Origin of the sequence: Actinomyces sp. 2119, assembly GCF_003591215.1 — a bacterium.
GTDB lineage: Bacteria > Actinomycetota > Actinomycetes > Actinomycetales > Actinomycetaceae > Actinomyces > Actinomyces lilanjuaniae.
This window is the reverse complement of record NZ_QYRR01000004.1, coordinates 114,464-171,599: the sequence shown is the minus strand read 5'-3', so window position 1 is coordinate 171,599 and position 57,136 is coordinate 114,464. Positions and strand designations below refer to the sequence as shown.

46 protein-coding genes and 1 pseudogene (2 of these 47 cut by a window edge) are annotated in these 57,136 nt (G+C 69.8%); 23 read left to right on the top strand and 24 right to left on the bottom strand.

From position 1 onward, the window contains the following. The 3 genes from murA to D4740_RS06195 all read left to right on the top strand — a co-directional run. Positions 1–1,035, top strand: partial view of a UDP-N-acetylglucosamine 1-carboxyvinyltransferase gene (gene murA, locus D4740_RS06205; RefSeq protein ID WP_119836074.1) — the 3' portion only. It extends 288 nt beyond the left edge of the window; only the last 1,035 of its 1,323 coding nucleotides appear in the window; its start codon lies beyond the left edge, outside the window; its stop codon occupies positions 1,033–1,035. 151 nt (positions 1,036–1,186) lie between these two features. After that, complete coding sequence (locus D4740_RS06200) at positions 1,187–1,924, top strand: 1-acyl-sn-glycerol-3-phosphate acyltransferase (RefSeq protein WP_119836196.1); 738 nt, start codon at positions 1,187–1,189, stop codon at positions 1,922–1,924. Continuing rightward, entirely contained in the window at positions 1,921–2,934 is a 1,014-nt protein-coding gene (locus tag D4740_RS06195; protein ID WP_119836073.1) for an NAD(P)H-dependent glycerol-3-phosphate dehydrogenase, read from the top strand. Before D4740_RS06200 ends, D4740_RS06195 begins: the two co-directional genes overlap by 4 nt. A gap of 91 nt (positions 2,935–3,025) precedes the next feature. On the opposite strand, the gene D4740_RS06190 is transcribed toward D4740_RS06195, so the two are convergent. Next, entirely contained in the window at positions 3,026–3,784 is a 759-nt protein-coding gene (locus tag D4740_RS06190; protein WP_119836072.1) for an AMIN domain-containing protein, read from the bottom strand. Between the two features lie 185 nt (positions 3,785–3,969). Between D4740_RS06190 and D4740_RS06185 the strand changes: the two genes are divergently transcribed. Both D4740_RS06185 and thiL read left to right on the top strand, forming a co-directional pair. Beyond that, positions 3,970–5,136 (top strand): D-alanine--D-alanine ligase family protein, encoded by a 1,167-nt coding sequence (locus tag D4740_RS06185; protein WP_119836195.1) that lies wholly within the window; start codon positions 3,970–3,972, stop codon positions 5,134–5,136. Continuing rightward, positions 5,123–6,445 carry a thiamine-phosphate kinase gene (thiL, locus tag D4740_RS06180; protein ID WP_119836071.1) on the top strand — a complete coding sequence of 441 codons (1,323 nt, stop codon included), beginning with the start codon at positions 5,123–5,125 and terminating at the stop codon, positions 6,443–6,445. The genes D4740_RS06185 and thiL overlap by 14 nt, the downstream gene beginning before the upstream one ends. Before the next feature lie 209 nt (positions 6,446–6,654). Here thiL and rpmB read toward each other — a convergent pair whose 3' ends face one another. Beyond that, positions 6,655–6,846 carry a 50S ribosomal protein L28 gene (rpmB, locus tag D4740_RS06175; protein WP_119836070.1) on the bottom strand — a complete coding sequence of 64 codons (192 nt, stop codon included), beginning with the start codon at positions 6,844–6,846 and terminating at the stop codon, positions 6,655–6,657. 335 nt (positions 6,847–7,181) lie between these two features. On the opposite strand from rpmB, the gene D4740_RS06170 reads away from it, so the two are divergent. Then, the gene (locus tag D4740_RS06170; protein WP_119836069.1) at positions 7,182–9,230 is read left to right on the top strand and encodes a DAK2 domain-containing protein; all 2,049 of its coding nucleotides are present in this window, start codon (positions 7,182–7,184) and stop codon (positions 9,228–9,230) included. Between the two features lie 118 nt (positions 9,231–9,348). Then, a complete protein-coding gene (locus D4740_RS06165) occupies positions 9,349–11,646 on the top strand; it encodes an ATP-dependent DNA helicase RecG (RefSeq protein WP_119836194.1) in 2,298 nt (765 codons plus the stop codon). A gap of 93 nt (positions 11,647–11,739) precedes the next feature. Here D4740_RS06165 and rsmD read toward each other — a convergent pair whose 3' ends face one another. Further along, positions 11,740–12,336 carry a 16S rRNA (guanine(966)-N(2))-methyltransferase RsmD gene (gene rsmD / locus D4740_RS06160; RefSeq protein ID WP_119836068.1) on the bottom strand — a complete coding sequence of 199 codons (597 nt, stop codon included), beginning with the start codon at positions 12,334–12,336 and terminating at the stop codon, positions 11,740–11,742. 119 nt (positions 12,337–12,455) lie between these two features. Between rsmD and coaD the strand changes: the two genes are divergently transcribed. From coaD to D4740_RS06130, 6 genes and pseudogenes are all read left to right on the top strand, one after another. Then, positions 12,456–12,947 carry a pantetheine-phosphate adenylyltransferase gene (coaD, locus tag D4740_RS06155; protein ID WP_182911356.1) on the top strand — a complete coding sequence of 164 codons (492 nt, stop codon included), beginning with the start codon at positions 12,456–12,458 and terminating at the stop codon, positions 12,945–12,947. Beyond that, on the top strand, positions 12,944–13,516 hold the full coding sequence (locus D4740_RS06150) for an ATPase (protein WP_119836067.1): 573 nt from the start codon (positions 12,944–12,946) through the stop codon (positions 13,514–13,516). Before coaD ends, D4740_RS06150 begins: the two co-directional genes overlap by 4 nt. 124 nt (positions 13,517–13,640) lie before the next feature. Beyond that, positions 13,641–14,222, top strand: a pseudogene (locus tag D4740_RS06145) (YceD family protein); the annotation flags it as partial. Between the two features lie 122 nt (positions 14,223–14,344). Continuing rightward, entirely contained in the window at positions 14,345–15,250 is a 906-nt protein-coding gene (gene rnc, locus D4740_RS06140) for a ribonuclease III (RefSeq protein WP_119836192.1), read from the top strand. Beyond that, the gene (gene mutM, locus D4740_RS06135) at positions 15,243–16,205 is read left to right on the top strand and encodes a bifunctional DNA-formamidopyrimidine glycosylase/DNA-(apurinic or apyrimidinic site) lyase (protein ID WP_119836191.1); all 963 of its coding nucleotides are present in this window, start codon (positions 15,243–15,245) and stop codon (positions 16,203–16,205) included. Before rnc ends, mutM begins: the two co-directional genes overlap by 8 nt. 130 nt (positions 16,206–16,335) lie before the next feature. Next, positions 16,336–16,989 (top strand): response regulator transcription factor, encoded by a 654-nt coding sequence (locus D4740_RS06130; protein WP_119836065.1) that lies wholly within the window; start codon positions 16,336–16,338, stop codon positions 16,987–16,989. 62 nt (positions 16,990–17,051) lie between these two features. Here the strand turns inward: D4740_RS06130 and D4740_RS06125 are convergent, their stop codons facing one another. The 5 genes from D4740_RS06125 to D4740_RS06105 all read right to left on the bottom strand — a co-directional run bounded on the left by D4740_RS06125 (position 17,052) and on the right by D4740_RS06105 (position 25,825). Next, entirely contained in the window at positions 17,052–19,160 is a 2,109-nt protein-coding gene (locus D4740_RS06125; protein WP_119836190.1) for a GAF domain-containing sensor histidine kinase, read from the bottom strand. A gap of 136 nt (positions 19,161–19,296) precedes the next feature. Then, the gene (locus tag D4740_RS06120; RefSeq protein ID WP_119836064.1) at positions 19,297–21,324 is read right to left on the bottom strand and encodes a thiol reductant ABC exporter subunit CydC; all 2,028 of its coding nucleotides are present in this window, start codon (positions 21,322–21,324) and stop codon (positions 19,297–19,299) included. Beyond that, positions 21,321–23,096: a thiol reductant ABC exporter subunit CydD gene (gene cydD / locus D4740_RS06115; protein ID WP_119836063.1), complete on the bottom strand. Its 1,776-nt coding sequence runs from the start codon at positions 23,094–23,096 to the stop codon at positions 21,321–21,323. Before cydD ends, D4740_RS06120 begins: the two co-directional genes overlap by 4 nt. A gap of 65 nt (positions 23,097–23,161) precedes the next feature. Then, complete coding sequence (cydB, locus tag D4740_RS06110; protein WP_119836062.1) at positions 23,162–24,295, bottom strand: cytochrome d ubiquinol oxidase subunit II; 1,134 nt, start codon at positions 24,293–24,295, stop codon at positions 23,162–23,164. Between the two features lie 24 nt (positions 24,296–24,319). Then, positions 24,320–25,825 carry a cytochrome ubiquinol oxidase subunit I gene (locus D4740_RS06105; RefSeq protein ID WP_119836061.1) on the bottom strand — a complete coding sequence of 502 codons (1,506 nt, stop codon included), beginning with the start codon at positions 25,823–25,825 and terminating at the stop codon, positions 24,320–24,322. 478 nt (positions 25,826–26,303) lie between these two features. Between D4740_RS06105 and D4740_RS13260 the strand changes: the two genes are divergently transcribed. Next, positions 26,304–29,117, top strand: coding sequence for an Rne/Rng family ribonuclease (locus tag D4740_RS13260; protein ID WP_259390695.1), 2,814 nt, complete (start codon positions 26,304–26,306; stop codon positions 29,115–29,117). Between the two features lie 166 nt (positions 29,118–29,283). Here D4740_RS13260 and D4740_RS06095 read toward each other — a convergent pair whose 3' ends face one another. The 5 genes from D4740_RS06095 to D4740_RS06075 all read right to left on the bottom strand — a co-directional run bounded on the left by D4740_RS06095 (position 29,284) and on the right by D4740_RS06075 (position 34,484). Next, complete coding sequence (locus D4740_RS06095; protein ID WP_220475019.1) at positions 29,284–30,675, bottom strand: MFS transporter; 1,392 nt, start codon at positions 30,673–30,675, stop codon at positions 29,284–29,286. Between the two features lie 85 nt (positions 30,676–30,760). Then, complete coding sequence (locus tag D4740_RS06090) at positions 30,761–31,813, bottom strand: sugar kinase (RefSeq protein WP_119836060.1); 1,053 nt, start codon at positions 31,811–31,813, stop codon at positions 30,761–30,763. Between the two features lie 39 nt (positions 31,814–31,852). Further along, positions 31,853–32,833, bottom strand: coding sequence for an L-ribulose-5-phosphate 3-epimerase (locus tag D4740_RS06085; RefSeq protein ID WP_205570029.1), 981 nt, complete (start codon positions 32,831–32,833; stop codon positions 31,853–31,855). Next, positions 32,821–33,477 carry a 3-dehydro-L-gulonate-6-phosphate decarboxylase gene (locus D4740_RS06080; RefSeq protein ID WP_119836059.1) on the bottom strand — a complete coding sequence of 219 codons (657 nt, stop codon included), beginning with the start codon at positions 33,475–33,477 and terminating at the stop codon, positions 32,821–32,823. The genes D4740_RS06085 and D4740_RS06080 overlap by 13 nt, the downstream gene beginning before the upstream one ends. Continuing rightward, complete coding sequence (locus tag D4740_RS06075; protein WP_119836058.1) at positions 33,474–34,484, bottom strand: phosphotriesterase; 1,011 nt, start codon at positions 34,482–34,484, stop codon at positions 33,474–33,476. The genes D4740_RS06080 and D4740_RS06075 overlap by 4 nt, the downstream gene beginning before the upstream one ends. 283 nt (positions 34,485–34,767) lie before the next feature. On the opposite strand from D4740_RS06075, the gene D4740_RS06070 reads away from it, so the two are divergent. The 5 genes from D4740_RS06070 to proB all read left to right on the top strand — a co-directional run bounded on the left by D4740_RS06070 (position 34,768) and on the right by proB (position 39,467). After that, positions 34,768–35,709: a sugar-binding transcriptional regulator gene (locus D4740_RS06070; protein ID WP_119836057.1), complete on the top strand. Its 942-nt coding sequence runs from the start codon at positions 34,768–34,770 to the stop codon at positions 35,707–35,709. Between the two features lie 254 nt (positions 35,710–35,963). Beyond that, entirely contained in the window at positions 35,964–36,272 is a 309-nt protein-coding gene (gene rplU, locus D4740_RS06065) for a 50S ribosomal protein L21 (RefSeq protein WP_119836056.1), read from the top strand. A gap of 63 nt (positions 36,273–36,335) precedes the next feature. After that, positions 36,336–36,593 carry a 50S ribosomal protein L27 gene (rpmA, locus tag D4740_RS06060; protein WP_119836055.1) on the top strand — a complete coding sequence of 86 codons (258 nt, stop codon included), beginning with the start codon at positions 36,336–36,338 and terminating at the stop codon, positions 36,591–36,593. Between the two features lie 130 nt (positions 36,594–36,723). Next, positions 36,724–38,316, top strand: coding sequence for a GTPase ObgE (gene obgE / locus D4740_RS06055; protein WP_119836054.1), 1,593 nt, complete (start codon positions 36,724–36,726; stop codon positions 38,314–38,316). Positions 38,317–38,372: 56 nt separating this feature from the next. Further along, a complete protein-coding gene (proB, locus tag D4740_RS06050; RefSeq protein WP_119836187.1) occupies positions 38,373–39,467 on the top strand; it encodes a glutamate 5-kinase in 1,095 nt (364 codons plus the stop codon). Between the two features lie 36 nt (positions 39,468–39,503). On the opposite strand, the gene D4740_RS06045 is transcribed toward proB, so the two are convergent. The 3 genes from D4740_RS06045 to D4740_RS06035 are packed head-to-tail and all read right to left on the bottom strand — an operon-like array spanning position 39,504 to position 43,210. Beyond that, positions 39,504–40,673 carry a substrate-binding domain-containing protein gene (locus tag D4740_RS06045; protein WP_119836053.1) on the bottom strand — a complete coding sequence of 390 codons (1,170 nt, stop codon included), beginning with the start codon at positions 40,671–40,673 and terminating at the stop codon, positions 39,504–39,506. 39 nt (positions 40,674–40,712) lie between these two features. Further along, positions 40,713–41,696, bottom strand: a complete 984-nt coding sequence (locus D4740_RS06040; RefSeq protein WP_119836052.1) for an ABC transporter permease — start codon at positions 41,694–41,696, stop codon at positions 40,713–40,715. Next, complete coding sequence (locus D4740_RS06035) at positions 41,693–43,210, bottom strand: sugar ABC transporter ATP-binding protein (RefSeq protein WP_119836051.1); 1,518 nt, start codon at positions 43,208–43,210, stop codon at positions 41,693–41,695. Before D4740_RS06035 ends, D4740_RS06040 begins: the two co-directional genes overlap by 4 nt. A gap of 260 nt (positions 43,211–43,470) precedes the next feature. Here D4740_RS06035 and D4740_RS06030 point away from each other — a divergent pair, with 260 nt between their 5' ends. Further along, complete coding sequence (locus tag D4740_RS06030; RefSeq protein ID WP_205570028.1) at positions 43,471–44,556, top strand: LacI family DNA-binding transcriptional regulator; 1,086 nt, start codon at positions 43,471–43,473, stop codon at positions 44,554–44,556. Positions 44,557–44,625: 69 nt separating this feature from the next. Here D4740_RS06030 and D4740_RS06025 read toward each other — a convergent pair whose 3' ends face one another. From D4740_RS06025 to D4740_RS06015, 3 genes are all read right to left on the bottom strand, one after another. Then, positions 44,626–45,789 carry an AAA family ATPase gene (locus tag D4740_RS06025; protein WP_119836185.1) on the bottom strand — a complete coding sequence of 388 codons (1,164 nt, stop codon included), beginning with the start codon at positions 45,787–45,789 and terminating at the stop codon, positions 44,626–44,628. 263 nt (positions 45,790–46,052) lie between these two features. Beyond that, positions 46,053–47,759, bottom strand: a complete 1,707-nt coding sequence (locus D4740_RS06020; RefSeq protein WP_220475018.1) for an ABC transporter permease — start codon at positions 47,757–47,759, stop codon at positions 46,053–46,055. Positions 47,760–47,764: 5 nt separating this feature from the next. Beyond that, complete coding sequence (locus D4740_RS06015; RefSeq protein WP_119836050.1) at positions 47,765–48,757, bottom strand: ABC transporter ATP-binding protein; 993 nt, start codon at positions 48,755–48,757, stop codon at positions 47,765–47,767. Between the two features lie 103 nt (positions 48,758–48,860). Here D4740_RS06015 and D4740_RS06010 point away from each other — a divergent pair, with 103 nt between their 5' ends. From D4740_RS06010 to D4740_RS06000, 3 genes are all read left to right on the top strand, one after another. After that, positions 48,861–49,502, top strand: coding sequence for a TetR family transcriptional regulator (locus tag D4740_RS06010; protein ID WP_147392855.1), 642 nt, complete (start codon positions 48,861–48,863; stop codon positions 49,500–49,502). Positions 49,503–49,810: 308 nt separating this feature from the next. Next, positions 49,811–51,115: a glutamate-5-semialdehyde dehydrogenase gene (locus tag D4740_RS06005; protein WP_119836048.1), complete on the top strand. Its 1,305-nt coding sequence runs from the start codon at positions 49,811–49,813 to the stop codon at positions 51,113–51,115. A gap of 56 nt (positions 51,116–51,171) precedes the next feature. Continuing rightward, positions 51,172–51,660 (top strand): hypothetical protein, encoded by a 489-nt coding sequence (locus D4740_RS06000; protein ID WP_119836047.1) that lies wholly within the window; start codon positions 51,172–51,174, stop codon positions 51,658–51,660. 103 nt (positions 51,661–51,763) lie between these two features. Here D4740_RS06000 and D4740_RS05995 read toward each other — a convergent pair whose 3' ends face one another. The 5 genes in view from D4740_RS05995 to D4740_RS05975 are tightly spaced (at most 25 nt apart) and all read right to left on the bottom strand, a layout consistent with a single transcriptional unit that may run on beyond the window. Next, positions 51,764–52,432: a response regulator transcription factor gene (locus tag D4740_RS05995; protein ID WP_119836046.1), complete on the bottom strand. Its 669-nt coding sequence runs from the start codon at positions 52,430–52,432 to the stop codon at positions 51,764–51,766. Further along, on the bottom strand, positions 52,432–53,952 hold the full coding sequence (locus D4740_RS05990; protein ID WP_119836183.1) for a cell wall metabolism sensor histidine kinase WalK: 1,521 nt from the start codon (positions 53,950–53,952) through the stop codon (positions 52,432–52,434). Before D4740_RS05990 ends, D4740_RS05995 begins: the two co-directional genes overlap by 1 nt. Positions 53,953–53,977: 25 nt before the next feature. Further along, positions 53,978–55,294, bottom strand: coding sequence for a UDP-glucose/GDP-mannose dehydrogenase family protein (locus tag D4740_RS05985; RefSeq protein ID WP_119836045.1), 1,317 nt, complete (start codon positions 55,292–55,294; stop codon positions 53,978–53,980). Then, complete coding sequence (locus D4740_RS05980) at positions 55,279–56,349, bottom strand: phosphotransferase (protein ID WP_162933890.1); 1,071 nt, start codon at positions 56,347–56,349, stop codon at positions 55,279–55,281. The genes D4740_RS05985 and D4740_RS05980 overlap by 16 nt, the downstream gene beginning before the upstream one ends. Next, positions 56,337–57,136 carry the 3' portion of an aminoglycoside phosphotransferase family protein gene (locus tag D4740_RS05975; RefSeq protein ID WP_119836043.1) on the bottom strand. 415 nt of this gene lie beyond the right edge of the window, so 800 of the gene's 1,215 nt are visible here — the last part of the coding sequence; the start codon falls outside the window, past its right edge — the gene reads right to left on this strand; it ends in the stop codon at positions 56,337–56,339. Before D4740_RS05975 ends, D4740_RS05980 begins: the two co-directional genes overlap by 13 nt.

Sequence of the window (57,136 nt, the reverse complement as noted above, 5' to 3'; positions counted from 1 at the left end):
TCACGTATTCCGATCCTCTTCTGCGGGCCGCTGCTGCACCGGCTCGGGGAGGCGTTCATCCCCGACCTCGGTGGGTGCCGCATCGGCGACCGTCCCATCGACTTCCACCTGGAGATCCTGCGGCAGTTTGGCGCGGACGTGGACAAGCAGGTCCAGGGTATCCGGCTGACTGCGCCCCACGGCCTCAACGGCACTGTTATCGAGCTGCCCTATCCTTCTGTGGGCGCCACCGAGCAGACTCTCCTCACCGCTGTGCGCGCCCACGGGCTGACCGAGCTGCGGGGAGCGGCTGTCGAGCCTGAGATCATGGACCTGGTGGACGTGCTGCAGAAGATGGGGGCCATCATCTCGGTGGACACCGACCGCACCATCCACGTCGAGGGTGTCGAGGAGCTCGGCGGCTACAACCACGCTGCCCTGCCGGACCGTATCGAGGCGGCGTCCTGGGCCTCGGCGGCCCTGGCCACCCGGGGCGACGTCTTCGTGCGTGGGGCGCGCCAGAGCCACATGACCACCTTCCTCAACACCTTCCGCAAGGTAGGCGGTGCCTTCGACGTGCGCGACGACGGTATCCGCTTCTACCACCCTGGGGGCGACCTGCGCTCCAGCGTGGTGGAGACCAACGTCCACCCTGGTTTCATGACCGACTGGCAGCAGCCCCTGGTCGTGGCCCTGACCCAGGCCGGGGGCCTGTCCATCGTCCACGAGACCGTTTACGAGAACCGCTTCGGCTTCACCGGCGCCCTGCGCAAGATGGGGGCCACGATCCAGGTCTACCGCGAGTGCCTCGGGGGTACCGCCTGCCGCTTCGGCCAGCGCAACTTCTACCACTCGGCAGTCATCTCAGGACCTGCGCCGCTACGGGGCGCCGATATCGTGGTACCGGACCTGCGCGGGGGCTTCTCGCACCTCATTGCCGCCCTGGCGGCAGAGGGGACCAGCCGTGTCGAGGGCGTCAACCTCATCGACCGCGGGTACGAGAGCTTTATGTCCAAGCTGGCCGCCCTGGACGCGAACGTGACTCGTCTGGCCTGAGCGCGACGGAGACGGACGGAGTCGGCCTCCAGGCGCTACCTGGCGGACGGAGAACGGCTAGAGTCCTGTCGTGGCCCACCCTCAGCAGACCCGACAGTTCAGCCCGTTCTACCGTTTTGCCGCCCGAGGCGTGATCATCCCCTTCCTGCGGATGGTCTCCCGTCAGCAGGTGAGCGGGGTGGAGAACATTCCCGCTGACGGCGGCTTTATCGCGGTGGCCAACCACCTGAGCGACCTGGACTCCCTGACCGCGATGCGCAGCATCGTGGATGCCGGGATCCCGATCTACTCCCTGACCAAATCGTCCCTGTTCCGAGTACCTGTCCTGGGGTCGGTCCTGCGTGCGGGAGGCCAGATCCCGGTGCAGCGGTCGAGCTCGGCGGCGTCTGGCTCCCTGGCTGAGGCGGAGAGGGTGCTGCGCGCTGGGGAGGCTGTCATGGTCTTCCCGGAGGGAACCCTGTCACGTGACCCGCTGAAGTGGCCCATGACAGGGAAGACAGGCGCCGCTCGGCTTGCCATGGCCACGGGGGTACCGGTCTTGCCCATGGGCCAGTGGGGCGCCCACATGATCCTGGACACCTACTCCGTGAGGCTGCGCCCCCTTCCGCGCAAGGACGTCAGAGTCAGAATCGGCGAGCCCCTGGACCTGTCGTGCTACGGCAGCGACGTCACCGACCGTGAGGCCGTGCGTGAGTGCACCGCGGAGATCATGCGCGCCGTCACCGGCCTGGTGGAGGAGCTGCGGGGGCTGAAGGCCCCGCGACCCTTTGACCTGAAGTATGACGGGGACCCGGGACGCAGGAGGGTGGGGGTGCGACGCCCCGACCCTGTGGAGCCTGAGGAGGCCCGCTCCGACCTGGGGGCCCACCTGGGTGAGGAGTCGGCATGAGGGCGGCGGTCATCGGCTCAGGGGCCTGGGGCACCACCTTTGCCTCCCTCCTGGCCCAGGCGGGCACCCCCACGACCATATGGGCGCGGCGCCGCGAGGTGGCCGAGGAGATCAACGCGGGTACCAACGAGCGCTACGTGCCGGGCCACCGCCTGCCGTCGACCGTGCGGGCCACCACCAGCAGGTCTCAGGCAGTCTATGGCGCCCAGCTTGTCGCGGTGGCCCTGCCCTCCCAGGAGGCGCGCAGTGTCCTGGGGCCGCTGGGAGGAACCCTGGGAGAGGCGGCGGTGGCCGTGTCGCTCATGAAGGGGGTGGAGCTGGGGACGGGGCTGCGTATGAGCGAGCTTCTCACCCAGGTACTCGGGCTGCCTCCTGGCAGGGTGGCCGTGGTGTCTGGGCCCAACCTGGCCGACGAGATCGCTGCCGGGCAGCCCACGGGCACAGTCGTGGCCGCCCAGGACGAGGCGGTAGCTCGTCTGGTGGCCTCCTCCTGCGCCACTGCCACCTTTCGTCCCTACACCAACACCGACGTGCTGGGGGTCGAGCTGTGCGGTGCCGTCAAGAACGTCATTGCCCTGGCCGTGGGCGCTGCCACCGGGCACGGCATGGGGGACAACTCGCGGGCCACGATCATCTCCCGCGGCCTGGTGGAGATCACCCGCCTGGGCCTGGCCCTGGGCGCCAGGCCGGAGACTTTCGCGGGTCTGGCCGGCGTGGGCGACCTAGTTGCCACCTGCTCCTCGCCCCTGAGCCGCAACCAGGCCTTCGGACGCCGCCTGGGTGAGGGGATGAGCGTGGACCAGGCGGCAGCAGCCTCACGGGGAGTGGCGGAGGGGGCCAGGTCGGCGCGGGCGGTCCTGGACCTGGCACTGGCCCAGGGGGTGGAGATGCCGATTACCGCCGGGGTGGTGGCGGTCGTGGAGGGCACGGCCACCGTAGCCGAGGTCACTGACGTACTGCTGGCACGTCCCCGAAAAGCGGAGGGGGTCCACGCCCCGCCTCACGAGTAGCCTCACGACTGAGACTAAGGACTCCCGGGACTCCCGAGGACGGGCTCCCAGGGCTCCCAGGGACGGGGCGGGGATCTGGCGGCGGGATTCTCTAGCCCTCACCGTCCCCGAGCTCCCCGGCGGCGTCGTCTGCCACGTCAATGACCAGGCGGGTGGGGCTGGAGAGGGTGAAGACGCGGTAGGTCTGGGAGCCCGTGCCTAGCACCACCTGGAACTGGTCCTCCACAGTCAGGTTCACGTGGGCCTGCTCGATTCCCTTGGCGTCCATGTCGAAGCGTGTGGTCCCGGTGTAGGCCAGCTCCTGCTGCTCAGGAGTCGTCGGCATGGTGGCACCGGTCCCGGTGACCACCAGGGTGTAGTCGCCGCTGACTGCAATAGGGTCCCCCTTGCCCAGGGAGTAGGCCTGGTCGGTCCACAGGGCCGACCAGCCTGGAGCCCCGTTGCCGGCCAGCTCGATAACGATCCGGTCGTATCCCTCGTCGTCGTGGGAGCCCACGCGTACGTCGGTGATGACCAGGGCGGAGTCCTCGGCCGCGTCCTGTCCCTGGCTGCCGCTGCCCCAGGAGGGGGCGACCTGGCTGCCCTGCTCCTTCTGGGTCAGCACACCGGTGGTGGTGGGTACCTGGGAGGCGGCAGCGACCGGGGGCGACGCCGGTGCGGGAGAGGTCGTGGGTGACGTCGCGGAAGAGGCTGAGGCGCTGGTAGTGGCGTCCTGGCGGCTCCCGGCACTGCCCGCTGCCTGTGTGGAGCAGGCGCCCAGGCCCAGGAGGGCCAGCAGGGACACCACAAGGGGCACGGTGAGCAGGACGGAGGCTGGGGCAGTCGCCGGGTGCGACACGCGGTGTCTCATGGATCCTCCTGAATCAGCACAAGAACCTAGCGGCAGGTACCGGACGCCTCTTCTGACCACCGGGCTGTCCCAGGACGTGCCCGCAGACACGGGGCAGGCACGGACCTGCCTGGTACAGCATAAGTATAGCCTGCGGGCGGAGAGGCCGGTCTGGTCAGGGAGGAGGCCGCGCTACGATGACGCCCATGTCTGACCAGCAGGAACCTGCATCCTCACCGTCCTCCGGCCCGCGCAGGCCACGTGTTGTCGTCCTCTTCGGCGGGCGCAGCGGCGAGCACTCGGTGTCCTGCGCCACGGCAGCGGGCGTCCTGTCAGCCATCGACCGGCAGCGCTACGAGGTAGTACCGGTGGGTATCACCAGGAACGGCCGGTGGGTCCTGGTGGACGACGACCCGGCAGCCCTGGAGCTGGCCGAAGGCCGCCCGCCGGTGGAGATCACTGAGGAGGGCACAGGGCGGGGGACTGTGACCCTCCCGCAGGGCGGGCGGGGCTGCGTGCTCGTCGCCCTGCCCGGGCAGCCGCCGCGTGAGCTGGCTGTGGACGTGGTCCTGCCTCTGCTGCACGGTCCCTACGGCGAGGACGGGACGGTCCAGGGTCTGCTGGAGATGGCGGGCCTGCGCTACGTGGGGTGCGGGGTGCTGGCCAGCGCGGCAGGCATGGACAAGCAGGTCACCAAGGTCCTGCTGGGTGCGGCCGGGATACCCACCGTGCCTCACGTCGTCGTCAGTCCCCGCACCTGGCGCCGTGACCCCGAGCTGGTCCTGGACGCCTGCGAGGCGCTGGACTACCCCCTGTTTGTCAAGCCGTGCCGGGCAGGCTCCTCCCTGGGCATCACCAAGGTGGACCGTGCCCAGGACCTGTCCGCGGCCATTACGGCCGCCAGCGTCGTGGACCCCAAGGTGCTGGTGGAGTCCGGCGTCCAGGCTCGTGAGATCGAGGTGGCCGTCCTGGGAGGACGTGACGGGCAGGCCCCCAGGGTGGCTGAGCCTGGGGAGGTCCTCATGGATCCTGAGCAGGGTGCCGGGGACTTCTACGACTACCAGACCAAGTACCTGGCCCATGACGCCGTCTCCATGGTCTGCCCCGCTCCTCTGCGCTCCGAGGAACGAGAGCTTCTCCGCGACACTGCTGCGCGGGCCTTCGACGCGCTGGGGGGCGAGGGGCTGATGAGGGTGGACTTCTTCCTGACCGCGCAGGGGCAGGCGCTTGTCAACGAGGTCAACACCATGCCCGGATTCACGCCCTACTCCATGTACCCCTATATGTGGCAGGTCTCGGGCACGGACTACACCTCCCTGGTATCCGAGCTTATCGAGTTGGCCCTGGAGCGTTCCACGGATGTCAACCGCTGAGGCGGGAGGCGGCAGCGAGGGTCTCCTGGGAGGTGGCGGGCCTGCCGTGGTCGGCTCCGGCGTTCCCGACGCCTCCGCCCGGCTCCAGGACCAGGTTGTGTCTGAGCTGAGCGAGGAGGCGTTGCTGAGGCTGGTCGCCCCGCTGCTGCCGCCTGCCGGTGCCGCGCTTGTCGGCAACGGTGATGACTGCGCCGTCCTGGGGCTTCCTGACGCACGTGCCGTGGTGGGGACCGACGTCCTGGTCGAGGGGCGGCACTTTCGGCGGGAGTGGTCTGGTGGCCACGACGTCGGGGCGCGTGCCGCTGCCCAGAACCTGGCTGACCTGGCCGCCATGGGCGCCCGGGCGGCTGCCGTAGTGGTCGGTCTTGTCCTGCCTGCGGACACGCCGGTGTCGTGGGTGCTGGACCTGGCCCGGGGGATGGCTCGGGTGTGCGAGGCGAGTGGGGCTGGCGTCGTGGGGGGTGACCTGAGCTCGGGGGACAGCATCGTGGTAGCCGTGACCGCCCTGGGCAGTCTTGAGGGCAGGGCGCCCGTGCTGCGCAGCGGCGCCAGGCCCGGGGACATCGTGGTCCACGTTGGCAGCCTGGGCTGCAGCGCTGCCGGGCTGTGCCTCCTGGAGGCCGGGATGGAGGAGGACCGGCGGGTGCGCGCGCTGCCCCAGGCCCTGCGCTGCATGAGCCTCTTCCGTGTCCCGCAGCCGCCGTTGGAGGTGGGTCCGGCCCTGGCTGACCTGGGTGCCACCGCCATGATGGACGTCTCCGACTCCCTGCTGCGTGACGCCGACAGGATGGCCAGAGCCAGCGGCGTCGTCATCAACGTCCTGACCGCTGACGTCCTGACCGCTGACGTCCTGACCGCTGACGTCCTGTCCTCTGAGGACCTGGGCGAGGCCCCTGCCGGTACGCGCGAGCACAGCGGCGGTGCTGGTGATGGCGGTGCTGGTGATGGTGGTGGGACGGCGGCGGTCCCGCAGGGGAGTCGGCACCTGGTCGGTGCCGTGGCGGCCGAGACGTCCCTGCTGACGCCCGTGGCTGCCCTGCTTGACGGCGCGGACCCGGCCACCGCCCGCGCCAGGGCACGTCAGTGGGTGCTGACCGGGGGAGAGGACCACGGTGTGCTGGCTGCCGTCGCGCCCCAGGCGCTGAGGCGGTTGCCGCCGGGCAGTCGGGTCGTGGGCCGCGTGCGACGGCCCGGGCCGCAGCAGGATCCGGGGGTGCTCGTGGACGGGTCTCCTCCTGCCCTCGTCCCTGATCGTGACGAGGCTGGCGGTACCGGTCTGGGATGGGACCACTTCGGGGTCCGGGGCTGAGAGGGTGTCTACCTGGGACGTCTAGCCGGGACGCTGTCTATCCGGCTGTCTACCCGGGTGCCCGCCTGCTTGTGCCTGGGTGGGCAGGAGAGTGCGGTAGGCCTCGGGAGGCATGGCTGGGAGGCGCAGGGGCTCCTGGTGCACCGGTAACGTAAAAGCCGCCACCCGTGGGGTGACGGCCCTGGTGCCGGGAGGCCCGGCGGAGACGCTCAGATGTTCCGTGTGACCTTACCCGCCTTGAGGCAGGACGTACACACCTTGAGGCGCTTGGGAACCCCGTTCACAAGCGCGCGGACACGCTGGATGTTCGGGTTCCACCGACGGTTGGTCCGCACGTGGGAGTGCGAGACGCTCTTGCCGAACATGGGGCCCTTGCCGCAGACGTCGCACACAGCAGCCACGGTCTCACTCCTGATTCTTCCGTGTGGGGCGAGTGAGCCCGACCGGCTCATCGCTGGGTCAGCCACCCGGAGGCCATGCAGCCAGGCAGCCCCGATACCATAGCGGACGTGCTGGAGATGCCCAAGCGGGAGCGGCGTGGGCTCAGGCACACCGCAGCCGGGCCGAGTCCGGGCCGACGGGCGGGGTCGTGGCCGGGAAAGACAGTCCGAGCGCGACCAGGTAACCTGATGTCCTGCTGGCCCCGCGCTCCCCGGCCGGGGCACGGTGCGGTAGCGCAGTCCTAACCAGCGGTCCCACGCACGGTCCCAGCAGATCTCTGGCAGCAGGAGGCAGCATGGCGCGTCGGCAGGAACACGGCCGGGCCGGGCGGGGTGCGCCCGCTGCCGTCCTGGAGGGTGCCACGATACGTCACTGGATCCTCCTGGCTGAGGCCGTTGCCGTGGACGTGAGGGACCTGGTGGACGCGCTCAACGTCTTCCCGGTCCCTGACGCTGACACGGGGACAAATATCCTGCTCACGCTGCGCTCGGCTGCTGAGGGGCTGGAGCGTGTGCCGTCCTCGGCAGACGCCGTCCAGGTGTCGCGTGCCGTGGCCGACAGCACTGTGCGTGGGGCTCGAGGGAACTCGGGCCTGCTGGTCTCCCAGGCGCTGTCGGCCCTGGCAGACGTGTGCGCCCAGGCCGCTGACCCCTCGGGGCTGCGGGCTGTGGAGCTGGTCCACGCCGTGGAGCGGATGGCCTCGACGACATGGGCGGCTGTCTCCCGTCCCGTGGTCGGCACCCTGCTGACGGTGGTCCGCGACGCGGCGACGGCTGCCCGGCATGCCCTGGAGGAGTCCGCGCCCCCGGCTCCGGCCTCGTTGAGCACCGTCGCCGCTGCGGCTGCCTTCGGGGCGCAGGAGTCCGTCGTAGAGACCGCCGGACTGGGGCACGGACCGGTTGACGCGGGCGCGGCTGCTGTCATGCTGCTGTTCACCAGCCTGTCGGACAGCATTGACGCTACCGGTGGCGCCGGGGCTGCCGACGCGAGCAGGGGCGGCGGCACCTGGCAGGACCGGGCGCCCTACACCGCAGTGGCCTGCCAGATGCTGCGCGAGCTTGCGGCCGGGGGAGTCTCCCACGGGGCGGGTGGGGCTGCCCCCGGTGCCGCTGCTGGGGCGGCCTCAGGTGAGTTCGAGGTCATGTACCTGCTGGAGGCGACGGCCGACCAGGCTGCCCAGCTGCGTGAGGACCTGGAGCGTGTCGGGGACTCGGTGGGGGTGGTGGGAACCCCTGACGCTCTTGGTGTGGGGCTGTACCAGGTTCACGTCCACACCGACACCCCTCGTGCGGCCCTGCCGCGCCAGGGGCGGGCACGCCAGACCTGCATTCACCACCTCCACCCCACCGCTCTAGTCGCCCCGGCCGAGGAGCCCCCCTCCCCGTGGTCCGCCACGGACCCGGCAGGCCACGTGGTGTCCTTCGAGCGACTGGCGGCCCGACGCGCGCAGCGTCGGGCGCAGTCCGTGCGCATGCACCCCTCCCAGGCGGTTCCCTCCCGCCCTGGGCCAGGCGCCGTCGCCGAGGGCTCAGCCGCTGGTCCTACCAGCGGTCCAGGTCCGCTCCTGCGGCCAGAGGCTCGCAGCAGGGTCGGTGTCATCGCCTGCAGCCGGGCTCCGGGACTGGTGGAGCAGCTGGCGCGCACCGGGGCCGTCGTCGTTCTGGATCCCGACCGTGACGCCGTGGTGCGGGCCGCTGGTGACCTGGGGGCGGCCCAGGTCGTCGTCCTTCCCTGCGACGCCGCCAGTACCCAGGTCGCCCACGAGGCCGCCCGGTTCCTGGTGGCCCGCTCGGCCGTGTCCATGACACCGACTACGACACCGACCATGACACCGACCACGTCGTTGACGCCTGAGGGGGCTCCCCGTGCCCTGGGAAGCGAGAGCGCCGCCTGGCGCCTTGGTGCACCGGCCGTGTCTGAGCCCGGGGGCCCCCAGCTGGTGGTGTGCGACACCGACAACGAGGCTCGCGTCCTGGCTGCGGCCGTGGCCGTGGCGGGTCAGGGGCAGGGCATCCCGCTGACCGACCTGGCCAGACGCGCCTCCCAGGCCGGGGCCACGATGCGTACCCTCCGCCTGGCCGGTGCCGAGGCGGAGCCGGAGGCCGTGGTGCGGGCTATTCACGCTGCCCTGAGGCCGGACGACGAGCTGCTCACCGTCATCACCGGACGGCATGCCAGCAGGGACGTTGCGGCCCTGGTTGTCAGCGCCCTCGCCCAGCGCAGCCAGGTCACCGGTGCGCAGGCCCCCGACGATGCTGTGACTCTCGCTGTCACCCCCGGGGTCGAGGTCGTTGTCCACGCGGGGGGCCAGGAGGAGCCTGATGTCCTCGTCGCCATCGAGTAGGTCGCCATCGAGCAGGTCGTCGTCGAGACCGACCAGGCCGTCATCACGGAGGCCGAGCAGCCTTGGCACGGCGGGCGGTCCTGACGCTGCCAGTGCTGCGCCTCTTCTGGCTCGTCCTCTGGAGCGTCTCGTGGGCGCGGCGACAGCCTCCCAGCTGTCCAGGCAGGGCCTGGTCACGGGCGGGGACCTGCTGAGACACCTACCACGCCGCTACGACACCTGGGGGGAGCTGACCGACCTGAGCACCCTGGTGGAAGGGGAGCAGGCCACGATCCAGGCGCAGGTAGTGCGCTCGGCCTCCCGGCGAACTCGCTCGGGGCACCCTCCCGCCGTTCTGGAGGCAGCTGTCACCGACGGCACGTCCAGGATGGACGTGGTGATGTTCGGGCCTGTTCGCCAGATGAAGGGGCTGGCCGACCGCCTCAGCCCGGGCACGACGGTGCTCCTCAGCGGCAGGGTGGGCTCGCACCGTGGCCGTCGGCAGCTCGCCTCCCCACGCTTTCAGGTCCTTGACGACCTGGATGAGACCGAGCGCCAGGCGCTGCTGGAGCGGCCCGTGCCCATCTACCCCGCCACGGAGGCGCTTCCGTCGTGGCGGGTCGCCAAGGCGGTGCGTACCGTGCTGGACCAGGTGGGCCCGGTCGACCTGTCCGACCCGCTTCCTGAGGGGCTCCGACGCCAGGAGGGCCTGGTGGACGTCCTGACCGCCTACCGGTGGGCGCACGTACCCCGGGATGCCAGCCAGTGGAAGGCGGCCCGAAGGCGCCTGCGCCACGAGGAGGCCCTGGTCCTCCAGGCCGCCCTGGCGCAGCGGCGTGCTGAGCACCAGGCCACCCGGACCGCTGTGGCCTGGCCGGTCCCCGAGGCGCACGGCTCGCTGCGTGCCGACCTGGACTCTTCCCTGCCCTACCGGCTGACCGCGGGGCAGGCGCGGGTAGGGGAGGAGATAGCCGCCGACCTGGCTGACACGGTGCCGATGCAGCGTCTCCTCCAGGGCGATGTCGGCTCCGGCAAGACCCTGGTGGCCCTGCGCGCCATGCTGCAGGTCGTCGGGGCGGGGGGTCAGGCGGCCCTCCTGGCCCCCACCGAGGTCCTCGCCGCCCAGCACCACGCCTCCCTGGAGGCCCTCCTGGGGGACCTGGCGGAGGCCGGGACCCTGGGAGCGGCCCGGCGCGCCACCAGGGTCCACCTGCTGACCCGCGCCACCTCTGCGGCCCGGCGCCGTCAGGTCCTGGCAGAGCTGGCGGGCGGGGCGGACGCGATCGTGGTGGGAACCCACGCCCTGCTGTCCGACTCGGTCCAGATCCCCTTCCTGGGGCTGGTCGTCGTCGACGAGCAGCACCGCTTTGGCGTGGCCCAGCGCGACGCTCTTCGCCAGCGAGGGGGCTCCACCGACCCGGTCACGGGCCAGCGCCGCACCCCTCACCTCTTGGTCATGACAGCCACTCCCATTCCCCGTACGATCGCCATGACGGTGTTTGGTGATCTTGCTACCTCTGTTCTGGACGAGGTGCCCGCAGGTCGCAGCCCCGTGACCACCCACCTGGTCCCCTGGGAGCGCCGGACCTGGGTGGAGGGCCTGTGGCGCCGCGCCGCCCGTGAGGTGGCCGACGGGGGCAGGGTCTACGTGGTGTGCCCCCGCATCAGTGCCGAGGAGGGCGCTGAGGAAGAGGCGGAGCAGGACGCCGCTGTGGCGTCGGGCACCGGTGGCGACGTGAGCGACGTCGGTGCTGAGGGCGCGGGTACCGACCTCGGACGGGGTCAGACGGTGGCAGGGGCTGCGGCGGGCAGCGCGCCGGGGGCTCTCGCGTCGGTGGAGCAGTGGGCGCGTGCCCTGTCGTGCGAGCCGGCCCTGGAGGGCGTGGGCATCGGCACCCTGACCGGCCAGATGAGTGGTGCCGATAAGGACGCTGCCATGGAGGCCTTCGCCTCTGGCACCACCCCGGTGCTGGTGGCCACGACGGTGATCGAGGTGGGCGTGGACGTGCCCGAGGCCTCCATGATGGTGATCCTGGACGCCGACCGCTTCGGTCTGTCCCAGCTCCACCAGCTGCGTGGCCGGGTCGGGCGCGGCAGCAGGGAGTCGGTGTGCATGGCGGTCACCGGGGCGCAGGTGGGCTCTCCCGCATTCCACCGTCTCAAAGCCTTCGCCTCCACCACTGACGGCTTCGCCCTGGCTGAGGCTGACCTGGGGCTACGCAGCGAGGGGGACGTGCTGGGTGCCTCCCAGTCGGGACGCGCTTCAGGGCTGGACCTCCTGCGCGTCACCCGCGACGTGGACCTCATAGCCCGGGCGCGTCAGCAGGCGGAAGCCATCGTGTCCCAGGACCCGCGGCTGGAGGGCCACCGGGCGCTCGCGCAGGCGATCGCCCAGCGCCTGGACGCACGCTCCCAGGCCTTCCTCGAGCGGGGGTAGTGCCTGCCCGGGCGAGCAGGCGCGGCAGGCAGGCACAGCGGCTCGCGGCTGCCAGGCCTGCGCTGTCAGGCCCGCACGGCGAGGTTTCCCCGGTTACGTCTGCCGGGCCTGCGCAGAAGGAGCCGCCTGGCCGGTCGGCCCGGCGAACCAGACGGTGGTCTGTCCGTAGCGCCTGAGGAGGCGGCGCTCCAGGCCGACAGGCCAGTCAGGCTCTGGCGACCGCGAGGAGCGTTCCACGACGACTACCGACCTGGGGCCCAGCCAGGGGTCCTGCTGGCGGGCAAGGGCGTCCAGGACGCCCGCCAGGGAGGTCTCGTCGGTGTCGTAGGGTGGGTCAAGGAGCACCAGGTCCGCAGGCCGACCAGCGGGGCCGGCCAGGAAGGCTGAGACGTTGGCGGTCACGGCACGAACGCCCGGCAGGCCTAGGGAACGGGCGTTGGCCTGGCAGGTCTGGGTGGCTGGGCGCGCGACGTCGACCAGGACCACCTCGGCTGCTCCGCGGCTGGCTGCCTCCAGGCCCAGCGCGCCCGAGCCTGCGTACAGGTCCAGGACCCGCGAGCCCTCCACTGCCCCGTCGTGCTCCAGGCGGGAGAAGACGGCCTCGCGTACCCGCTCCGAGGTCGGGCGCGTGCCCGACCTGGGCACGGCAATGCGTCTGCCCCCTGCTTGTCCCGCCACGATCCGAGCCATAGCCAGACCCTACCGTGCCCTGAGGTCATGCCCCGCCAGCGGAGACTGGCGGCTGACAGCGGTGCGGCCCCACGGCGCGGTTCCTGGGACCGAAGGGGCCGGGCCGATAGCGTGGAGCCATGAGCCTGGCCGTCTACCCCGGTAGTTTTGATCCCCCGACCCTGGGGCACGTCGACCTGGCCGCCCGTGCCACGAGCCTGTTCGACACGGTGGTCGTCGCTGTGGCCCACAACAGCTCTAAGGCCGGGCGCTACCTGCTCGACCTGGACACCCGGGTGGACCTGGTCCGTCAGGCGGTGGCTGGCCTGCCCAGGACCGAGGTCGACGTCGTGCCCGGTCTCCTGGCAGACTACTGCCGTGCCCGCAGGGCAGATGCCGTGGTCAAGGGGCTGCGTAGCGGTACCGACCTGGACGCTGAGTTGCCGATGGCCCTGCTCAACCGGGAGCTAGGCGCCCCTGAGACCGTGTTCCTGGTGGCCGCGCCCGCCCACTCCCACATCTCCTCCTCCCTGGTCAAGGAGGTCGCCACCCACGGGGGGGACGTCAGTTCCCTGGTTCCCGAGGCAGTTGCCAGGGCGCTGGAGGCAATCACCGAGAGGAGCCCGCTGTGAGGACCAGCCACGACGCCGGGGACAGCCTGCTGAGTATCCTGGACGAGCTCGACGAGCTCATCTCCTCTGCCCGCTCCATGCCCATGAGCGCCTCAGCCATCGTCAACCGTGAGGCTGCTCGTGACCTGGTCCAGCGAGCGCGTGACGCCGTGCCTGCCGCGGTGCGCCAGGCCGAGGAGATCATCACCGACGCGGACGCCGTGCTGTCGCAGGGCAAGCAGGAGGCTGAGCGCCTGGTCCGCCACGCGCAGGAGGAGGCTGAGCGCCTGGTCTCCAGTGAGAACGTGGTGCGCATGGCTCACGACAGGGCCGATGCCATCGTCGGTGCCGCCGAGGAGAAGGCCGCCTCCCTGCGCCACGGTGCCGATGAGTACTCTGACCAGGCCCTGGCGGCGCTGGAGACGGAGGTCGCGCGTATCACCGAGCAGGTTCGCGCAGGCAGGGAGGTCCTGTCCGCACGGCTGGGGTCCCGGGACGGTGCCTCTAGCCAGGCAGCGGTCGGGGAGGTCCAGGAGCCGGTACGCCGTCGGGCGGGCTGGGTCGTGGACCCGGAGGCTACGCGCCGCTGACCAGTCGGCACCGGCCTGGCCGGTCCTGTGTGCTGACGTGCACAATAGGCCCCGGAGGATCTCAGAAGACTAGGGACCACGTGGAGACTCACGTGGGGGAGACAGCAGAGGAGATGAGGAGACTATGCCCGGTACTGTGCCCGGATCCGAGGGACTCGTCGTGGACATCACCGATCTGCCGCAGGCCTCGGGCTCGGTCAGGACGCTACAGGTGCGCACCTCGGCCCCGGCTGACCTGGGGACTGACATCATCGGCGTCCCCCGGGGAAGCAGCCTCAGCCTGGAGGTGGCTCTGACCTCGGTGGAGGAGGGTGTCCTGGCCCGGGCCAGCGCCGAGCTTCACGTCCACGGCCAGTGCGTGCGCTGCCTGGCGGACCTGGATGAGGACCGCACGATCACCTTTGACGAGCTCTACCTCACCCCGGAGGCGGTCCTGGCCCGGGCAGCCCAGGGGGACCAGGAGGCTGAGGAGATGCTGACCGTGGAGGGGACCTCCCTGGACCTGGAGCCTGCGCTGCGTGACGCCCTGGCCCTGGAGCTTCCCTTCCGGCCGCTGTGCCGCCCCGACTGCCCCGGGCTGTGTCCGCAGTGCGGGGAGCGTCTGGAGGACCTTCCCGCGGACCACGGGCACGACGTCCTTGATCCGCGCTGGGCCGGCCTGGCCGGTCTCCTGGAGGAGCTGGGCGCCAGTGGCGGCGGACCGGAGGACAGCCGCGAGGGTGATCGGGGTGACCGTAACGGTAGTCTTGGCCGGGGCCGGGAGGGAGACCAGGCGGCTCGGGAGGCTCCCGGTATACCCCGGGACGGTGGTCAGGCAGGGGCGCAGTGATGGCCCGGCGCCGCACCGTTCCACCCGCCCGCACCGACGTGGAGGCCCTGGTCTACCGGTGGGGGCCCAGCATCGACCCTGATCTGCTCGGCCTGGCCCTGACCCACCGTTCCTACGCCCACGAGAACGGCGGGCTGCCCACTAACGAGCGGCTGGAGTTCCTGGGGGACTCCGTTCTGGGGGTCGTGGTCACCGAGCACCTCTTCCGCTCCCACCCCGACGTCCCCGAGGGGCAGCTGGCCAAGATGCGGGCAGCCACTGTTTCTGAGCCTGCCCTGGCCGCGGCGGCTCGCGACCTGGGGCTGGGGGACTTCATCCGGCTGGGCAAGGGGGAGACCCTGTCGGGAGGCCGGGACAAGGACTCGATCCTCGCTGACACCCTGGAGGCCCTCATCGGCGCTACCTACTTGACCCACGGCCTGGAGCCGACCCGGACCGTGGTCACCCGCCTTGTCTCCCGGTTCCTGGACACCGCCCGGACCCGGGGCGCCGGCCTGGACTGGAAGACGAGCCTGCAAGAGCTGTGCGCCGCCCACGGGCTGGGCAGCCCGTCCTATGAGGTCACCAGCCACGGGCCCGACCACGAGCGCTCCTTCACGGCCCGTGCCGTCGTGGACGGTCAGCAGGTGGGGCGGGGTGGTGGGACCTCGAAGAAGGCCGCTGAGCACGAGGCCGCTGAGGCGGCCTACGCCACGATCCTGGCCTCCAGGGGCGACGGCGGGCTGGACCTGCCCGGTGTCCACGACGCGCTGCGCGCCGACCTCCTGGCGGGCCGAGGTGCCAAGGACGATGCTGAGGACCTCCCTGACGCCTCGTCTCCCTCTGGTGACCCGCCTGTCCACCGACCTGTCGCCCAGGAGAGTGCCGACCTGCGGGGCGGACCAGGTCGCTGCGCACGTGCCTGAGCTCCCCGAGGTCGAGGTGGTGCGTGCGGGCCTGGAACGCCACCTCAGGGGCCGTAGGGTCACGGGTGTGGAGGTCCTCGACCCTCGCCCGCTGCGACGTCAGGTGGGTGGGGTGGAGGGCTTGTGCTCCCAGCTGGTCGGCCGGACCCTGGAGGCCGTGGTACGACGAGGCAAGTTCCTCTGGGCGCCCCTGGGGCGCGACCGGGCGCTGTCGGTCCACCTGGGCATGAGCGGACAGCTCCTGGTGCGCGACGGTGAGGACCTGCGGCGGTGCGAGCCTGGTAGTGCCGAGCAGGCTCCTTCGTCTGGCGGGCCGCTGTCCCAGGTGCCTCAGGGGCACCGCCACCTGCGCCTGCGCCTGCACCTGGGGCCGCAGCCCCGGGGAGCGCAGACGGCGGCCCGCCTGGACCTGGTGGACCAGCGCATGCTGGGCGGGATGCACGTCGCGGCACTGGTGCCCACCTGCGACGGCGCCCCGGGCGGGCGGGGTAGCAGCGCCGCCCTGCTCCCGGCCGACACCACCCACGTGGCCAGGGACCTGCTTGACCCCGACCTGGACCGGTCCCGCGTGGTGGAGCGCGTGCGGGCCTCACGCCGTGCGATCAAGACCCTGCTGCTCGACCAGGGGATCGTCTCCGGGGTGGGTAACATCTACGCGGACGAGGGGTTGTGGTATGCGGGCGTCCACGGTGCTCGGCCTGGGACCTCGCTGGAGGAGCACGCGGTCACCGGCCTCCTGGAGGCTGTCGCCCAGGTAATGGACCGAGCGCTGGAGGCGGGCGGAACCAGCTTTGACGAGCTCTACGTCGATGCTGAGGGCAGTCCCGGGTACTTCGCCCGCGCCCTGGAGGCCTACGGCCGGGCCGGCCAGCCTTGCCGTCGCTGCCGTGCCTTGATGCAGGTGGAGAGGATCGGCGGGCGCTCCCACACCTACTGCCCGTGCTGCCAGAGGTGACCCGCCCGGGCCGGGCACTACCTTCCTGCCGTGACAGGTGTCGCGCCCCTCGGGACAACCCAACCCGCCCGGGGTCGGAGCTGTGGTGCCGCTTGTGACGTAGGTCCCCAAGGCTGGTAGGGTCGTTGACATGCCAGCTGCGCCCTCCCCGGAGACGGACCGGGTCATGATCGTGGACGACCACGAGATCGTGCGTCGTGGAATTGCCGAGATCATTGACCGGGCGGACGGGCTGGACGTGGTCGCCGAGGCGGGCTCGCGCGCGGAGGCGCTGCGCCGTGCCCAGCTGGTCCGCCCCGACGTTATCCTCGTAGATCTCCAGCTGCCTGACGGTACTGGGATCGAGCTCATGCACGAGCTCAGGGAGCTGGTTCCGGAGACCCTGCCGATCGTCCTGACCTCCTTCGACGACGACAAGGCGCTGGCAGAGGCCCTGGAGGCCGGCGCCCGGGCCTACCTGCTCAAGACCGTTCACGGCGCCGAGATCAGCGACGTGGTGCGGGCTGTGGCCTCCGGCAGGGTGCTTCTGGACGAGCGCACCGTGACGCGCCGTCGTGCCGACCACGACGACCCCACTGCGGAGCTGACCAACGCTGAGCGTAAGGTGCTCGACCTCATCGGTGACGGGCTGTCCAACCGGGAGATCGGTGAGCGCCTGGGCGTGGCGGAGAAGACGGTGAAGAACCACATCACCTCGCTGCTGGCCAAGATGGGGCTGCAGCGCCGCACCCAGGTGGCCGCGTGGGTGGCCGGGCAGCGGGCCTCCGGCTGGCGTCGGGGCTGAGCCGGGGCCGGGGTGAGGTGCTCGGGGAGCTGTGCGCGGTGGCAGGGCCGCAGGGAGGGCTCCTAGTTGCCGTGCCTCAGCGGCACCCGCCATGTGAGGCAGGTGCCGCGTCGCTCGCCGTCGGAGTGTGCCCTCGGGCCGATGACAAAGCTGCCCGAGTGCCTGCGGGCGCGTTCGGCCATGTTGGCGGTCCCGGAGCGACGTGTCACCCTCGGGTCCACGCCCACGCCGTCGTCCCGGCAGACGATCTCCACTGATGGCACACCGTCGTACGGCCAGGCAGCCGACCTCGCCTCCTGCTCGGCTGTCGCCTGCGCACCTGCTGATCGCGTGCCTGGCTGGCAAGCCTCTGGCCCTGCATGCGGGGAGCGGCTGGCAGGCAGCACGCCCTGGACCCTCACGTCCACGGTGACCGAGGAGGCGTGGGCGTGGCGGGCGACGTTGCTCAGTCCCTCGCGGACCACCGCCACCATGTCGTCAGCGACATCGGAGTCGATGGCGGCGTCGACCGCCGCGATCAGCTCGTCCTCCTCCTCCCGGGCCGCCTGCGCCAGGCCCCGGCCGTCCACGCTGAGCAGCAGGGAGGGAGCATAGCCCAGGGAGGTGCGCGCCAGGGAGGCCTCGCGCCGCAGCCGCTCCACCACGCTGACGTCCTCGTCACGGTCCCGCAGGGAGCGCACGATGGAGCGGATCTGGCGCACCGAGTCGTCCACGGCCTCCAGCGCGGAGGTGAGGACCTCCTCCACCGTCTGCGTGCCCACGCCCTCTGTGTCCGCGTCGTTGACGTCGTCGGTGTCCATGCCCTGCGGCCTGCGGGCCGGGCGCAGGCGGGCGCGTGCGGCGGAGATCTGCATCCCGGTGGCAAAGAGCTGCTGGATCGCCAGGTCGTGCAGGTCACGCCCGATCCTGGCCCGCTCGTCCAGGAGGGTGGCCATCTCCTCGGCGTGCTGGGCGTCGGCCAGCTCGAAGGCCATCGTGGCCTGGCCCGCGACCAGCTCGGCGATCTCCAGGTCCTTGTCGGTGAAGGGGGGTGCGTCGCGGTCCCGCAGCAGGAGCATGACCCCCACCCCCCGGCCGCGGTGGATCATGGGGGCGTAGAGGGCGGGGCCGAACCCCGCCAGCTCGGGTAGCCTCAGGTCGTCGCGGTCCCAGGCCTCGGCCAGGGAGCGCACAGTCAGCCCTGTGCGGCGGGCCAGCGTGGTCAGTGCCCGGCCCTCGGGGGAGAAGAAGGTGCCGATCAGCTCCTCAGCGTGGCGCCCGTCGGCGATCTCGCAGATCCACGCCTGGCCCACGCTGGGCAGGATGAGGGCGGCGGTATCGGCGTGGGCCACCTGGCGCACCCGGCGTGCGATGAGACTCAGGGCGTCGTCCTCCTCCGCCCCGGACAGCAGGAGGGTGGTCAGCTCCTGGGAGACCGACATCCACTGCTCCCGGTCACGCGCCTCCCGGTAGAGACGGGCGTTCTCCACAGCGACGGCAGCAGCCTCTGCCAGGGTCAGGACTGTGGCGACGTCAGCCTCACTGAACCCGGACGGCTTGTCACACAGGTAGAGGCACCCGTAGTCCTGCCCGTGCAGACGCAGGGGGGCTGACAGCAGGTTGCCCGCCGTCTCGCCCTCGATAGCACCGGTGAAGGCCGAGGCGCCGCACAAGTCGTTGTCGATGACGACGTCGGCTCCCTCTGGTCCTGCCAGGGGCGCTCTGCCAGCCAGGTGGGCGAGCTCGTCCGGGGAGGCGGTAGGGTGCCCGGTGCTGACCGTGGGGCCTGAGGCGCCCGGAACGGAGGGGAAGGCGCTTCCTGGTACGTCGGCCCGGCTGAGGACGGCGATCGTCCCCCATGAGGCCCCTGTCATCGAGCAGGCTGACTCCACCAGGCGTTGTAGCGCGTCAGGGACTCTCAGGGAGCTGGTCAGCCTCAGGGCAGCCTGGATGAGGTCGACGGTGGCGGCGTCCAGACGGGGCGACTGCGCTGGTGCCTGCCTGCTTCGGGTAGAGGCCAGTTGGTCCGCGTGGACTGCATAGGCCAGGTGGCCCACCCCTGCGGGCAGGCCACCGGTCACGCTCCCTGTGGTCCCGGGGGATCTCCAGCCAGGGGCGCCGGGCGGCGCACCGCCCTGACCTGGGGCGTCGGCTGCACCGTCCCAGGAGTGCTCCTGGGACGGCTCGTGCATCCTGTCACTCATCCTTGCTCCCGTTTCTCCTCCCGTGCGGGTCGTACGCCTCAGCCGCCTCGCTGCTGCGGCCGCTGTCCGGCCCGTGGCGTGGACCTGGCCTCGCAGTGTCCTACGGCGGGCCGGCCCTGTTGTCTTAGTGGTCGTTTGTCGCTGTCGTCGCTGCCGTCGCCGTCATGTCGGCTGCAGGTTGCGGGAGGGGGTTCTCCTGGGCCAGGGACCACCGGTACTCCTGATGCGTGGCTACCAGCTGCTCGTGGCTGCCGCGGCCGGTGACGGTGGCGGGGCGCTGCCCGTCGTGGGGCTTGCCCCGTGGTCGTCCCATGACAATGACCTCGTCAGCCGCTGCCAGAGCGCTGAGACGGTGAGTGACCAGCAGGACCCCGCGCTCTCGGCCGCCTGCCTGGAGAAGGTCGGCCACGAGCCTGTCGGCCGTGGCGGGGTCCAGGTGCTCACCGGGCTCGTCCAGGACCATGAGCGGTGCCGGCGCGGCCAGGGCGCGGGCCAGCAGGAGGCGGCGCCTCTCCCCCCCCGACACGGTGGTCGCGTTGGCACCCACGACGGTGTCCAGGCCCTCGGGCAGGCCGTCAAGCCAGTCTCCCAGGCCTGCCTGCCGCAGCAGGATCTGGGCCTGGTCAGGGCTGAGGTCCCCGTGAGCCACCCGGAGGTTCTCCAGGACCGTAGTGTCGAAGATATGAGCGTCCTCGGCGGTGACAGTGAGGCTGGCAGCCACCTCCTGCCGGGGGCGCAGCCACGGGGCGGTGCCGTTGAGGGCCAGCGTCCCGCCCCTGGGCTCCAGCAGCCCGGCGAGGGTCAGCACCAGCGTGGTCTTGCCGATCCCGGAGGGGCCGACGAGGGCAGTCCGCCTGCCCGGGGCCAGGTCCAGGCTGAGCCCCTCGGCGACCACCGGCCCCCCGGGCCACCCGACGGACAGGTCCTGAGCATGAAGATGGGCCTGAGAGGTCTCCTGGGACGTCCTGCTCGGGCGGGCAGCCGTGCGGTAGCCGCGAGGCAGCGCTGCCGTCTGGGGCTCGCGCGGGGACGGTGCCGCACCTGTGGTGCCGTCTGCGTCTGCTAGCCCTGCTGAGCCTGCCACCGCCACCTGGTCTGCCGGGGCTGCGGCCTCGGGGCCGCTCCTCGTGCCCGCCTCGGCGGCTTCGATCATGGCGACCACCCTCCTGGCCGCTCCGGCGGAGCGGACCAGCTGGACGGTGGCTGGCGCCAGGGAGGAGGTGGCCTCGAAGGCCGCCAGGGGGACCAGTACGACGACAGCCAGCCAGACCTCCCCCAGCTGCCCCGACTGCACCGCGGGCAGGCCGACCAGCAGGTTGCCCAGCACAGCGGCCCCCATGGCCAGGGAGTCGACCGCAGTGGCGGCAGCAGCCGGGCGGGCGGCCCGGTCACGTGTGCGTGCCAGTCTGCGCTCAGTACGGGCGAGGTCGTCCATGACGCCTGCCAGGCGGGCCGACACGGCAAGCTCTGGTCCGGACTCCAGCACTGTCATGACAGTGGAGGACAGGTCGGTGGCCTGCTCCTGGCGGGCCAGCTCGGCCAGGCGGGAGGAGCGGATCGTTGCCAGGGGGCCGACGATGCCCGTTACCAGCAGGCAGACGGCCACGACTACGGCCGATGGCCAGTAGACGGCTGCCAGTCCCAGGCAGGTGGCGGCTCCCACCGTGGCTGTCACAGCCATTGGCAGGTAGGCACGCACCACGAGGTCGCCGACGGCATCGACGTCAGCGCCCACCCGGGCCAGGACGTCGCCACGCCGCAGGCCGACGACGGCGTCGGTGCGTGCCGAGGCGAGGATCTCGTAGAGGTGGGTCCGCAGTGCGCTCATACCCCGCAGGGCTGTGTCGTGGGAGATGAGCCGCTCGCAGTAGCGCAGGACGGAGCGGGAGATCCCCAGCAGCCGCACCGCCACCGGCGCGACGCCCAGGGCAGCGATGTCGGTGGCCAGGGAGGCCTGGGCAATGAGCCAGGCTGCTACGGCTGACAGCGCGACTGCTGAGGCCGTGCCAGCGGCGCCGGCCAGGACGGCGCCTGCGAAGCGGCGGCGGTCCAGGTCGGTCAGGGCGGTGGCCCGGCGCAGCGCGTGACGTTCCTGGGGTGACAGGACTCCTCGCAGGGTCCCGGCGGTGGCGGCTGTGTTCGTGGGCGTCATGGGGCCTCCTGGCCTGGCGAGTGCGCCTCCTCGGGACCCGTGCTGGAGTCGGCGGTGCTGGGGGTGCTGGAGGTGATAGTCACGGTGTCCTGGGCCAGGGAGGCCAGGGCGGGACGGTGCGCAATAACCACCACGGTGCGTCCAGAGGCGTGCAGCGCACGCACCCCGTCGAGCACGTGGGCCTCACTGGCGGCGTCCAGGTGCGCGGTAGGCTCGTCCATGACGACCAGCGCGGTGGGTGCTAGCAGGGCGCGGGTCAGGGCCAGGCGCTGACGCTGGCCCACGCTGAGCCCCACGCCACCCTGACCCAGTAGCGTGGACCAGCCCTGGGGCAGGGTGGAGACAACCTCGTCCAGGCCGGTGGTCCGGGCCGCCTCAACCAGGGCCGCGGGCACGCTGTCCAGGCTCGCAGTGCCTTCCGGAGGGCTCTGCGAGAGGGAGGTGGTGTCGTGCAGGCCTGTGTCGCGCAGGACGTTGTCCAGCACTGTCCCGGGCACGATGACGGGGCGCTGGGGAACCCAGGAGACCTGCCGCCACCAGGTTGCGGGGTCGATGTCCTCCAGGCGGACTGCGCGGGAGGCGTCCCCCTGGGGCAGGACCGTGATTTCGCCTTTGTCAGCGGGAAGCAGGCCGAGGAGGACCTGGGTGGTCGTGGTCTTGCCGGCCCCGGAGGCACCGGTCAGGACGACCAGGCGTCCGGGGCGGATCTGCGCGGACAGGTTGTCAGGCGCCCAGCGGCCCCGAGCTGACACGCACAGCCTCTCGATGCTGACAGTGCTGGTAGCCAGGTCCGGGCAGGGCTGCTGGCCGCGGGGCCGCAGGGGAGTCTCCAGCACCTCGAAGACGGCCTCGGCCGCGGCTACCCCGTTGGCGGAGGCGTGGAACTGGAAGCCGACCTGACGGATCGGCTGGTAGACCTCGGGGGCGATCATGAGCACCAGGAGCCCGGTGGACAGGTCCAGGTTGCCGTAGAGGAGGCGGAAGCCGACCTGGACAGCGACGATGGCCACGGACAGGGTGGTGATGAACTCCAGAACGGCTCCGGAAAGGAAGGCCACCCGTAGCGTGGACATCGTGGTGCGGTTGTAGGCGCGGCCCAGCGCCCGCACCCGTGCTGCCGGCCCCTTCTCACGGCCGAGGGCCTTGAGGGTGGGCAGCCCGGCGAGCAGGTCGAGGACCTGTCCTCCCAGACGCTCCATGGCCTCCAGCCGCTCCTGGGAGTAGGCCTGCGTCATCCTGCCGATGAGGATCATGAACACCGGGATCAGGGGAATGGTGCAGATGACGACGACGGTGGAGGGCAGGTCCTGGGTCAGGAGCACCACCGTGGTCGCCGGGGTGACGGTGGCTGCCAGAAGCAGCTGGGGCAGGTAGCGGACGAAGTAGGGCTCCAGGTCCTCCAGCGCCCGGGTCAGCAGGGTGGCGGTGTCGGAGCCGTGGAGGGCCAGCCAACGAGGCCCCAGAGCGACCGCGTGCTGGAGGACCTGGCGGCGCAGGTCGATAACGGTGCGAGTGGCTGCCCTGTGGGCGAGGGACTCCTGGAGGTAGAGCACCAGGGGGCGCGCGACCACGACCAGCCCCAGGGCGAGCACTAGGGCGGGGACGCTACGGGCGGAACCCGAGCCGACCACGGCCGGGGCCACCGCCTGTGAGACCAGTACGGCCTGGGCGATCACCAGTCCAGCCACGACGCCGCCGCTGAGCGTGGTCGTGGCAATGTACCGGCGTGCTGCTCGGGCGTGACGCAGGAGCCGTGGGTCAAGAGGCTTCATCAGGACAAGGATAGTGGTCTGGCCCGAGTCCCCGGCCGCTGTGCCGGGCTGTGCTGCCGGGACGGTCAGTGGCCGATGTGCGCCTCCGGCTGGGCGGAGTCGCGGATCAGGGTGGGGTGGAGGCCCCCTTCGTCGGGGTTGACCTGGCTGGGGCTGATCCTGCCTGAGAAGACCTTGTAGCTCCAGATCGTGTAGGCCAGGACACCGGGCATAAAGACCACTATGGCAGCCAGCATGATCATCAGCGTCGTGTCCGCGCTGGCGGCCTGTGTGAGGGTCAGGGAGTAGGCGGGGTCCGCAGAGGAGCGCATCACGTCAGGCGCCATGGCGGTGAAGATGAAGATGACGACGAAGGCGATGCCCGCGAAGTGGAGGGCAAAGGCCTGGGCGCCGCGGCCGACCCGGCTGGCGGCCAGGGACGTGGTCAGTCCCAGCGCGGCCAGGGCCAACGGGACCCAGGAGAGCGTGCTGGCGGAGTAGACCAGCTGGGCCCACAGCGCCCACACCACGGTCACGGCTGTGGATGCCACCCCGAGCCGCTGCGAGGCGGCCTCGGCCCGCCGGGAGAGCTCGCCGGTGGTCTTGATTCTGAGGAAGGAGGCGCCGTGGCTGAGGAAGAGCAGGCAGGTGACGGCACCGCCCAGGAGGGTGAAGGGGGTGAGCATGGACCAGAAGCTGCCGGTGACCTGGTGCGCTGCCCCGTTGATCAGGCTGTCCGCCGGGACCTCGTTGGCGGGGACAATGGCGCCTGAGGCGGTCTCGACGACCTCGACGTGCATGCCCTGGACCAGGTTGGCAAAGACCACGCCCCACAGCACAGAGGGCACCCAGGCGGCGACGGTGTGGACCCAGTCCCAGCGGTCGCGCCACGACTGGGAGTTGATCTTGGGGCGCCACTCGATAGCGCACACCCGGACGATGAGGCACAGGAGGATGAGGAGCAGGGGGATGTAGGCGCCGGAGAACAGGGTGCCGTACCACTCAGGAAAGGCCGCGAAGATGGTGGCCCCAGCTGTGACCAGCCAGACCTCGTTGCCGTCCCAGTGAGGGCCGATCGCCATGATCGTGGCACGGCGCTCCTGCTCGTCACGGCCCAGGGTCTTCAGGAGCATCCCTACCCCGAAGTCGAAGCCCTCCAGGCTAAGGTAGCCGGCCCACAGGATGGTGATGATGACGAACCACAGGACTGCCAGAGTCATAGTGTGCCTGCCTTGTGCTCAGTGTCAGTAGTCGAAGGACAGGAGCGCCGGTGCAGCCGCGTCGCTGCCGTGCTCCTGGTCCGCCGGAGGTCTCTGGGTGCGTACGCCCTCACGGACGTAGCGTCGCAGCAGCATGAACCACACCACGCCCAGTGCTGCGTACAAGAGGGTGAAGATGGTCACCGAGGCCAGGACGGTGCCTGCCGAGGCGGCGGTGGAGACCCCGTCAGCGGTGCGCATGTACACCTGGGAGACAGGGTCCGCCAGGTTGGGCACGATGACCCAGGGCTGGCGCCCCATCTCGGTGAAGATCCAGCCGAAGGAGCAGGCGACGAAGGGAAGCCACATCGTCCACAGCGCTGCCCTGCCCAGCCAGGGGCGGGTGATCAGCCTGTCGGACCGTAGCAGCCACAGGGCGAGAGCACCGATGCCCACCGAGGCCATGCCCAGTGCGATCATGAGGCGGAAGGACCAGAAGGTGATCATGACGTTGGGGGTGTAGTCGGTCTCTGCCGCGCCGGGCTCGTGCGCCTGGACGTAGTCGCTGTACATCTGCTGGGCGTCGACCAGGCCGGTGACCTCGGCGTTGACGTCATTGGTGGCCATGAAGGAGTAGACCCCGGGCACCGAGATGAACCGGGTCATCCCGGTGTCGCAGTCGCCGAAGGCGACAGCGGTAAACGGCGCACGGGACTCGGTATGGCACAGCCCTTCCGCCGCCGCCATCTTGGCGGGCTGCTCCTCAGTCACCAGGTGGCCCTGGAAGTGTCCTGACACCGCGGTGGCCAGCCCCGCGACAAGCATGACGGTGGCGCCCAGGCGGGTGGTGCGCCGCCACAGGTGGCGGGCCTCGTAGTCCTGGCCGGCGCGCGCGGCCCGGGTCATCCACCACACGGAGACCCCCAGGACCACCGCGCCGGCGACGAGGAAGGCCGAGGTGATGACGTGGGTGGCTGTGGTCCACAGGATGGGGTTGGACAGCACGGCGGCGAAGCCGGAGAGGCCGTCGAGCTCGGCACGGCCGGTGTCGGGGTTGATGACGGTCCCCACGGGGTGCTGCATCCAGGAGTTGGCCGCCAGGATGAAGAACGCCGAGAAGTTGGTCCCTGCGGCGACGGCCCACATGCACAGGTTGTGGAGCCTGGGGGAGAGGCGGTCCCAGCCGAAGATCCACAGCCCCAGGAAGGTGGACTCCATGAAGAAGGCCAGCAGGGCCTCGAAGGCCAGAGGAGCGCCAAAGATGTTCCCGACGAAGCGAGAGTACTCCGACCAGTTCATGCCGAACTGGAACTCCTGGACAAGACCGGTGGCAACTCCCAGGGCGAAGTTGATGAGAAGGATCTTGCCGAAGAACTTCGCGGCAACGAGCCACTGCTCGTTGCGCGTGCGCAGCCACAGCGCCTCCATGAGGGCCACCATCGGGGACAGGCCGATGGTGAGAGGCACGAGGATGAAGTGGTAGACGGTCGTGATGCCGAACTGCCAGCGAGCCAGGTCGAGGGAGTCCAGCGCCAGCGGTGCGATGACCATCAGCGCCACCTTTCAAAGATGACAATGGAGTTAGCAAGAGCGTCGCGACGCGAGTCACGCAGTGCCCTGGAGTCACGGAGGACCCTGGTCCCAGAGTGTAGCGGCTCACTGACGGTTTGTCACAAACACAAAGGAGTACAGTTGTGCTGTTACCGCAAGACCTGTGCCGACCGGGTGGGGCACGGGTCCGGGTCAGCGTGTGCGACCTGTCCCGGGGAGAGCTGTGGTTGTGGAATACTTGCCTAGGTCCCGGGCGTCCCGTACCGATGCCTGGGGCGGGCACCCTGGGACGACCTCTTCCGGGCGCCTCGCGCCGCTGCAAGCGCCGCCGCGAGCCCGGCCTGTGCAGGCGCCAGGGGTGTCAGCGCCCATTAGCGGCGTGCGCGACAGACTTTGTGGATGCTTCTCCTGGCAGGAGCGTGACCGTGCCGGAGCTCCGGGGGTACGACGGCGGCGACGGCACCCGGAAAACCTCGAAATGGCACGACGTACAACAACAGAAGACGACCACGGTGACCGCAGGCCGCAGGAGGCCTCCCAGGGGTGGGTGGCGCAGTCGGCTGACCACCACACGGAGACGGCCACGGCGCCCCAGGAGACTCCTGCTGCGGGTCCTCAGGACAAGGGCAACGAGGAGCCGCCGCGCCTTCCGGTGGCCTCGCTGCTCTTTCAGGCCCCTGACCCCAGCCGGGCGCGCCGCCGAAGGAGGGTCACGCAGCAGTCCGCGGCACCAGACCCGGCTCCTGCCGCCTCCCGACGCGCCGCGGTCGCGCTGCGTGAGGGCTCCGGTACCCAGCAGCAGGAGCCGGCAGAGGGCAGAGATAGTAGAGACGGTCAGGACTCCGCCACAGGTGGTACTGGCGGGACCGCGGGCTCTGTGGGTGCGAGTGCCTCGGGGACGGGCTCCTCGTCTGGACCCAGGCGGGGCCGACGTCGCGCAGCCGTGGAGGGGCGGTCCCCTCGGGACGAGGAGGGGATGGACGACGACACGGGCAGCGGAACGCGCGCAGACAGTGCCCGTAGTGCCCGTGCTGACGACGACGGTGAGCAGGCCGAGCAGGCCGAGTCCGGTGGGAGCCGCAGACGTCGCCGTGGCAGCCGGGGGCGCCGCTCCCGATTACGCACCGCCCCTACTGACGGCGTCGACGCGGAGACGGCGGACTCAAGCAGCCGGGACAGTCAGGACGGCAGCCAGGGCAGCGGTGAGGCGTCGTCGCGGGAACCTGGTGACACCGGGCAGGACGTCGGCCGGGAGGCTGCCGAGGAGGTCGCGGACACCTCGACGGACACCTCGGAGGACTCAGTGGCGTCCGTGGTCCCACGCCGTCGCCGTCGCTCGCGCACGCGCACGGAGCCGAGCCGGGACGCCCGTGACGAGGTGACCGCGCTGAAGGGCTCCACCCGGCTGGAGGCCAAGCGTCAGCGCCGCCGCGAGGGACGGGCCTCTGGCCGTCGTCGCAGTGTCGTCACCGAGGCCGAGTTCCTGGCCCGCCGAGAGAGCGTGGACCGCCAGATGATCGTGCGTGAGACGGACGGTCTCAACCAGATCGCGGTCCTGGAGGACGGGCTGCTGGTGGAGCACTACGTAGCTCGCCATACCCAGACCTCCATGGTCGGCAACGTCTACATGGGTCGGGTCCAGAACGTGCTGCCCTCGATGGAGGCCGCGTTCGTCGACCTGGGCAGGGGGCGCAACGCCGTCCTCTACGCCGGCGAGGTCGACTGGGAGGCGGCCGATACCGCTGGTCGGTCCCGCCGTATCGAGGACGCCCTGTCCAGCGGGGACACGGTCCTGGTCCAGGTCACCAAGGACCCCATCGGGCACAAGGGGGCGCGGCTGACCAGCCAGGTCACCCTGGCCGGGCGCTACCTAGTCTTGGTCCCCGGGGGCAGCATGACCGGGATATCGCGCAAGCTTCCTGACACCGAGCGGTCCCGGCTGCGCAAGATCCTTCAGCGCGTGGTCCCCGACTCTGCGGGCGTGATCGTGCGGACCGCCGCCGAGGGTGCCTCGGAGGAGCAGCTGGCCGCCGACGTGGCCCGGCTGGTCTCCCAGTGGGAGGCGATCGACAAGAAAGTGGCCTCGGTGCGTAAGGGCAGCACCAAGGTCCCGGTACTTCTTAAGGGGGAGCCGGAACTGGCGGTGCGAGTCGTGCGCGACGTCTTCAACGAGGACTTCCGCAGGCTGGTGGTCTCCGGGACCGGCGCCTGGAAGACGATATCCGGATACGTCAACGAGCTCAGCCCCGACCTGGCTGACCGCCTCGAGCGCTGGACGAGCCCGGAGGACGTCTTTAGCGCCCACCGTGTGGACGAGCAGCTGTCCAAGGGCTTCGACCGCAAGGTCTGGCTGCCCTCTGGCGGGACCCTGGTCATTGACCGCACCGAGGCGATGACCGTCATCGACGTCAACACCGGCCGGTTCACGGGGGCGGGCGGTACCCTGGAGGAGACGGTCACCCGCAACAACCTTGAGGCAGCCGAGGAGATCGTGCGGCAGCTGCGGCTGCGTGACATCGGCGGCATGATCGTCATCGACTTTGTCGACATGGTCCTGGAGTCCAACCGCGACCTGGTGCTGCGACGTCTTGTCGAGTGCCTGGGCCGGGACCGCACCCGGCACCAGGTCACTGAGGTCACCTCGCTCGGCCTGGTGCAGATGACCCGCAAGCGCGTGGGGCAGGGACTGGTCGAGGCATTCTCCACCACCTGCGAGACCTGCAAGGGTCGAGGCTTCATCGTGCACGACGCGCCCGTGGAGAACCAGCAGGTGGACATGTCCGCCTCTGCCTCGCGGGGCGCGGGCAAGGGGCGCGGACGCAAGGGTAGGGACACCGGGTCAGGCCGGGACGCCGTACGTGCGTCCGCCTCCGGCTCCAAGGCTGCGGGCAGGTCCGCCAAGGAGTCGAGGCAGGCCGGGTCCTCTGATCAGGACCAGGCTGGAGACCCGGGGCAGGCTGCCGCAGAGGCCTCTGCGGCAGCCTCTGTTGCCTCTCAGGACAAGGCGCGCTCCACTGCCCGCGGTGCCCTGGCCCAGATTGCGGCCGCCACCGAGCAGGCTCACCAGGCCCACGCAGACAGTGGAAGCAGCAGGGAGGACAGTGGGAGTAGTACTGATGCTGCGGCTGGGACTCGGGCCAGGAGGCCTCGACGGCGTCGGGTCGTGACCACCGAGGTAACTGCGCCGCGCCCAGCGCCCCCTGCGCCTGGTGGCACGCAGACTGAGGGCTCTGACGGCACTGGCAGTACAGGCGGTACTGACAGTACAGGCGGCACTGACAGCACTTCCTAGGGGTACAGGCCCTGCCCGTGCGGTTACCCCTCGGCTCCACCGGCTCCACGGTCCTGCGTGTCTGTTAGTGCCGTGGGTGCTACGTCGGGCCGGGACGGCTCGCTCTGCGTGCTCCTGCCCGGCCCGACGTCGGTGTCTGGCGTGTGCGTCTAGGCTCCTGCCCGGCTCAGATGTCCTCCAGGGAGGTTCCCTTGGTCTCCCGGGCGAACATGTAGGTGATGCCCCCGGCGAACAGCATGACCGCAAAGATGAGGAAGGGAACCATGACGACCTCGACCGTAGGCTCGTCGCTACCCATGAGCGCCCCCATGAAGTAGGGGCCGACAACCTTGGCCACCGACCCGATGCCGTAGCCCAGGCCCAGGCCCGTTGAGCGGGCCTGGGTGGGGAACTGCTCGCCCCCGAAGGCGTTGAGGATGCCGAAGGCACCGTCTCCGAAGGTCATGACGATGAAGATGCCGACGAAGAAGACGTACCCGGCCGTGGTGGTCCCGCGGCTGTCAACCATCGTGGTGGACCAAGCGGCGATGAGTGCCCCGGTCCCGCCGATCAGGCCGCATCCCAGCATGGTGTAGCGCCGTCCGATACGGTCGGAGATCCACGCCGACCCGAGGCGCCCCAGGAGGTCGCCCAGGGAGACCAGCATGAACAGCGTAGCCACGGCGGAGACGCTGAAGCCAAAGGACTGTCCCAGCAGGCTCTGCCCCCAGGACTGGACGGTAAAAGACCCCAGGATGAAGGAGAACGATCCCACGGCCACCACCAGGAGCTGGCGCGGGTACCTGGTGAAGATCGCCGAGTAGGAGGTTGAGGCGGCCTGCCTGATCTCCGGCAGCTCGGCCACGTGCTCCACGGGGATCTCCATGGCCCAGGCGTAGGCCTGCCGTGCTTCCTGCTCTCGGCCCCGTGACTGTAGGAACCGGGGGGACTCGGGGACCACCCGGGTCCAGGCGAGCAGCACGATGGGGACGCAGCCTACCGCGATCAGACCCCGCCAGCCCAGGGCGTCACCGAAGTACCTGGTGACCAGGCCCCCCAGGAAGATCCCGGCCGGGATGAAGACGCTGGTCAGCCCTGCCAGCAGGCCCCGCTGCCTGGCCGGGACGAACTCCTGGACGTAGGGCACGGAGGTGATGTTGAGACCGCCCACCCCGATACCGACGCCAGTGCGCAGGACAGCCAGCAGCACCCAGCCGTTGACCGGGGTCAGGGCGGAGGCGGCGGTGAAGAGCACCAGGACGATGATGCAGGCGATGAAGGCGGTCCTGCGGCCCAGGCTGTCCGCTAGGCGGCCCCACATCACCGAGCCGATGACGGTGCCCAGGCCTGCTCCTGCCAGGATGACCCCGGAGTGGAAGCCTGTCAGGTCCCACCCGGGGGACTCGATCAGCATGTTGACGATGAAGCCGATAAGGAACATGTCGAAGAACTCCGACACGTTGCCGACGATAGCCATCCCGATGAGGGACCGCTGGTGCCTGGTGAGAGGGTGGTTGTCTATCTGCTCGGGGGCGGTACGTCCCCGAGGCGGGCTGGTGGAGACCAGAGTGCTCATCATTGAACCAATCGTTGGTATGTGCAGAAGGCTTTTTCCGGGTACGGGGTGAGCCGGGCTGCGTGGACGCTGCCCGGAAGGAGCCGCCCTAGCGCACGATGTCCCCGCTGAGGGCCAGGTCCAGCTCACCGGGAGGCACACGAGTCAGGTCGCCGTGGTGGGTCAGGGCCAGGGAGGCTGTGCGCAGGCCGGTTGCGATACCTCGGGAGACGTCGCCGTCGAGCCACCCATGGAGGGTGCCGGCCACGAAGGAGTCGCCGGCACCGGGACGGTCCACGATGGGCACCTGCTCGATCTCGAAGGCCTGGTCGCCCTCAGCGGTGGACAGGTAGGTCCCTCGCGCGGCATCGGTGGACACGACGACGGGCGGGCCCAGAAGCTCGCGCACGGAGCGGCAGACCTGGACCCCCTCGCTGTGGGTGAGGCCGAAGACCACCTGTGCGTCCGCCCGTGAGCAGAACAGGATCGAGGCGGAGCGGGCGATGGGCTCCAGCACGGAGCGGGCCTGGTCTCCGTCCCACAGGAGGGAGCGGAAGTTGACGTCGAGGGCGATGGCGATACCCCGCTCCTGGGCGGCGTCAGCGAAGTAGCGCACCACCTCTGCCGTGCGCTGCGTCAGGGCGGCCGTGATGCCGGTCAGGAACACCACGCGGGTGTCCAGGAGACTGTCCCAGTTGAAGTCGGCTGGCTCGATGTCGCGGAACGGGGTGTACAGGCGGTCGTAGGTGACCCTGCCCGGAAGCGGGTACTCGCCCGGCTCCAGAAAGTACTGGGCGACGCGGCCGTGCTGGGTCAGGACGACGTGGGACAGGTCCACGCCTACCGAGCGGTACTCGCTGAGGATCCTGTGGGTCAGCTCGCCCTGGGGCAGCTTGGTGGCCCACGAGGTACGTCGTCCCAGCTGGCTGAGCAGGCCGGCGACGTTGGCCTCCGAGCCCGCTGCGCTCATCCGCAGGTGCCGGGCGGAGGCGAGGCGGTCCCCGCGCTCGCAGGTGAGGCGGATCTGGCCCTCGCCGATCGTGGTCAGGTCGAAGGCGGCCTGGGCGCCGTCACGGGGTCCGTACCGTGCTGCCGTGGTTGCTGTGTCATTGCTGGTGCCGACTGTGGCGATGGTCGTGGTGGCGGTTACTGTGTCTGTCATGGTTGGTTCCTGAGCGTGTCGAGGGTCTGTTGTCGTGAGTCATGCGGCTGCCTCCCACCGGGGCGTACGCACCGAGATGCCTGCGCGGTCAAGCCGGTCCTCGATGAAGTGCCGGGCCGCCACGCAGCGCTCCAGGGAGTCCTCGGCGTCGTCGTTCCACATCTCGATCATCATGCGTCCGCTCCAGCGGGCGGCGGCCAGGGTGGCGAAGGCACCGTCGAAGTCGGTGACGCCCTGACCCATGGGGACGCGTCGCGGCTCCCCAGGGCGGACGTCCTTGAGGTGCAGGGCGACGATGCGTGTCAGCCCGGAGGTCAGCTCGGTGGCGGCGTCACCACCGTGCTCCGCGATGTTGCCGATGTCGGCGTAGGCCTGGAGCCAGGGGGAGGGCAGCTCGTCGAGAACGGCGACGACGTCCTGGACGGCGGCGATGTCGTGGCCGTCGACGTTCTCAATCCCGAGGATGACGCCCGCCTCCGCCGCGTGGGGCAGCACCTCGCCCAGCATGTCGACGTAGCGGCTACGGGCCTGCGGGTCCCGGGGCTCGCCGTGGGCGAAGTACCCGGCTACCTGGAGCACGGATGCGCCCAGGTCCACGCACAGGTCGATGCCTTGGTGGTAGATGCTGCGGGCCTGGTCCCGCACCGCAGGGTCGGCGGAGCCCGGGCCGAAGCGTCGGTGCGCGCTCAGGCACACGCCGCCGATGCGCACCCCTGTGTCCGCGGCGGCCTGCGCCACCCGGCGACGCCGTGGGGAGGACCAGCCCAGGCGGGCCAGACGCTCGTCGGACTCGTCCACGGAGAGATCAGTGAAGCTGAACCCCGCCGCGCGTACCTGGCTGAACAGCTCGTCCCAGTCGGTGGTGCCGACCAGGGCCTTCTCGTAGATACCGAGGGTCACCTCGCTGGCTGCACTAGCCGTGCTGACTGTGCTGGAGGTGCGGGTGCCAGCGGAGGCCGCCCCGCCGGTGCTCCTGGCGGGGCCTGTGCTGTCGGTGCTCCCGGTACTCACCGGTCCCACACCCTCTCCATGGCCTCACGCATCTGCCGGGCGGCCTCCAACGGGTCCTGCGCGCCCACGATCGCCCGGCCCGCGATGACCACACCGACCGGGTGCCCCGAGAAGACGTCGAGCTCGCGGGGCGTGACCCCGCCGGTGACCGTCACGGTGAAGCCCATGGCAGCCAGGTCGTCCACGGTCTCCAGGTCCCTCGGCCCCCAGGACAGCGAGCCGGCGGCCTCGGCGTCGCGGGAGCGGTGGACGATGACGTGCTCGACTCCGCGCTCGCGCCAGGCGGCGGCCCGGTCGTGGTCGTAGTGCTCACCCAGCTCGACCTGGACCTCACCGCCGTGGTCGGAGGCGACACTGACTACCTGCTCCACAGTGGTCAAAGAGGCGCCCGCCACGCAGGACACCCAGTCGGCCCCTGCCTCGAAGCACTGGCGCGACAGGACCGAGCCCGCCTCGGCGATACGTGCGTCGGCGAGGATGGTGGCCTCCGGGTAGAGTGCGCGGATCTCACGTACGCAGCGCAGCCCCTCAGCCAGCAGGAGCACGGTGCCCACCTCGATGACGTCGACCGCGGGCTGGCACCGACCCAGGCAGCGCAGCGCAGTGACCAGGTCGGTGGTGTCCAGGGCGACCTGGAGCCGGGGAGGAGTCATGACTGGTCCCCCCTCACGTCCTTCCTCATCGTGAAGAAGCGCTGACCGTTACCCACAAGCAGGTCCTGGACGTAGGAGGGGTCGAAGCCCTCCTCCAGCATACGGGGGCCGTCCACGGCGGGGTTAAAGTCCACACCGGTCACAGACCCGTAGGCCTTCTGGTAGGAGCGCTTGCCTGAGTCGGTGCCCAGGAGGATGCGCTTGCCGTAGCCCAGCTCGCCCAGCTCGCGCAGCTCCATGATCCGGTTGGTGTCGGGCTGGTACTTGATGCGGTAGGTCCCGTCGATCTCCAGCCACGCCCCGGTGTCCAGGATCTGGCGCAGGTAGTAGACGTCGGCGTTGCGCTGGATGTGGCCGATGGCGATCTGGTCGGCCGGGACGCCCATACCGATGAGCTCGCGAGCCTGCTCCAGGCCGCAGGTGCCGAAGGTGGTGTGGGTGTTGATCGGGGCGCCCGTCTCGATCGAGGCGAGCGCGGCTGCTCGCATGCACGTGCGCTCGAAGTCGGTGATCACGCCGTAGGAGGTGGCGACCTTGATGACTCCTGCCTTGTAGGGCGTGCGCTCCACGATCGGGCCGGAGTAGTCGTGGCGGTCGATGCCCTCGCGGATGTCGGCGATGAGCAGGTTCGCGATCTGGTCCACGCTGTAGCGGCTTACCCAGTGGCTGCGGGTCTCCAGGTAGACCTTTTCCCGGTGGAAGCCGGTGGAGGCGATGATGTGCAGGTCGGGTACGCGCCGCCCTACCTCGGCCAGACGCTCCAGGTCCCGGCCGCAGTTGGCCGGGCACATGTCGACGACGGTGCCGGCCTGGGCCCAGCGCCTTGACGCCGACACGAAGCGACCAGCCTCCTCTACCGCCTTGTCGACGTCGTCCAGCTGGTGGTCGGGGTCGATGTAGACCTCGCCTGCACCGTTGCGGATGAGGTGGTCGTGGGCGTTGACCACCCCCAGGGTGGTGGGGTCCACGTCCCCGGCAATGGTTCGTGCGAGCGCCGTGTGCGCCATGGAGGGCCTCCTTGCTGCCTCTTTCCTGCTGCTTGTCCGCGAGCGCGGCCGCCTGTGCGTGCCACCGGGCTGCTGACACGGCCACCCTAGAAGGGCATCGGCGTGCAGGTATGAGGGGAAGTGCACTTTTGTGCGTTAGCGGTGGCGTGCCCGGCGAGGGGGACTCCGGTGTCCGGCGGCTCGACCCAGAAACCGTTTCTCACCTCTACTTTTGGCCTATCCGAGGTCGGATGCGATTCGCGACAGGGCGTGTCGGGCTGCTGTCGTGGGATAATATGGGAATATGTGCGCAGCAGGTGTTGACCGGAACCGGATCCGGCTGCTCCTGGAGGTGTCGCGGATGTACTGGGAGGAGGGGGCGGACCAGGCGGAGGTAGCCAGGCGTACCGGCTACTCACGCTCCACGGTCTCCCGGCTCCTGGCCCAGGCGCGCCGGACAGGTGTGGTGACGGTGCAGGTGTCCCATCCGATCGAGCGACTCACTGAGATCGAGGACCGGCTGGTGTCCGCCTACGGCCTGCGCGCGGTGCGGGTGACGGAGCAGGCAGGGGACCAGCTGGGCGCCCAGGCGGCGCAGCTGCTCCTGGAGCACTGCCGACCGACCTCGGTCATTGCGGTCTCCAACGGCCGTGAGGTCGGGTCGGTGGTGCGCTCGCTCCCCCAGCGCTCCTGGCCGCGCAGCCTGGTCGTGCAGATGCTGGGACTGGTCGGGCAGTCCAGCGGGCTGGAGGACGGACCCGACATCTGCCGGGACATGGCGATGCGGCTGGGGGGCAGCCATCAGGCGCTGCCGGTCCCGCTCGTGTTTGACACCGTCCAGGCCGCGGACGCGATGCGCCGGGAGGAGCAGGTGGTCATCACCCTGGAGCTGGCGGCCCGAAGCGACGTGGCTCTGACCGGGGTGGGGGCCGTGGATAAAGGAGCGGTCAGCCCGATCCTACGCAGGTGGATGACTCCAGAGCTTGTCGAGCAGTGCGCGCGGGCAGGTGCGGTGGCCCATATCTGCGGGCACCACATCGACGCTCGCGGGGTACACGTCCGCACCCCTGTGTGCCGACGTACCGTCTGCCTGGAGCCGGACCGGCTGCGGGAGGTTCCACTGGTCATCGGGGTGGCACACGGCTGGCACAAGGTGGAGGCGATCCGAGCGGTGCTGCGGGGAGGGTACCTCTCCGGACTCGTTACCGACGAGGCCACCGCCGCAGCCGTTCTTGGCGACCGGTAGCGCGGCGTCGGGAACCTGGTTACGGAAGTGGTGGCGGGAGGCTGCCCCGCGCGCCGCTTCCCGGGGCGGTCTCCCTGGCTTCGTGCCCAAGAACACAGGTCTGACGGTCCTGGCGCGGTTGGTCCCGGAAGACGGATCACCTAAAGTTGTCAGCCGGTGCATCGTGCACCATGCCCGGGAGACCGGCGCGATGGCTGCTACCAGTGTGGTCCGTGCCGGTGGGTGCCTCAAGACGCGACAGGAAGAGCAAACAAGTGGTCTACGCGATCGTCAAGGCTGGTGGCCGTCAGGAGAAGGTCTCCGTCGGCGACGTCGTGGTTGTTGACAAGCTCGTTGGCGAGGTGGGTGACCGGGTCACCCTCGCTCCGCTGATGGTGGTGGACGGGGACAAGGTGACGACTGGTGCCGCTGACCTGGCCCACAGCTCTGTCACCGCTGAGATCCTCGGTGAGCGGAAGGGCCCCAAGATCAACATCCTCAAGTTCAAGAACAAGACCGGCTACCGCAGGCGCCAGGGCCACCGGGCCAGGCTGACGGCGGTCAAGGTCACGTCTATCGACTGACCCTCCTGCACGCCCCTCAAGGGGCGCCTGGACGCACACGATCGAGAGAGAGAGAATCCTGACATGGCACACAAGAAGGGTCTTGGCTCCTCCCGTAACGGCCGTGACTCCAACGCCCAGCGCCTGGGCGTCAAGCGGTTCGGGGGCCAGGTCGTCAAGGCTGGGGAGATCCTCGTCCGCCAGCGCGGCACCCACTTCCACCCTGGCCGCAACGTGGGCCGCGGTAACGACGACACGCTGTTCGCCACCGCTGCCGGCAGTGTCGAGTTCGGCACCTTCCGGGGCCGTCGCGTTGTGAACGTCGTCCTTCCCGAGGCCTGAGCCGCGCGGCACCGTCATACGTCGGAACGGGGGCGAACGGTTCATACCGTTTGCCCCCGTCCTGTCTGGGCAGGCCCGCACGGGTACCTGCCACCTGTCCGCCGCACCTGTCGCTCCTGGGGGAGGCTCTATGCCCAGCTTCATCGACCGAGTGGTTCTTCACGTAGCCGGCGGGGACGGCGGCCACGGCTGTACCTCGGTGCACCGTGAGAAGTTCAAGCCCCTGGCCGGCCCTGACGGCGGGGACGGGGGGCACGGAGGCGACGTCGTCATCACCACGGACCCCTCGGTGTCAACCCTGCTGGCCTACCATCGCCGACCGCATCGACGTGCCTCCAGCGGTACCCCGGGGATGGGTAGCTGGCGCCGAGGCGTCGACGGGCAGGACCTGGTCCTGCCCGTCCCGGAGGGTACGGTAGTCAAGGACGTTGACGGCCAGGTCCTGGCTGACCTGGTGGGACACCCCTGCTCGGTGGTAGTCGCCCGCGGTGGGACGGGCGGGCGTGGCAACTTCTCCCTGGCCTCGAAGAGGAGGAAGGCCCCTGGCTTCCACCTCCTGGGTGAACCGGGCCAGGCCCTCGACGTGGTCCTGGAGCTCAAGACCGTCGCCGACGTGGCACTGGTGGGCTACCCGAGTGCGGGCAAGTCCTCCCTCATCGCCGCGATGAGCGCCGCCCGCCCTAAGATCGCCGACTATCCCTTCACCACCCTGGTGCCCAACCTTGGGGTGGTCGAGGCGGGCGCCAGCCGCTACACGGTCGCCGACGTCCCGGGCCTCATCCCTGGAGCCTCCCGGGGTAGGGGCCTAGGTCTGGACTTCCTGCGCCACATCGAGCGCTGCGCCGTCATCGTCCACGTCCTGGACTGCGCCACCCTGGAGCCGGGCCGTGACCCGCTCAGCGACATGGACACGATCGAGGCCGAGCTGGCGGCCTACGCGGACCGGCTGGGCAGCCAGGAGTCAGATCCGGCCCTCACGGGGCTCCTGCCGCTGCCACAGCGCCCCCGTGTCGTTGTTCTCAACAAGGTCGATGTTCCTGAGGCCGCAGAGCTGGCTGACTTCGTCCGCAGCGACGTCGAGGCCCGGGGGGTGCCGGTCTTCGAGGTCTCAGCCGTCGTGCACCGCGGGCTGAGACCTCTGTCCTTCGCCCTGGCGGGTCTGGTGGAGCAGGCGCGTGGACAGGCTCCCTCCCGGAGGGCGGGCAGGGTGGGCCATGACGGCCAGCCTGTCCAGCGTCCGGTCATCCGGCCCGCTGGGGTTGGTAGGAAGGACAGGGAGCCAGTAGCGGTTGTCTCTGCCCTCCAGCACCCCTCGGAGGGACAGGTCTACCAGGTGCGGGGAGACAAGCCGGAGAGGTGGGTCCTTCAGACCGACTTCACCAACGACGAGGCGGTAGGCTACCTGGCTGACCGCCTGGCGGCCGCCGGAGTCGAGGACGAGCTGGTCAGGGCGGGGGCACACGCCGGTGACACGGTCCTCATCGGTGACCTGGAGCGAGGTGTGCTCTTCACCTGGGAGCCGGCCCTGGCTACAGGACCTGAGCTGCTGGGTGCACGCGGCACCGACGCCCGCCTCCAGGAAGGGCACCGGCGGACTAACGCGGAGCGTCGTCGTCACTACCACGAGATGATGGACGCCAAGGAGGCGGCCCGTGCCGAGCTACGCCAGGAGGCCGCCGAGGGCCTGTGGACGGATGCCTCGGTCTGGGAGGAGACGCAGTGAGCCGCAGGGCTCCGGTGCCGGGGCAACGGCCTGCCGCGCTGCCCCCCGGCGCCCGGATCGTCCTTAAGGTCGGCTCCTCCTCCCTGACCCGGGTCGACGGCGGGCTGGACCTCAACCGCATCGACATCATCGCCGGACTGATCGCCAGGCTGCGCGGCCGTGGGCACGACGTCGTCCTGGTGTCCTCCGGCGCGGTTGCCGCAGGCCTCGTCCCCCTGGGGCTGGAGAGGCGGCCCGGGGAGCTGCGTCTGCTGCAGGCGGCGGCCTCGGTGGGGCAAGGAAACCTCGTAGCCCGGTGGCAGAGCGCCATGAGCGCCTACGGGGTGGTGACCGCTCAGGTGCTGCTGACCGCCCAGGACGTTGCGGTACGCAGCCACTACCGCACCGTTCGGGCGACCTTTGACGCGCTGCTGTCCCTGGGGGCGGTCCCCGTCGTCAACGAGAACGACGCCGTGGCCACTACGGAGTTCAGCCTCGGTGACAACGACCACCTGGCAGCGCTGGTGGCCCACCTGGTCAGCGCCGACGTGCTGGTCCTGCTTACCGACGTGGACGGCCTGTGGACGGCGCCTCCGGGAACCGCCGGGGCGGTCCCGGTGCGCTACGTGGGCTCCGCCGCCGACCTGGCAGACCTCAACGTGTCCGGTCGGGGCTCGGCCGTGGGCACGGGGGGCATGGTGACCAAGGTCCAGGCGGCGACGATCTCCTGCGCCTCGGGGACAGCGGTCCTCATCGCCGGCGCCGACGACGCTCCCCTCCTCCTGGGAGGACAGGACGTCCCTGCAGACATGGGCACCTGGTTCGCTCCCACCGGTCCGCGACGCCCCAGCCGCCGCCTGTGGATGGCCCACGCCTCCCAGCCTGAGGGACGGCTCCTCATCGACGACGGTGCGGCCCGGGCCATCACCTCCGGCAAGAAGTCCCTCCTGCTGCCGGGGGTCACCGGGGTCGACGGGGAGTTCGAGTCCGGGGCCGTGGTGGAGGTGGTCGGGCCTGGGCGCACGCTCGCCCGGGGGATCTGCCGCTACGCCTCCGCAGAGCTGACGGAGGTCCTCCGTGCCCGGGCGCAGGGTAGGCCTGCACCCGACCACGTGGCCCCGGTGGTCCACCGCGACGACCTGGCCGAGCTGCCCCGCACGGCGGGGGAGTGAGCCTTCCTTGCGCCGATCCTGTGCCTGAGCCGGTGCTCAGTCATAGAGCAGCTCCGAGATCTCCGTGTCGTCAATGTTCGAGGCGGTGTACCAGTGGGAGCCGGTGTCCACGTCCTGGACCGTCTCGCCGTTGGCTGCCCTGACCGCCAGGGTGACGGCCTGGTAGCCCATCTGGTACGGGTCCTGGGTGACTGACCCCAGGAAGGCGCCGGAGCTGACAGCGTCCTTCTGAGACCTTCCTGCGTCGAAGCCCACGACGAGCAGGTCCTTGTAGGTGCCGCTGGAGCGGTCGAGGGCGGTGGCGTCGCCGGTCGCTGAGATGACGCCGTTGACCGCGTCCTGGTTGGCGGCGAACAGGGCGACGAGCCCGGTGGTGGACAGCACGGAGGTCGCTGCGGACTGGATGTCCGCCTGGCTGGTGGTTGGTGGGACCGTGACCACGATCCTCACCTTGGCGGGCTCGGAGGAGGCCTGGGTCCACCGCTGCTGTCCGGAGACGTCCACCGCCCCGGCCAGGCCGTCCAGCTCCTCCAGTTCGGTGACGAGCGTGTCCACGAAGCCGTCGACACGCTGGACGATGGAGCCTGAGGTCGAGTCCTGGGCGAGGACACCGATGACGGCGGGCGAGTCTGCGGTCGCGGAGGTCACTGCGGATACCAGGCTCGTGTCCTGGGCCAGGTTGGTGGCCACGTTGCCGCCCGCCACGGTGTTGTCAGTGGTGGCTGTGGCCACGACTGCTCCGGAGGCGTCGTCGGGAACGCCGGAGTCAAACCCGATGACCGGTATGTCCCGGCTTCTGGCACTGACCAGGGCGTCCTGGACGGCGTCGGGCTGGCAGGCGGCCAGGGCGATAGCCGCAGGTCCCTGGTTGACAGCGGCCGAGAGCTGCTCAACCTGCTGGGAGACGTTGGACTCTGCGTCGGGGCCGTTGGTCTCCAGCTGTACGTTGAGCTCGTCCGCGGCGTCCTGGGCTCCCCTGAAGGCAGCCTGGTAGAACTGGTTCTGGTAGCTCTTTGCGATGATGATGACCTTCATCGTCGCGTTCGAGCCGGATCCCTGGGAGCAGGCGGCCAGTGTCAGGGCGCCGGCGGCCGCCAGGGTGGCTGCCAGCACGGCCCGGCGTGCGGGCGCAGGAGCCCCGTCTGGCACGGGAGCGGCGGGTGCTGTGCGGGTCGTGAGGGTGGTGGGGTTCACGGCGGGGTTCATGGTGGTCCTTTCACGGTTGCGGAGGCGGGTCAGGGGGTGTCAGGAGCGTCGGGCGCGTCTGCTGCGCACGACGTCGAGCAGGACGGCGAGCACCACCACGACGCCGATGAGCACCTGCTGCCACTGCACCGGCAGGCCCATGGACAGCAGGCCGGTCTTGAGGACGCTGATGACGAAGACGCCGATGATCGTGCCCCACAGGGAGCCGACTCCTCCGGCCAGGGAGGTGCCGCCGATCACGCAGGCGGCGATGGCGTACATCTCCTGGCCGTTGCCGGTCTGCGGGGTGATGGAGGAGAAGGTCGCCGCGTAGATGACCCCGGCCAGGCCGCAGAAGAACCCGTTGAGGACGTAGACCCAGAACTTCCACCGCGACACGATGACGCCGGACAGCTCGGCTGCCTCCTCGTTGGACCCGATGGCGTAGGTGTAGCGCCCCAGCTTGGTGCGCGAGAGGATGAACCATGCCATGGAGAAGAAGGCGGCTAGCCACAGGACGCCGACCGGAAGGTCACCCGTCCTGTACAGGACCGTCTTGAACCAGCCGTCGTCGGAGGACAGGCTCGGGTAGGTCTGGGTCTGGACCTGGGCGATGACGGCGCACAGGCCCAGCGAGGCGAACTGCATCCCCAGGGTGGCGATGAACGGAGGCAGGCGCAGGAAGCCGACAAGGACACCGTTGGCGACGCCGAAGGCGACGCCGGTGGCCAGGACGACTAGAAGCGAGACCAGGATCGGTAGACCCCACACGTTGTACGCCACTCCTCCTACCAGTGCCGCACCCACCATGACTGTCCCCGAGGACAGGTCAATGCCCGCGGTGATAATGACAAAGGTCATGCCGATGGCCAGGAAGCCGATGTAGTAGGAGGAGTCGAGGATCGAGACCAGGGTGCTGGGTGACAGGAAGTGGTTGCCAAAGACGGCGAAGAACGCGTAGAGGACGGCGAGGGCCGCCAGTGCCATGATCTGCTGCATCGGCAGGGTCCTGGCGGGTCCTCGGGTGGTGGTATCGGTGGTCATGCGGGGTGTCCTTCCCTCTGCCTGGTCGCCAGCTCCATGACGGAGACAGGGGTTGCCTCGGAGATGTCAAGCTCGCCGGTCTTGCGTCCTTCGCGCATGACGACGACGCGGTCAGACAGGTGGAGGATCTCGTCGAGGTCCGAGGAGACCAGGAGGATGGACCTGCCCTCCTCCACGAGGTCGCGCATCAGCTGGTAGATCTCAGCGCGGGCTCCGATATCGATGCCGCGTGTCGGCTCGTCGAAGATGAGGATCTCGACGTCGCGCAGGAGCCACTTGGCCAGCACCACCTTTTGCTGGTTGCCGCCTGAGAGGTTGCGGACCAGCTGTCGGGGTGAGGGCGTCTTGATCCGTAGCGTGTCGATATACCTGCGTGCGCAGGCCTGGACCGTCCGTTCGTGGACGACAGGACCGGTGCACAGCGCGTCGTAGGAGGCCAGAGAGGTGTTCTCTGCGACGGAGAGGCCGGTGACGAGGCCGTAGCGCTTGCGGTCCTCGGATAGGTAGGCGATGCCGACCTTGATCGCGTCCCTGGGGTGCCGGAAGGTGACGCGGCGGTTGTGCACCCGTATGCTGCCCGAGGACGCCCGGTCGGCCCCGGCCACGATCCGCATAGTCTCGGTGCGCCCGGCGCCGACCAGCCCCGCGAAGCCGAGTACCTCCCCGGCGCGCAGGGTGAAGGAGACGCCGTGGACGTCTCGGGAGGAGAGGTTCCTGGTCTCTAGGACGACTGTGGCGTCCTGCGGCACCGTGGAGCGCTTCTTGGGGGCGTTGACGACCTGACGGCCCACCATGAGCTCGATGATCTCCTCCTGAGAGGACTCGGAGGCTGGTAGCGTCCCGACACTGGCTCCGTCACGCAGCACGGTAATGCGGTCGGCAACCGTCATGACCTCGTGCATGCGGTGGGAGATGTAGATGACTGACACCCCCTGAGCGCGCAGTCGGTCGACCCGCTGGAGAAGGTCGGCGCTCTCGCTGTCTGTCAGGGCGGCGGTCGGCTCGTCCAGGATGAGGACCTTCGTGGCCGGGAAGGACAGGGCGCGCGCGATCTCGACGAGCTGGGCCTTGGAGACGCTCAGGTCGCGCAGGAGGGCGGAAGGCGAGACTCCGATGTCGTACTCGTCGATGAGGGCCTGCGCCCTGCGGTTGAGGTGACGGTCCGATACCAGCGGGGAGGAGGACTCCCGCCCGATGAAGATGTTCTGGGCCACGGTGAGGTCAGCCATCATGTTCAGCTCTTGGTGGACGATCGAGATCCCGGCGTGCTGCGCGTCCCGGACGGAGCGGAAGTGAGCGGGAGCTCCGTCATAGTCGTAGCGTCCCTCGAAGTCGGGATAGATCCCGGTGAGGACCTTGACCAGGGTGGACTTGCCCGCGCCGTTCTCGCCGACCAGGGCGTGGACCTCTCCGGGAAGGAGGTCGAAGGTGATCTTGCTCAGGGCCTGGACCCCTGGGAAGGACTTGGATACATCGCGGAGTCGGAGACGGGCAGGGGGTAGTTGAGGTGGCATGTGTGCTCCGTTGCTTGGCTGTGGGTACCCGGCTGTGCCTGGAGGCGCCAGACGGTGAGGACCGGGACCGGGCAGGTGGACAGGCTGGGTGCCAGCCGACGGCCCGTCTGAGGAGGGCGACGGCGGTGAGAAGAGGCGTGTGGCTTCGTGGTGACAGAGCGGAGTGCGTAAGATCGGCGCCCTGTCTGGTTGACAACGATGTCAATCAGACAGCCACAACGATATGTCAAGGGTCGTGAGCGGTCAAGTAGGCTGGGGGAGTGAGTGAGGACTCTGTGCTGCTGCGGTCGGCGGTCGCAGCAGGTGGGCAGCGGAGCCGCCCCACCATGAAGCAGGTTGCCAGGTTGGCGGGAGTCGGCACCAAGACCGTCTCCAGGGTTGTTAACGGGGAGCCGAACGTGGCTGCGGATACCGCGCGCCGGGTCTGGGACGCTGTGCAGGAGCTCGACTACCACGTGGACATCCGTGCCGGTAGCCTCCGCCGCCCGGGCGGGGCGACGAGGACCATAGCCCTGCTCGTGGCCAGTGTGGACAATCCGTTCGCGGGAGAGCTCCACCGTGGCGTGGAGGACGTCGCCCGCGAGCACGACGTGGCTGTCCTGGCCTCCAGCCTTGATGAGGAGCCCCAGCGCGAGGTCGCCGCCGTCGAGGACTCGATCAGACGGCACGTGGACGGGATCATCGTCAACACCACCACCGTTGACGGAGCCGCCCTGGAGCGCGTGCTGCACATGGGGGTACCGATCGTGTTCGTGGACAGGGCTCCGCGCGGACTCGTGGCGGACTGCGTCACCAGCGACACCACCAGCGCCGCCGAGCGTGCCACGCGTCATCTTCTGGGCCAGGGACACCGCAGGATCGTCCTGCTCACCGAGAGGCTCAACGTTGCCACCGCGCTCGCGCGGCGCCAGGGGTTCCTTGATGCGTTTCGAGAGACACGCACTGAGGAGTCCGGGGCGCTGGTCGTGTCAGGGCTGGTTGGTGCCGAGGCGGCTGAGCGGGCGCTGTGGGGCGTCATGACCTCGCCGGATCCGCCTACGGCGGTGTTCAGCGGGCAGAACCTCCTCACCGAGGGCGCGCTGCACGCGCTGAGGCGCCTCGGGCTGCGTGAGGTCGTGGCGCACGTCGGCTTTGACGACCTTCCCCTGGCGGACATGCTGGCCCCCGCCCTGACCGTGGTGCGCCAGGACCCCAGGACCATGGGCAGTCTTGCCGCTCGGCGCCTGTTCTCCCGGCTGGACGGGGACCAGGGCGAGCCAGAGCACCTCGTGGTGCCCACCGAGCTGGTCTGCCGCGGCAGCGGGGAGATCCCGCCTCCTGGTACCTCAGGGGCGTGGCCTCAGTGATGTGTCGGGGTCTCAGCCTCCCTGGACCTCCAAGAGGTAGTCCCGCATCTCAGACAGGAGGTGGATCTGTCACGAGCGCCTGCCCCGTGCCGCCTTCAGCAGGCTGTCAAGATCCTGCGGCTCGGTCAGGCCACTGACGACGTCGGACAGGGGCAGCCCCAGGCTGATGTCGTCCACTGCCTCGGGAAGCGAGGAGAGGAGGTCTGCCCGCGTCCCGTCGTCGGTGACCCTGAGCACGAGGACTTCCTCGGGGAGGACGCCTTCGTCGTCAAGGATCTCGGGGGCGTGGGTGGACAGGACCACCTGAAGGTCGCTGGAGCGCTGGGCTGCTGCCAGTACTGAGGGAAGCAGGCGGACGATGGCAGAGTTGAGGGAGAGCTCAGGCTCCTCAAGAAGGAGGGTCCCAGCGCCGCTGGGCGCCTTGATCACGGTCCACAGCAGACCGATGAGCCGCAGGGTGCCGTCGGAGAACTCGGTCTCGTACTGAGTTGACGGCGTGGAGCGCCAGTTGCGGTAGCCTGCGCGCAGGTGGGGCCTGCCTGCAGAGTCTACCTCGATTGCCAGGGACTCGAACTCTGGGACGGCGGCCTGGAGGGCGGCCTGCATCCGCCGCATCCAGGCGTCACGGGTCCGTGGAGGTGTTGCGTTCATCTGGGCGATAAAGTCGCCGCCGAAGGGGTCGTCCCTGTCCAAGCCGCTCCTGGAGGGGTCGCGGATGACCTGGGGGACCAGGTGAAAGTACTGGACCTTGCTGACGTACTCCGCGATACTCCTGAAGTCCTGGTTGGCCCCGATCTGCTCCAGGTGCGTCTGGGTCAGCCGCTCCGGGTCGTCTAGATCCTCAGAGGTCGGGCGCTGGAGCAGCGGGGTGCCGTCACGCTCGACGAGCTCCTCGTCCACGACCGGACGGTTGAGGCCTCCCGACTGTCCCTTGACGGACAGCCGGTAGTGCCAGGTGGTACCACCCTCTTCCAGGTGGACGTCCACAATGAGCCGACCTCTGTGGTAGTTGCGTGCGAACAGGCTGCGGACCCGGCTGAGCCCGCCACGTCCGCCGACCGCGCTGGCCAGGCCGCCCCCGGGTCTGGCGATGTCGCCGAGGAAGCGGAACAGGTCGAGCAGGTTCGACTTTCCTGCCGCGTTGGGCCCGACGACAAAGAGACGCCGGTCAAGCTGGAGGTCGAGGGACTTGAAGTTCCTCCAGTTGCTAGCGGACACCTGGGTGATTCTCATCCGCACGCCTCCCATCACGTCTCAACCGCCCTGCCGGCAGCAGAGCCTCTCCTGTGGGTAGCCCCACATACTATCCCCCTCATGACTGTCCTCTTCATGTGTGCTGGACAGTGGTGTGACGGCGGCAGCGTGGCCCCGTGAGCGGGTTCCCGCCGTCGGCTCCATGACTCCTCCCAGGGTCCCAGGTTTCATATCTCGGCTGGTTGCCCTGGCTGGCCCTGGTGTCGGCTGCGTGGCGGAGGGCTGGGCCAGGGGTGGTGCAGCTACTCGCGTGCCAGGTCGCGGCGCTGGAAGCTGACCCACCCGGCCAGGGTGAGTGCGCAGGCCACGGATGCCACCACCGCCAGGCCAGTCAGCGTCGCGTCCGCATCCGTCACCGCAGGCACGTGGTAGAAGGGGCTGATCCCCAGCGCCCACCCCGGCAGGTTGAAGGTGGGGCCCAGCAGGGTCAGGCCGAAGGAGGCCAGCACCCCGGCCCAGGCAGCGATGCTGAGCGCTGGTCGGGCTCCGACGACCATGACGGATACGGCCACGACCGCCCACACGGCGGGCAGCGTTGCCGCGACCTGGATGATCGTGCTGGTGAAGCCGATCCCGGCGTCTGCGACTGACGACACGATTGCCAGCATGGTCCCGGCGACCGTGACCAGGAGGGTCGAGGCAGTCAGAGCCGAGACGAGCCCGCTCAGGTAGTAACGTCCCCGGCTCAGGGACGTCGCGATCAGCGGCTCGACGCGGTCCTCGACCTCCTCGGAGCGGATCCTCAGCATGATCTGGATTCCGGGGACCGAGCAGATAATGCCCACCAGGCTCAGGATCGTCACCAGGAAGGCGGAGACCAGGTCGTCCTGGGTCGTGGCGCCTGAGGCGAGGACCCCCTGGACGGCCTCGTTGGATCCGAGGAGGTCGTCGATCGAGGTGGTGAAGTAGCCGAAGACCGTGCCCAGGGCGAGGGAGACGACCAGCCAGGTCAGCAGCAGCTCCCGGTTGAGCCGCCAGGTGAGAGCCCACGGCCCGCGTACCTGCCCGTCAGCGGGACCTGGTGGTGGGCTGAGAAGTCCCTGCGCGAAGTCGCGGCGATCCTGGAGGAGGAAGGCGGCCACCACCAGGACCGTGGCCAGGAGCAGCGCTGGCAGCAGCGGCCACCAGCTGTTCGACACCACGGGCTCGGTCTGGGTCATCCAGCCCAGCGGGTTGGCCCACAGGGTCCACGATGGTGTTTCCAGGGAGTAGGCCAGGCCCCTCAGGGCAAAGAGGAACCCCAGGGTGCCCAGGGAGATCGTGGAGGCCATACGGCGGTCCGCAGCCACTTGGGAGGCCAGGGCGGCGACCCCGGCGAACATCAGTCCTGTCGTGGTGAAGGTGGCGCACAGCAGCGCGGTGCTGCCCCACCCGCCCCCGCAGGCCACGGTCACCACGGCTGCGACGATGCCGGTCGCTAGTGCGCCGGTGGATGCCATGAGCACCCCGGTCGCAAGCCTGGCGCCGCGCCCCATCACCCCCGAGGCGAGCAGCTCGGCCTGGCCGGAGTCCTCCTGGCCGCGGGTGGCGCGCACGACAGCCAGGACCGCGGACATGGCCGTGATAAATCCTCCCAGTGTCAGGGAGCGCCAGGCGTTGAAGCCGTCGGTGCTCAGGAGGTCGTGCGCCGGACCGAAGATCAGGCCGAGCGCAGGGTTGGCGCCGATCGTCGCTGCCAGGGTCGCCCGCTCCTGCTGGGTGTCGAAGATTAACGGGTAGAGGAGCGGGGAGGAGGCCGACAGCAGCGTCACGATGAGGATCCACGGGACCAGGAGGCGGCCGTCGTGGCGCAGGGAGGTGCGCAGGAGAAGGCGTGTGCCCGTCAGGGCGGCCGCAGGTGGCCTCCTGCGCGATGCTTCCTTGCGGTCTCCTCCGGGCGCGTGTCGGGCGTCCTGGGTGTCCTGGGCTGCCTGGCTCGTCTGGCGTGCCCGTCCCGTCTCTGGTGCCATCGTGGTCACTGCTCCTTCCTGGCTGCGGGGAACTGCTGGCGGGAGTCGGCGCCGTCCTGGGGGTCGTCCTGGTAGAGGTCGAGGAAGAGGCTCTCCAGGCTCGGGGGCTCGACCTGCAGGGTGCGGATGCCGATGGCGGACAGGCTGGCCATGGCCCGACCCATCTGGTCGGGACGGACCAGTGCGGTCAGCCGGGCGCCCGACAGGGTGACCTCTTCAAGCCCGTCAATGCTGTCGAGCTCGTCGTCGCCAGGAGTGTCGCCAGGAGTGTCGCCAGGAGCATGGCCGAGGGTGGCGTGCACAGTGCTGCGCGAGTCGGAACGCAGCTCCTCCAGGGTCCCTTCTCGCGCGATGGTGCCGTTGCGGATAATCGAGACGCGGTCAGCGAGGTTCTCCACCTCGCTCATGATGTGGCTAGACAGAAGGACCGACGCGCCGCGGTCCTTGGCTTCCTGAACGGTGACCTGAAAGGCCTCCTCCATAAGGGGGTCCAGGCCGGAGGTGGGCTCGTCGAGGACGAGGAGCTCGGCGTCGCTGGCTAGGGCCGCGATGATAGCCACCTTCTGGCGGTTGCCCTTGGAGTACTGGCGTCCGCGCTTGGTGGGGTCGAGCTCGAAGCGCTCGATGAGCTCCTGGCGGCGCGTGCGGCTGAGCCCCCCGCGTAGGGAGCCGAGCAGGTCGATGGCCTCGCCTCCGGTCATGGACGGCCACAGGGACACGTCCCCGGGCACGTAGGCCATGCGCTGGTGCAGCTCGACGACGTCGCGCCAGGGGTCCTGGCCCAGGACCCGCACCGTGCCCGCGTCGTGGCGCAGCAGCCCGAGCAGGACGCGGATCGTAGTGGACTTCCCCGCCCCGTTGGGGCCGAGGAAGCCCAGCACCTCACCCCGGTCCAGGTGAAGGCACAGATCGGTGAGCGCGCGGAAGCGGCCATAGGACTTGTCAAGACTCCTGACGTCGATGGCGCGAGAGGAGGATGAGGGCGCGGTTGTGACCATAGGGGTTCCTTCCGGCTCTGGTCGCTGCATCTGGTTAGCGGACGGACGGCACCATTGAACTCCACGAGTGAGGAAATCTGCAAGTGGAGATATAGTGGTGCGCATGACACGATCGCGCAGCGGGCAGACGGGACCGAACAGCGACCAGCCAGACGGCGGCGGGACCAGACGTCGCCCGACTGGCCGGCGCCCGGGCGACAGCGGGACCCGCGAGGCGATTCTCGACTCAGCCCTGTCGCTCTTTGCCGACAGAGGTTTTGAGGGGGCCTCGGTGCGGGCCATAGCCAGGGGGGCGGGCGTGGATCCAGCGCTCATTCGGCACTTCTTCGGTGACAAGGCAGGGCTCTTCGTCGCGGCTGTCACGTCGCGGGCGCCGTTGGCTGAGGCGGTCGGGGGCGGGCTGGAGGGTTCCGGAGGGGGTGAGCGGCTGGTCCGCGCCTACCTGAGCATGTGGGAGGACCCCGAGCTTGGTCCCGTGCTGACCGCAGTCGTGCGCTCGGCCGTGGCCTCCCAGGAGGCCGGGACAAGGCTCAGCGCTGCTGTGGTTCCTGCGGCCAGCAGCATCGCCGGCCTGCGGCCAGAGGAGCTGGGTGGGCTGGGACTCGCCGGCGCGCAGCTGTTCGGTGTTGCCGTGGCCCGCTACCTCCTGTGCGCCCCGCCTGTGGCGGAGCTGAGCCTGGAGGAGGTCGTCGCCCGCCTTGCCCCAGCGGTCCAGGAGGTGCTCGACGGTCCCGCCGACGGGTAGCGATGTGCTGACTGGCTGGGGTGGGGTATGGCACCTGAGAGGGGACGCAACCCGTGCGGCGTGACCCGATAGGTCTCTGGCGCACGACGGCGGTGCTGCGACGCCGCCTGCCTGCTGGGCTGCACCGAGTTCTTTTCTTCCTCAGGGTCTTCAGGGGCTGGTCAGGGATGACAGTGGGACAGGCGCGTGCCAGGGCGGTCCGTGGCAGGTCCTGGGAGTTGTGAGTCAGCCTGCTGCCGGTTCCAGGTCCGGGACACGGGTACCGCAGGGGAATACCAACGGAGAGGGAGAGGCCGTATGGTAGTTGTATGAGTAACGATTTCGTTCCGGAGGCTGCCGGGCTGGTTCAGGTGGCCGCTCGCGCTGCCCGGGAGGCGCAGCGTGTGCTTGCTGCCGCCCCACGGGGGGTCAAGGATGCCGTCCTGGAGGCCATGGCCACGGGTCTGCTGGCTGACAGCGCAACGATCCTGGAGGCCAATACCCGTGACACTGAGCGGGAGCGGGCCGCGGGTATGAGCCCGGGGCTCCTGGACCGCCTGGCGCTGGACGAGCCCCGCCTGGCAGGGATCGCCGGGTCGCTGCGAGAGGTCGCCGCGTTGCCCGACCCGGTCGGGGAGGTCGTGGACGGGTCAGTTATGCCCAACGGGCTGCGGGTACGGCGGGTTCGCGTACCCATGGGCGTGGTCGGCATGATCTATGAGGCCCGGCCCAACGTGACCGTGGATGTAGCGGCCCTTGCGGTCAAGTCCGGTAACGCCGTCCTCCTGCGGGGAGGAAGCGCTGCCCAGGAGTCCAACGCCGCGATCGTTGCCAGCCTGCGACGGGCGCTTGAGTCCCAGGGGCTGCCTGCGGATCTGGTGGCCAGCGTCGACGCGGCTGGGCGGGAGGGAGCGCGCGCCCTCATGCATGCCCGTGGTCTGGTCGACGTACTGGTGCCCCGGGGAGGCGCTGGACTTATCCGTAGCGTCGTGGAGGAGTCCACGGTGCCGGTCATCGAGACCGGCTCGGGGAACTGCCACGTCTACGTGGATGCCTCTGCCGACCTGGAGGCCGCGGTGGAGATCATCGTTAACGCCAAGACGCAGCGTGTGGGTGTGTGCAACGCTGCCGAGACCCTCCTGGTCCACGCCAAGGTCGCCGACACCTACCTGTCCCGGGCGGCGGCGGCCCTGTGGGAGGCCGGGACCACCCTGCACGCCGACCCTACGGCCCACCGCCTTCTCCGCGGGCCTGCTGGCGCCTCTGGTCACGGGCACCTGCTGGTGGAGGCGGCTGAGGAGGACTGGGGCACTGAGTACGGCTCCCTGGATCTGGCGGTTGCCGTCGTTGAGGACCTGGACCGTGCCGTCGAGCACATCCGTACCTATACCACGGGACACACTGAGGCTGTCGTGGCTCAGGACGTCGCCGTCATCAACGCTTTTGTCGCCGGGATGGACTCTGCAGCCGTCATGGTCAACGCCTCCACCCGCTTCACCGACGGCGGCCAGCTGGGGCTGGGGGCCGAGCTGGGCATCTCTACCCAGAAGCTGCACGCACGCGGGCCGATGGGGTTGGCCGAGCTGACCACCACGACGTGGATCGTCGAGGGAGACGGCCATATCCGTGCCTGACCCCCGTCTCCTGTGCCTGAGGAGGACCCGTCTTCTGTGCCTGAGGAGGGCACCGTATGCGTACCATGATCGCCATGACGAGCCGGGGCACCCGGGTCGCTGCCGCTATCGTTGCCGTGACCGGGATGCTCCTGACCTGGATGATCTGGCTGGCTCTCAACGGCCCGGCTGCCTCGACCAGCGAGCCCGGGCTCGTTCTGACCGCGACTCCGACGCCGCTGGCCACCAGCAGCCCGACCGTCTCAGCGTCTGCTTCCCCGACCCCGACTCCTGACACCGGGGGCGAGGAGACCAGCCCCCAGCCGGTGGAGCCTGCCGAGCCGGTAGAGGTTGACCCGGGACAGGACGCTGGTGATGGCAGTCAGGGTGGTTCCGGGGACCAGTCCGGCGCAGGCGGCGCTCAGAACGGCTCGGGCTCCCAGCAGCAGGCCCCAGGTGGCGGCGTCAGCGACGATCATGATGACGACAGTGACGACGTTGACGACCTCAATGACGATGACCTTGATGACGATAACGATGATGACGATAACGATGATGACGACTAGCTAGACGGTACGTCTCCTGAGCCGTCCCCATGGTGTCCACAGCAGGGGGCTGCCGCGTCGGGTGCCTGCCTCGGGCTCGGGCCGTGTGCCTGACAGTTGCTGCCTACACCAGCCGGTATCCCATGCCGCGTACGGTCTGCACCCGCTCCTTACCAAGCTTGCTGCGCAGGTAGGACACGTAGACCTCCACCACGTTAGATCCCGGGTCAAAGTCATACCCCCACACGGTGCTGAGGAGCTGCTCGCGGCTGAGCACCTGGCCCGGGTGGCGCATGAAGGTCTCCGCCAGCGCGAACTCCCTGGCGGACAGCTCCACCGTGTCCCCGGCTACCTCCATGGTGCGGCCCCGCAGGTCGAGCACCAGGTCCTTGTGGGTGATCCTGACCGGGTCGGCGGGATCTGCGGGAGCCGTCTCGGAGCGCAGGCGCACCCGCACCCGCGCCAGGAGCTCCTCGAAGGAGAACGGCTTGGGCATGTAGTCGTCCGCCCCCCGCTCCAGGCCCGCTACCCGGTCCGCCACCGAGGAGCGTGCTGTCAGCATGATGACAGGAGTGGACACACCCTGCCCTCGCAGGCGCTCCAGGACTTCAAAGCCGTCGATGTCAGGCAGGCCGATGTCGAGGACGACCAGGTCGATGTCCTCTTGGAGGACCACCTCCAGGGCCTGCAGACCCGAGGCGGTGACCTGGGTGGTGTAGCCGGCTGCGCGGAGGCCCTTGGCGAGGAAGGAAGCGATCCGGGCCTCGTCCTCCACTACCAGGATGGTGCTCATCAGTCTGTGTCCTTCCTCGGGCTCGTGGCATGGTCGGCCACAGTGTGGAGGGGGAGTCTTAAGGTGAACAGGGAGCCGAGCCCCTGGAAGGAGCGTATTTCCAGACAGCCGTGGTGGGCCACGGCGATACTGTCCACGATGCTCAGGCCCAGCCCCGTTCCTGAGGCCTTCTGCACCGCTGCCGCCGTGCGGCCAAAGCGGCGACGCACCAGGGGCAGGTCCTCCTCCGCGATGCCGATGCCCTCATCCCTGACCCACATGAGCAGGCTGGCCCCGTCCACCCGGGAGCCCAGGCTGACCCGGGAGCCGGGGTCGGAGTACTTGACTGCGTTCGCCGCCAGCTGCAGCCAGGCCTGGGTGATCCGGGTAGGGTCCATCTCGCAGCAGATGCCTGCAACCTCCTCCAGCTGCCAGCGGCGGTCACCCAGGCCCTGGGCCTTCTCGAAGACCTGCTGGGTGAGGACGGAGACGTCGACCTGCTGAGGGCTGATAACACCGGTCTCGGACACGTCGGCCAGCAGAAGGAGGTCGTTGACCAGGGTTCCCATTCTGTCCACCTCGTCGATAGCCAGTTCCCGGGTCTGGGCGACGTCCTCGGCGTCGTCAGGGTCCAGGAGCTCGAGGTGGCCGCGGACCACGGTGATAGGGGTACGCAGCTCGTGGCCGACGTCGTCAAGCAGGTCCCGCTGGGCCTCTACCGAGCGCTGGACGCGGTCCAGCATCCAGTTGATGGCCACGGCCAGCGTGGTCAGGTCGTCACGTCCGCGCACAGGCACGCGGGAGGTCAGGTCGTTCTCCCCGATAGCCTCGGTCGCCTCGCGCAGCTGGCCGATGGGCCGCAGCAGCCGCTCTACGGCGAACCACGCCAGAGCCGCCACGAGCGCCACGGTAAAGACCGCGCTGGCCATGTACATCACCATGGTGCGGCGCAGGTCGGCATGGGCGGTGTCCAGGTTCACCACGTGTACCAGTGCCGCCCCGGCAGCCGACCCGGAGGCGGTCCTGGTCGGGGCCACCATGACGCGGTACCTGGCCTGGGAGGTCCGGATGTCCTCGATAACCACCTTGTCCCCGGTCACGTGGGACTCCAGGTGGGAGATCAGCTCCTGGTCGTCCTCGGGTGTGAGGGCTGCCCGGGTGGGAGGTAGCAGCGTCAGCTCGGAGCCGACAAACCCCAGCTCGGCCTCGTCGGGACCCAGGACCGACTGCCGGATGTAGGCGTAGACCGCCTGGGAGGGCTCGGAGAAGGGGGCGCCCGTGTCCGGGTCCACCCCCTGCTCGACCAGCGCCTTGAACCTGTCCCTGCTGCGCTCTAGCTGCGCGTTGACGTCACTGCTGATGCTGTTCTGGCCCAGCAGCCACACAAAGAGCCCGGAGACTCCCAGGGCGACTCCCGCCACCACGACGATGGCGACCATGACCCGGGTGCCGATAGTGACCGAGGCAACGACCTGAGAGTCCCGGGGCGGGTAGCTGGTCTCCTTCTTGCCCCCAGTGACAGGGCGGCGAGGCAGGCGCATGCTCAGCACACTCCCAACGTCAGCCCTAGCGCCCGACTCCCGTGTACTGCCACCCGGCCCCGCGCCAGGCAGCCGGGTCCAGGGCGTTGCGGGCGTCGATGACGACCTGGCGGGCCACGTGCGCAGCCGCCAGCGCGGGGTCGAGTCCCACGAACTGCTCCCACTCGGTGAGCAGCAGGACCAGCTCGGCCCCTTCCAACGCCGTGACCACGTCCTCCTCGCGCCTGACGTGAGGGTGGGTACGGGCCACCACGGGCAGGGCGTGGGGGTCGCAGACGGTGACCACGGCACCAAGGTCTGACAGGCGGGAGGCCACGTCCAGGGCGGGGGAGTCCCGCACGTCGTCGCTGTCCGGCTTGAAGGCCGCACCCAGGATGGTGACGGGTACGTCGCTGAGGTCCCCGCCCACGTGCTCCAGAGCCAGGTCCACCACCCGCGCCCTCTGGGCCTGGTTGACCGTGTCCACCGTCTCCAGGAGGCTGGCCAGGCCATCGGCGTCGTGGGCGCGGGCGGTTGCCCGCAGCGCCCTGATGTCCTTGGGGAGGCAGCCCCCGCCGAAGCCTACGCCTGCCCGCAGGAAGCGGTGCCCGATGCGGGCGTCATAGCCGATGGCCTGGGCCAGCACGGTGACGTCTGCCCCGGCCGCCTCGCACAGGCCCGCCATCGCGTTGATGAAGCTGATCTTGGTGGCCAGGAAGGAGTTTGCCGCGGTCTTGACCAGCTCGGCGGTGGCGTAGTCGGTGAGGATCTGCGGGATTCCCTCAGCCAGCAGGGGGGCGTAGACGGTGTCAAGGACCTGCTGGGCCTCGAGCGCCTCCTGAGGCTCCTCGGCAAGCCCGTAGACGATGCGGTCGGGGTGCAGGGTGTCCTGTACGGCGAAGCCCTCCCGGAGGAACTCCGGGTTCCAGACCGTGTGCGCCCGCCCGGCCAGACGCTCGCTGATCTCCCGGGCCGTACCTACCGGGACCGTGGACTTGCCGACGACCAGTGCCCTGTGGCCCTCGGGAAGAGCAGATCGCAGCAGCTCCACGGCTGAGCGCACCTGGGACAGGTCGGCCTGGCCCCCCTCAGCGGACTGGGGGGTGCCCACGGCGATGAAGTGGACCTCCACGGACGCTATCTCCTCCGGGGAGGGACTGGTGGTGAAGCGCAGGCGGCCGCCCTCTACCTGGGAAGTCAGCAACTCCGGTAGGCCGGGCTCGTAGAAGGGGGCCTCACCCTGTGACAGTGCAGCCACCCGCTCGGGGTCGGTGTCGATCCCCAGGACGTCGTGGCCCAGAGAGGCCATGGCGGCGGCATGGACGGCGCCGAGGTAGCCGCATCCGATCACTGACAGCTGCATGATGAGTTCCAATCGATGGTACGTGACGTGGACAGGGTATCTTCCAGGCGGCGCGACACCCAGGCAGGAAGCCAGGTGTGGGCCGCAGGTCTGAAGGCATGGACGAAGACCAGACGCAGGGCGGCGGCATGGCGGTACACCCGCAGCCTGGAGGCGCTGGTGGGAAGGGAACGGGCCAGGTCGTCGAGGAGGCCGCTGACCACCTGGAGGCCGTGCAGGCTCAGGCGGCCGTGGACGGTCATCAGCTCGAGGTGGGCCATGAGGTTACCCAGGTCGAGGGCGGGCTCGGCAAGCACGGGAGTGTCCAGGTCCAGGAGCGACGCCTCGGTGCCGTCCCACAGGACCTGGCCGTCGTGGAGGTCGCGGTGGGCGACGATGACTGCACCCGGGTCCTGCCCCAGCCCGGCGCAGGTGAGCTCGACCTCCTCCTCCAGGCGTGACAGGCTGGTGCCCTCTGGCAGGAGGGGCTCTAGCAGGCCGTGCCCGGCTGCCCGGTCGAACCAGCGGTGCAGTACCTGGGCCTCCTGACGGGGGCCGTGGACAGGAAGGTTCGCCCTGACCTGGGCCAGCGTGGCCCACGCCTGTGTCAGGTGCTCCCACCCGGCCAGGCCGTCGTCACCAAGGTCACTCAGGCTGCGCCCGGGAAGCAGCTCCAGGTCGACGTGACAGTCTGAGGAGTCTAGGACTCGGGCGGTGCGTAGGCCTGTGGCGGCGAAGGCGGTAGCCCCCACTGGGCTGGCCAGGGGCGTGGCCCGGCCCCGCCGCACCGCCTTGCGGACGCTGTCGGCTCCGATGGTGACGGCACGTCGGCCGTAGCGGTGCACCACCAGCGTCCCTGCCTCCGTGGGGGACAGGGCGGGCAGCGCGGGGTCCGTGCCGTAGGGGAGAAGGCGGACCTCTCCCTGGGCGCTCAGCTCGCCGGCCCTCAGGCGGTCCTCCTGGTCACGGCACTCGATACTGATGGCCCCGTCCCGTCCCGGCCAGGCCCGTCCCAGGCCGGGGACGGACCGCAGACGTTCCAGGGTGCCTGCCTGCCTGGGTGTTACTGGGTCCACGGGCCTTCCTCCTCCAGGTGGGTGAGCGTCTCGTCGATGTCCTGGCGCCATGTGGGGGCTCCCTGGCGCAGCGGCTCGGCCAGCCGGGACAGGCGGGCCAGGGCGAGTGCCGTGGCCAGCTCCTCCTCGCTGGGAACCGTGCCCCCGCCGTGGGCGTAGCCCGACAGGAAGGCCTGAGACATCCCGGGCGGGGCCACCGACAAGTAGGCACCCAGGTCCGTGGCCGCAGGAGCCAGACGGGCCCGGTCGAAGTCCGTCAGCCACACCTGGCCGGTGGACGGGTCGTGCAGGAACTGGTCGGGGGAGGCGTCGCCGTGCACCAGGAGGGGTGTCCCTGGCAGGCGGCAGGGCAGCGTGGCGCCCACGGACAGCACGCGTGCGGCCAGGTCCGGGGCCACGGCCTCTAGCACGCTGGCGTGCGCCCGGGCCAGGTCGTGGGGGCTGGGGTGTCCGTCGGGAAGCCGCTGCCGCAGCTGCGCGGGCAGTCGCGGGGTGCCCGCGTGCAGAGCGGCCAGGAGAGTCCCTGCGCGGTGGTGGTCTTCCGGCTGGCTGGAGGCGGCGAGGTCCTGGCGACCGCACCGCTGCTGGACGCTGACGTGACCCGGGTCCGCCTGCCCCAGGTCCTCCTCCAGCTCTGGGACGGGGACTAGGATGCCTGCAAAGCGATGGATATCTTGGAGCAGGAGGCCCTTGTCCGCCTCCCCGGCGCGTATCCTGACCACCGTGTGCTCCTGGCGGACCACCAGCCGACGGGCCGGGTTGTAGCGCAGCACGTCAGCAGGTTCCC

Coding starts and splice junctions, on each gene's coding strand:
- D4740_RS05990 (WP_119836183.1), bottom strand. CDS start 53,952: ATGCGCCTGCCTCGCCGCCCTGTCACTGGGGGCAAGAAGGAGACCAGC.
- obgE (WP_119836054.1), top strand. CDS start 36,724: ATGCCCAGCTTCATCGACCGAGTGGTTCTTCACGTAGCCGGCGGGGAC.
- rnc (WP_119836192.1), top strand. CDS start 14,345: ATGGCCCGGCGCCGCACCGTTCCACCCGCCCGCACCGACGTGGAGGCC.
- D4740_RS06045 (WP_119836053.1), bottom strand. CDS start 40,673: ATGAACCCCGCCGTGAACCCCACCACCCTCACGACCCGCACAGCACCC.
- D4740_RS06195 (WP_119836073.1), top strand. CDS start 1,921: ATGAGGGCGGCGGTCATCGGCTCAGGGGCCTGGGGCACCACCTTTGCC.
- D4740_RS06095 (WP_220475019.1), bottom strand. CDS start 30,675: ATGATGAGCACTCTGGTCTCCACCAGCCCGCCTCGGGGACGTACCGCC.
- D4740_RS06080 (WP_119836059.1), bottom strand. CDS start 33,477: ATGACTCCTCCCCGGCTCCAGGTCGCCCTGGACACCACCGACCTGGTC.
- D4740_RS06105 (WP_119836061.1), bottom strand. CDS start 25,825: ATGGTCATCGCACCGCTGGCGCTGGACTCCCTCGACCTGGCTCGCTGG.
- cydD (WP_119836063.1), bottom strand. CDS start 23,096: ATGAAGCCTCTTGACCCACGGCTCCTGCGTCACGCCCGAGCAGCACGC.
- D4740_RS06000 (WP_119836047.1), top strand. CDS start 51,172: ATGCGTACCATGATCGCCATGACGAGCCGGGGCACCCGGGTCGCTGCC.
- D4740_RS06035 (WP_119836051.1), bottom strand. CDS start 43,210: ATGCCACCTCAACTACCCCCTGCCCGTCTCCGACTCCGCGATGTATCC.
- rsmD (WP_119836068.1), bottom strand. CDS start 12,336: ATGGCTCGGATCGTGGCGGGACAAGCAGGGGGCAGACGCATTGCCGTG.
- D4740_RS06075 (WP_119836058.1), bottom strand. CDS start 34,484: ATGGCGCACACGGCGCTCGCACGAACCATTGCCGGGGACGTGGACCCC.
- D4740_RS06170 (WP_119836069.1), top strand. CDS start 7,182: ATGGCGCGTCGGCAGGAACACGGCCGGGCCGGGCGGGGTGCGCCCGCT.
- D4740_RS06015 (WP_119836050.1), bottom strand. CDS start 48,757: ATGGTCACAACCGCGCCCTCATCCTCCTCTCGCGCCATCGACGTCAGG.
- rpmA (WP_119836055.1), top strand. CDS start 36,336: ATGGCACACAAGAAGGGTCTTGGCTCCTCCCGTAACGGCCGTGACTCC.
- D4740_RS06025 (WP_119836185.1), bottom strand. CDS start 45,789: ATGAGAATCACCCAGGTGTCCGCTAGCAACTGGAGGAACTTCAAGTCC.
- D4740_RS13260 (WP_259390695.1), top strand. CDS start 26,304: ATGGCACGACGTACAACAACAGAAGACGACCACGGTGACCGCAGGCCG.
- D4740_RS05995 (WP_119836046.1), bottom strand. CDS start 52,432: ATGAGCACCATCCTGGTAGTGGAGGACGAGGCCCGGATCGCTTCCTTC.
- thiL (WP_119836071.1), top strand. CDS start 5,123: ATGTCAACCGCTGAGGCGGGAGGCGGCAGCGAGGGTCTCCTGGGAGGT.
- D4740_RS06125 (WP_119836190.1), bottom strand. CDS start 19,160: ATGCACGAGCCGTCCCAGGAGCACTCCTGGGACGGTGCAGCCGACGCC.
- D4740_RS06010 (WP_147392855.1), top strand. CDS start 48,861: ATGACACGATCGCGCAGCGGGCAGACGGGACCGAACAGCGACCAGCCA.
- coaD (WP_182911356.1), top strand. CDS start 12,456: ATGAGCCTGGCCGTCTACCCCGGTAGTTTTGATCCCCCGACCCTGGGG.
- D4740_RS05985 (WP_119836045.1), bottom strand. CDS start 55,294: ATGCAGCTGTCAGTGATCGGATGCGGCTACCTCGGCGCCGTCCATGCC.
- D4740_RS06120 (WP_119836064.1), bottom strand. CDS start 21,324: ATGACGCCCACGAACACAGCCGCCACCGCCGGGACCCTGCGAGGAGTC.
- D4740_RS06020 (WP_220475018.1), bottom strand. CDS start 47,759: ATGGCACCAGAGACGGGACGGGCACGCCAGACGAGCCAGGCAGCCCAG.
- D4740_RS06190 (WP_119836072.1), bottom strand. CDS start 3,784: ATGAGACACCGCGTGTCGCACCCGGCGACTGCCCCAGCCTCCGTCCTG.
- D4740_RS06005 (WP_119836048.1), top strand. CDS start 49,811: ATGAGTAACGATTTCGTTCCGGAGGCTGCCGGGCTGGTTCAGGTGGCC.
- D4740_RS06040 (WP_119836052.1), bottom strand. CDS start 41,696: ATGACCACCGATACCACCACCCGAGGACCCGCCAGGACCCTGCCGATG.
- D4740_RS06090 (WP_119836060.1), bottom strand. CDS start 31,813: ATGACAGACACAGTAACCGCCACCACGACCATCGCCACAGTCGGCACC.
- D4740_RS06130 (WP_119836065.1), top strand. CDS start 16,336: ATGCCAGCTGCGCCCTCCCCGGAGACGGACCGGGTCATGATCGTGGAC.
- D4740_RS06185 (WP_119836195.1), top strand. CDS start 3,970: ATGTCTGACCAGCAGGAACCTGCATCCTCACCGTCCTCCGGCCCGCGC.
- cydB (WP_119836062.1), bottom strand. CDS start 24,295: ATGACTCTGGCAGTCCTGTGGTTCGTCATCATCACCATCCTGTGGGCC.
- D4740_RS06070 (WP_119836057.1), top strand. CDS start 34,768: ATGTGCGCAGCAGGTGTTGACCGGAACCGGATCCGGCTGCTCCTGGAG.
- D4740_RS06200 (WP_119836196.1), top strand. CDS start 1,187: ATGGTCTCCCGTCAGCAGGTGAGCGGGGTGGAGAACATTCCCGCTGAC.